Below are 53,937 nucleotides of genomic sequence, written 5' to 3' on the forward strand. Positions count from 1 at the left end.
TCTATTTAATATAGCGGCCTTTTTTGTTAGTTTTACAATAGTAATATTTAGCTGAGGTAAAGATAAGCAAGGATGCCGTCCTTTGCCAATTCTTTACCTCTTTTCTTAACTTGACAAAGTAGGGTTAGCTAAAATGTTTGATTGAGAATACCTTTCAATCTGCATTGATGGTCAAGCTCTACTAACTTTAATATCTATGCAACCTTGTTAAGCAGGATTATCACTTTTTAGCCTATTAAGTCTTAATTCCCAATAATCTGCTGTATTTTTGGGAAAATTTTAATCACGTGGAAAATACTGCAGTAGCCAAATTACTTAAATCAAAAGGGGAAATCACCATCAAAGAAGGCAATGGAAGATTGATGCAGCTTGTGCTTCCCTCTCATTGGGTATCAAATGATCAAGACAAAAAAGCTGTATTCCTTTTGTACGAACTATTTCAAATAAGGTCTTTAACAGAACAGTTTTCTGAAGTTTCATTGGATATAGTAGATTATGCCACAAAAGCAACCATCTATCAATGTCCTGTAAATAGAGTTCTTAATCAGGGGCCTATTATAAATGGAAGGGTACGTTTTTCATTGATCAGAAATGATTTTTGGAATAACTTACTTTTTGCTATTTCTCAACCAGTAGTGTTTGTAGAGGTAGAAAAAGCTTCGATTGATTTTGAGATAAAAGAAAGATTTCCACTTTATGGACCTGATGTTAAGGAGATTTTCTTAAGTCCAGATGGTGATGTGAAGATTATAAAAGGATGAATTTCAAGGAAAAATTAGAAGATCAAGATATATTTAGGCGAGTTGGAAGGATTGCTGATGAAATGGGGCTTGAGACCTATGTAGTAGGCGGCTATGTGCGAGATTTAATACTGAATAGGCCAAGTAAAGATATCGATTTTGTTTGCGTAGGTCCTGGAATAGATTTAGCCACCAAAGTTGCAAGTAGTTTTGATGACCATGTTCCTCTTTCAGTATTTAAAAATTTTGGCACCGCCATGATTAAATTGGAAGACTGGGAAGTAGAGTTTGTGGGGGCAAGAAAGGAATCTTACAAATTTGATTCAAGAAAGCCAATCGTAGAAGATGGTACACTTCAAGAAGACCAAGAGCGAAGGGATTTTACGATAAATGCAATGGCTATCTGTGTCAATGAAGCTAGATATGGAGAGCTTGTTGATCCATTTGGTGGTGTAGAAGATATCAAGCGTAAGTTGATCAAAACTCCCACTGATCCAAATATTACTTTCTCTGATGACCCACTTCGGATGATGAGAGCTATTCGTTTTGCTGCACAGCTCAATTTTGATATAGATCCAGATACTTTTGATGGAATCGTGAATAATGCAAATAGGTTGAGTATCATCTCTGGAGAGCGAATCATCGATGAGCTAAATAAAATGATCTTGGTAGATAAGCCATCGTATGGATTTAAGCTTTTGTTTGCTAGTAAGTTACTGCATGAGTTTTTCCCTGAAATGGTGGAGTTGCAAGGGGTAGATTCTGTGGGGGATAAATCCCACAAGGATAATTTTTATCATACTTTACAAGTGTTGGATAATATTTGTACGATGACAGATGACCTTTGGCTAAGGTGGGCTGCTATCATGCACGATATAGCTAAGCCACCTACCAAGCGCTTTAACAAAAAGGTAGGTTGGACTTTTTATGGACATGAAGATAAGGGAGCTCGAATGACTCCTGGTATTTTCCGAAGGCTTAAGTTACCTATGGATGAGCGGATGAAGTTTGTGCAGAAATTGGTAAAGTTACATTTGAGACCTATCGCTTTGGTAAGTGATAAGGTCACAGACTCAGCAGTTCGTAGGTTGCTTTTCGATGCTGGAGATGCTATAGATGATCTTATGAAGTTATGTAGAGCAGATGTGACTTCCAAAAATAACAACAAAGTCCAGCGTTATCTTGCGAATTTTGACAAAGTTGAACAGAAGATTTTGGAAGTAGAGGAGAAAGATCAAGTAAGAAATTTTCAGCCACCTGTTTCTGGAGAAGAAATTATGTCTATTTTTGGAATCGAACCTTCGAGAATTATTGGTGAATTGAAAGAGGATATCAAAGAAGCCATTTTAGAAGGGACCATCCAAAACAATAAAGAGGATGCTTTGCAGTTATTATACCGCTTAGCCGAACTTAGGGGATTAAAACGTAAAATAGATTAAAGTAACATGATGAACAAAATGAGATTGCTATTGGTGTTGTTGGTGATGGCTGCTTTTCCAGTGTTGGCTCAAGAAGAGCCTGCACAAGAGGTTTCTGAAACCATTAGAAAAAGAAATGAGACAGACCAGAGAATTTACCAACTTGCTATCAGGTACAATGATATGGCAGTGGCAAGGGTGAAATTGATGGAGCTGTTGGAAAGAAATCCAACCAACTCTAGGTATGGTGAGCTTTTGGCTACACTTTATTTTGATACAAATCAATTTAGTTCTGCTGCGATTTCTGCTTTGGATGTATTGCAGGTGAATGACCGTAGTATTGAAGCTTTAGAGATAGCAGCTTATTCTTTAGAGCAAATTGGGGCATTGGAAAGATCTTTGACTCAGTTTGAAAGACTCTATCTTTTGACAGATGATATCTTTGCTTTGTACAAGTCTGCTTATTTGCAGTTTAGCTTGAAGAAGTATGATGAGACGATGAATTCTATCAATATGCTTGTGAAAAATGCGAAATCTGCAGAAGAGAAGCTTGGATTCCCTGTATCAGACTCTGAAACTCAAGAAATAAGCATGAAAGCGGCGGCTTTGAACTTGAAGGCCTTGGTCTATGTAGAGCAAGGGAGTAAAGAAGATGCAAGAAATGCATATCAGGAAGCCATAGCATTGGAGCCTGACTTCAAACTAGCAAAGGATGGACTTGCTGAATTGAAATAATTGCAAAAAAATAAACAAAAAAAGGTTAGCTAAATCGCTAGCCTTTTTTTGTTTATTAAGCTTTGATTTGGTTCAAAACATTTAATGCTTGAAAGATGTGTCGTTTTTCATGCGCTATGATAATTTCAATAGCTTGCTTTAATGAATAGACGATCAATTTGTTTGCTGGGGAATGGATGATCGTTCCATTTTCAACAAAACTTTCCATTTCTTTGATATAGTTTGCTAATTCTGCTTGGTGTTTTTCAAATTTCCTGATGATATCAACACTTGTATCGGCTTGTATTTTGGGTTGCCATTGAGGGAAAGTTTTCACTTTCTTTTTGTTGTCTACAGAAACTGACTTCATGATCATGTTTCCAAGAATTTTTGGAAAAAAGCCTATTTTACTTACAAACGCTGCTTGAAAAGTTCCTGATTTTAACTTTTTGAAAATCAAGAAATAGCTGCTGTTCAAAGTGATCAAGTGATCCAGATTTTCAGCAATGCTCCAGCTTGATGAGTTTGGTTTGGTGTAAAGCAATTCTTGACCAATCGACCCAAAATGCTGCTTTACAGACTTAGTGATTTGCTTGATTTCTTCAATTTGTATATCCGTTTGTGACATTCTTTCAGCTTCCATTTAAGTATTTTGTAAAGATAGGGTATTTTTTGCATCATGTTTTGTAAGAGTTATCCATGGATATATTGAAATCCAGTGTCTAGGATGATCTTTATAAAACTTCTACCTTATCTTTGTCAAATGATAAATATTCCACCTTGCCCAGCCTGTAGTTCTCCATATGGATACGAACTTGAAGGTAAATTAGTATGTCCTGAATGTGCCTTTGAGTGGATCATTGAGGTAGATGATATTGAAGAATTTCGAGTAAAAGATGCAAATGGTACACTTTTACGAAATGGAGATACCGTTTTGATTGTAAAGGATTTACCAGTTAAGGGTGCACCTAAGCCGATAAAAGCTGGTACCAAAGTTAAGAACATTAGACTAGTAGAAGGGGATCATAACATCGATTGTAAGATAGATGGCTTTGGATCAATGGCTTTGAAATCAGAGTTCGTGAAAAAATCTTAAAATAATTACAAATTTTTTAAACAAATTTTAAACTTATTGTCACTTGAAAAGTTTATAGATTGTTAGAATTATAAAATCTGGTTTCTGACTGAATAGATTGAGTTTACATCATAGGTGAGAGATATGAAAGAGTTATTAGAAAATCATCGTTCCAATGGGAATGGTACAAAAGAAAGGGAAAAAGAAAGCATTAAAGGTAACCTTGATCAAAATCTTTTGATCAAAGATTCAATTTTTGTAAGAAATAAAGGCAGTTTGGTAAAAGTCAAATTCAAAGATATACTTTGGATGAAAGGTGATGGAAATTATACTACACTTGTGACTAGAGATAGTGTCTATTCATTGCGAAATATCTTAAAGGATTTCGAAGCAGTACTTCCGGAGGGAGACTTCTTAAGGATTCATAAAAGCTATATCGTAAGATTAGATGAAATTGTCTCTATCAATCCTCGAGAGATAATGGTGGGTAAAGATACTGTACCAGTGGGTAGAACATATTACCAAAACCTTATCAATGGTATCAATAAACTGTCTTCAAGCGGTAACGAGTAACCATAGCCAAACTGAGTAAAAGATTAAACTTTAACTAATTCCTTTCCAAAGTAAGCTGCTGTCTCCATAGCTAAGAAATCGATATGATCTTTCGAGAGCTTGATCATATATTTTTTTCCATGCCCCTTCAGTAAATGCTGCAACAAGTAAAATTAAAGTCGATCCTGGTTGATGAAAATTGGTAACTAGTCCGTCACATACGCGAAAGTCGTATCCTGGCATAATGAATATTTCTGTGCTACCAGTGATTTCTTCTAGATTTTGATTATTCATCATTTCTAAAATTGCTTCAAAACTTTCTCTTCTAGAAGGTAGGTTACCATGTTCTTCATAAGGGTAAAGTTTGGGTATCATGAAAAAATCATCTTTTCCTTTTATAAGCATCACGCCATACCAGTATAAGCTTTCTAAGGATCTCATAGAGGTAGTGCCCACAGCTATGATTTTATCGTTTTGCTGGGCAATCTGCATGATGGTATGCTTAGTTGCTACGATTTGCTCGCTATGCATTTCATGTTCAGTAATCTTTTCAGCTTTGATAGGCTGAAATGTTCCAGCTCCAACATGGAGTGTAAGAAAATCTTGTTTTATTTGATTTTTTTTCAGTGCAGCTAGAACCTCTTCTGTAAAGTGAAGGCCAGCCGTAGGAGCAGCCACTGCACCTTCCTTTTTGGAATATACAGTTTGATATCTAGGCTTGTCCTCTTCTGTAGCTTTACGATTCAAGTAGGGTGGGAGAGGTACTTCACCTGATGCCTCTACAATGTTCACAAAAGGGATATTGCCATTCCAGGTAAACTTAACTAGTCTATCACCTCTGTTTTCTAATATAGCGGATAGCTTTATTGAAATTCCATGATGAATGATTTCTCCTGTGAGTATTTCTCCATCTTTCCATTTTTTTTGGTTTCCGATCATTACTTCCCAGTTCACCGTTTGTGTTTGGAGCATTACTTCATTGATTACAGTGGTTGGGGCAATAGGTTTAAGTAGAAAAATCTCAATTTTAGCACCAGTTTCTCTTTGAAAAATTAGCCGTGCTGGTATTACTTTGGTATTATTGAATATCATTAGACTTCCCGATGGTATCAATGTCGTAATGTCCTCAAACTGTAAATGGCTAATTTCACCATCCTTAAATTGAAGAAGCTTGGAGGCATCTCTTTTTTCTAAAGGGAATTTGGCTATTTTATCTTCAGGTAAGGTATATTCGTAATCGGAAAGTTGTAAACTATCAATTATATCTTTGTGCATTCAGTATGGAGCTTTCAAGTTGTGCAAATCGACTTCAAATATAATTGATAGATGAACGCTTTCGATGAGAATCGACATAAATTCATGTTTCGGATCATTAATAATTGATTTGTATTAGTTAAAGACCATTTGAATGAGATATCTCCATTCAAAAAGTTCAATTATTTAAGTAATAAAACTTCTAACATAAAATGAAGAATATACGAAGTCTACAATTCAATTATCAAAAGTTGATACTCGATTTCAAGTTTGAAGCAGGTACTTCAAGGGGAGTTTTGAATCAGAAAGTAACATACATTATATCAGTCAATGAGAAATCAGTAAAAGAAAAAGTTGGACTTGGAGAAGCTGGACCTTTACCTAAGTTGAGTATAGATGATTTAGATGGCTTTGAAAGTATGTTGTCTCATATCCTTCAGCAATTGACAGATGCTAATCTTTCTGTTTCTATAGATGAAATAAATGATGTTGTCGATCAATTTGTACCAGCAAGCCTTCCAAGTATTAGGTTTGCGGTTGAGACGGCACTTATGGATCTTTTTCATGAGGGTGTTCGCACTATTTTCCCAAGTGGTTTTGTGAAAGGGGAGCATGCAATTCCCATCAATGGGCTTATTTGGATGGGGGATAAATCTTTCATGCTTGAGCAAATTGATCAAAAACTTAGAGAAGGTTATGATTGCATCAAAATGAAAATAGGAGCTATAGATTTTGAGCAAGAATGTGAATTGCTAGGGTATATAAGGAAGCATTTCGATGAAGAGAAAATAACGCTTCGTGTGGATGCTAATGGAGCTTTTGGAGTGGGTGAAGCATTGACAAAACTAGAGGTTCTCTCTGAATATAAGTTGCATAGCATAGAGCAGCCGATCAGACAAGGACAAGTGGAGGCAATGAGGGAACTTTGTAAGCGTACGCCCTTACCAATTGCTTTGGATGAGGAATTGATTGGTGTGCATGGTATTGAAGATAAGCGTAGTCTTTTGGAATCCATCATGCCTCAATACATAATTTTGAAGCCTACACTACTAGGAGGATTTGCCTCATGTGATGAATGGATTCGAATAGCTGAAGAGTTGAACATTGATTGGTGGATGACCTCCGCTTTGGAAAGTAATATTGGACTCAATGCCATTGCTCAATATACGGCTATCCTAAAAAATAGTCTCCCGCAAGGGTTAGGTACAGGGCAGCTTTATCATAACAATATAGCTTCACCACTAAAAATTGTTTCTGGAACATTGATCTACGATCAAAATGAAACTTGGTAAAAATAAAAATGGCTCAAATCTTTCGATTCGAGCCATTTTTTAGGTTGTCAATGAATATGTATTATGCTAATTTTACATTCACTGCGTTAAGACCTTTTCTTCCTTCTTTAAGGTCGAAAGTTACTGCATCGTCTTCTCTGATTTCGTCAACCAATCCTGAGATGTGTACAAAATACTCTTTAGAAGACTCATCTTCGATGATAAAACCGAATCCTTTGGACTCATTAAAAAATTTAACTTTTCCTGTGTTCATGATATTGTATTGAATTAATTATGAACCAAAGGTACGCATAGTTTCTTCAATAAAAATTAAATTGAAGAATATTTTTTTGCGAATCTTTAGATATGCCAAAATTTAGATTAAATCTATTCCGATTTCTTTGCAAGTTGTGATGATTTCTTCTGACCAAATGCCTGCCTGAACCTCTCCAATGTGGGTTTTTTGCAATAAAAACATACAAAGTCTTGATTGACCGATTCCACCACCAATGCTTTCTGTAAGTTTTCCTTCTAATAAAGATTTATGAAAAAGAAGTGACTTTCTTGAAGATGCACCAGCAATTTCTAGTTGATTTTCAAGACTTTCTGAATTTACACGAATTCCCATTGAGCTTAACTCAAAGGAATTTTGCAATACGGGATTCCAAACAAGGATATCTCCATTCAATCCAACGTACCCATCTGTATTTATACTACTCCAATCATCGTAATCTGGAGCTCTACCATCATGTGATTCCCCATTGGAAAGCTTGCCACCTATTCCAATCAGGAATACTGCTCCATATTTTTTTGCAGCTTCGAATTCTCTCTCTTTTGGCGTTGCATTAGGAAAGTCTCTTAGCAATTCTTCACTATGCATCATGTGAATTTTTTCTGGCAATGAAGGAGTAAGTCCTTGGTATTGCTCGAACAAACTCACTTCAATTTCTTTGATCGTTTCATAGATACTTTCAACCGTGCTTTTGAGATAGTTCAAGTTACGATCATTGGCATCTATAGATTTCTCCCAGTCCCATTGATCTACATATAGTGAATGGATCGGAGAATAATCTTCATCAGGTCTCAATGCCCGCATGTCAGTGATAATCCCTTCACCTTTCGGGAAGTTCAGCTGTGACAAGGTCCACCTTTTCCATTTTGCAAGAGAATGCACTACTACAGCAGATTTATCTCCTTGATTTTTGATAGGGAACCTAACAGGTCTTTCAATTCCATTCAAATCGTCGTTGATACCAGTACCATCAATGATTGCAACTGGACAACTTACTTTGAAAAGGTTTAATTTTTCAGAAAGTCTTTTAGGAAAATTGGTTTTGATGTAATCTAAAGCAGCTTCTGTAGCTCTTCTGTCTAAAATAGATTGGTAACCTTGGGTTTGAGTTGATGTCATGTTTGTTTTATTTTCAATGAATTGCTGACAAAACTATAAAAATGACAATGAAATCAAATATCTTTTGGGGATTTTGTGGCAGGTTAATGAAAAAATGAGGGAGGAAGCAAGAGACAAGGGATTAGAAATAAGACAAAGTGTCAAAAGTTTTTCTAGCTAATATCCTTGTGTCTTTAAATTAGAGGTGAGAATCGTGATATTAAAAAATGGAGATAGAGGGGTGAAGTGTGAAGTTCGGGTGTTGGAAAAGTATTTTTCACTAATCTCAAACCTTATGTCTCATGACTCTTTATACCAGGCTGCATACATGGGGTAGTTATTGGCGGTTCTTTCGATTACTTCAAGCATTCCCGGACCTGTGGTTTTCACTTTTTTGGCAGGCATACCTGCATATATAGAGTTAGCTTCCACGATCGTGCCAGCCAAAACTACTGCGCCAGCGGCGATAACTGCTCCTGAGTGAATCACAGCATGATCCATTACTATAGCTCCCATGCCTATCAAAACATTGTCGTGAATGGTACAACCATGTACTATGGCATTGTGTGCTATAGAAACTTTATTGCCAATATAAGTACCTGCTTTCTGATAAGTACAGTGTATGACAGCACCGTCTTGGATATTGGTATGGTTACCAATTATAATTTCATGTACATCGCCTCTCACTACTGCATTGAACCATATTGTACAATTGGTACCCATGGTGACATCACCCACTATGGTTGCATTATCGGCAAACCAGGAGTTTTCTCCCCATTTTGGTTGCTTTCCGTTGATCGATTTGATTAGTGCCATTGGCTGGTTGATTTTTGTGATTTCTCAAATCATCAACCTTTACATTGACTTTCTCTAATTTTGAATTAGATCAAAGTTTGTAAAGGTTGATGTTCTCTAACTTTATAAGCCTAGTTTAGCGAATGCTTCTTCCAAGGTCTTGATTTTAGCCTCTGCATCAGCTTGTTTTTTTCTTTCATTTTCGATTACAGCTGCAGGTGCGCCAGCTACAAATCTCTCATTACTGAGTTTTTTCATTACCGAACTCAGGAATCCTCTTGTATAGGTAAGCTCCTTTTCGATATTGGCTTTTTCTTCTTCAGGGTTCACTTGGCCTTCCATTGGGATAAAACATTCATCCGCCTTTACTACAAAGCTTACTGCATTGTCTATCCCTTCACCAAAGTTTACTTCATTTAAGTTCGCCAGTTTTTTCAAGACTATATCGAACCTCTTGTATAGTTCTGGTTGGGAAGTTTTGATCGTCAAGGAGAAAGTTTCTTTAGGGGATATTCCTTTTGATGCCCTCGTGTTTCTTACTTGAGATACCACATCGAATACTTGAGTAGCTTCATTGATGATTTGTATATCAAAAGGACCAACCTCAGGCCATGAGGCAATGATCAAAGCTTCATCTGTTTTCCTTTCTTTGATCTGATGCCAAAGTTCTTCTGACAAGAATGGCATAAAAGGATGTAAGATTTTTAGAATTTCTTCGAAAAACTGTATTGTCTTGGCATGAGTCAGTGGGTCAATAGGTGCCTGATAGGCAGGCTTGATCATCTCAAGATACCAAGAGCAGAAATCATCCCAAACCAACTTGTAAGTAGACATCAAAGCATCGGAAATTCTAAACTTTTCAAAATGGTCTTCAATCTCCGTGAGTGCTTGATTGAATCTATTTTCAAACCATTTGATCGAAGCTTCGTTTTCTTTTCCCGTTAGACTATTGTCAATTTCCCATCCACTTACCAATCGGTATGCATTCCATATTTTATTTGCAAAATTTCTTCCTTGCTCTACCAGTTTTTCATCAAATGGAAGATCATTTCCAGCAGGAGAAGAGAAGAGCATACCTGTACGAACGCCGTCAGCTCCATATTGCTTGATCAACTCAAGTGGGTCAGGAGAGTTTCCTAAAGACTTTGACATCTTTCTTCCTTGCTTATCCCTTACAATTCCAGTGAGGTATACATTTCTGAAAGGCTTTTCACCAGTATATTCATATCCAGCGATGATCATTCTAGCTACCCAGAAAAACAAAATTTCTGGTGCTGTCACCAAATCATTGGTTGGATAGTAGTATTTGAGGTCTTCGTTTTGTTGGCCAGTAGAGAATACTTCTGAGTCAAATACCGAAATCGGCCAAAGCCAAGAAGAGAACCATGTGTCTAGTACATCATCGTCTTGAATGAGATCAGAAATAGAATAAGAAGCATCATGATGTTTTTGAGCAATTTCTAAAGCTTCTTGTTTTGTTTTGGCTACAACATATTCGCCATTTGGGAGGTAATAGGCTGGGATCTGATGCCCCCACCAAAGTTGACGAGAAATACACCAGTCTCTCACATTTTCCATCCAAGAGCGATACATGTTCTTGAATTTTGGAGGGTGAAGTTGGATCACATCTTCCATCACTGAGCTCAATGCTGGTTTGGTAATGTCTTCCATTTTCAAGAACCACTGCAAAGATAGCTTAGGCTCTACCACAGCGTCAGTTCTTTCGGAGTGACCTACGTTTGATTTGTATTCTTCTATTTTTTCAAGCTGCCCGATTTCGTCAAGCATTTTACCCACCTTTTTCCTAGCTACGAACCTGTCTTCTCCGATTAGAATTTGCGCTTTTTCGTTGAGTGTACCATTATCATTGAGAATGTCGATGACCTCCAACTTGTGCTTGATGCCGAGTTCGTAATCATTGATATCATGTGCAGGTGTCACTTTTAAGCATCCAGTACCAAACTCCATATCAACATATTCATCTTCAATGATAGGAATAGCACGATTTATCAATGGAATGATTGCTTTCTTTCCTTTCAGATGAGTAAATCTCGGGTCATTAGGATTGATACATATTGCTACATCCGCCATGATGGTTTCTGGCCTGGTAGTAGCGATGGTAAGGAAATCATTTGTGTCTTGAATTTGATACTTTATGTAGTATAGTTTAGACTGAATTTCTTTCATGATCACCTCATCGTCAGAAAGCGCTGTCTTTCCTTGAGGATCCCAGTTGACCATTCGAATTCCACGGTAAATTTTACCTTTTTTGTGAAGGTCTACAAAAACAGATACCACTGCATTGCTAAGGTCTGCATCCATGGTGAATTTGGTCCTATCCCAATCACATGATGCTCCTAGCTTTTTCAATTGCTCTAGAATGATCCCGCCGTACTTTTCTTTCCATTCCCATGCATACTTTAGAAATTCTTCACGAGAAAGGGATTTTTTATCTATCCCTCTTTCTTTTAGCATTGCCACTACTTTGGCTTCGGTAGCAATAGAAGCATGGTCAGTTCCTGGTATCCAGCAGGCATTTTTTCCTTGCATCCTAGCTTTTCTGATTAATACATCCTGGATCGTATTGTTGAGCATATGCCCCATATGCAATACTCCTGTGACATTTGGTGGAGGTATGACTATGGTATAAGGCTCTTTTTTGTGATCTACTTTAGAGGAGAAAAAACCATTTTCCATCCAGTAAGCATACCATTTTGATGCAGCTTCTTCAGGATTGTATTTCGTAGCTAATGACATATTTATAATTAATGCGCTTGTTTTAAAACTTCAAGCCGCAAAAATACAAGAATTTCCTTAGTCTACCGATCATTCGTAGATTTTCCTAAGCGTATACTCTATGCATCGAGCAGCCAGCTTGGCTGTGGTAAGGTCTATATCGTAGCTTGGATTGTATTCTACTACATCCATACTGATCAGTTTCCCACTTTTTGCAAGTATTTCCAATACTTGTAAGGCAAAGCTTGGCTCAAAACCCATTGGTGAACTAGCGCTTACTCCTGGTGCATATGCCGAGGCAAAGCCATCTAAATCTATGGTGAGGTACACTTTATCTACTTCATCCAAAAACTCTTTTAAAAATAAGGCAGACTTGTCCCAGTGAAATAAATTGCAATGCTCAGAAGCCATCCATGATACATTATTGTTTTTGGCAGTTTCGAACAGTGAAATAGGATTGGCAGCATTTTGTATTCCCATACATGCGTATTTGAGTGTGGTATTCTTCTCAATGGCATACTCAAGAAGTTGGAGGAATGGTGATCCTGAATGAGCCTTTCCATTTACCAATGGTCTCAAATCAAAATGTGCATCTAGGTTTAAAACGCCTAACTTTTGACCAGTAGAAGCTAGGTGATCAATCAAGGCAGATCCATGTGGAAAAGATAAATCATGTCCGCCTCCTAGGATAATGGGGAAGTAATTCTTGCCTAGAAGCTGTGTAATTGTACTCTTGGTGAGCATATGCATTTCTTCTAAATCACCTTCTTCCATAATTATGTTTCCAAAATCCTGTAAGTTGATGTCTTGAGGTAAGTGATAAGCCATGCTTCCTAATACGTTTTTGATTCCATCTGGCCCTGATGATGCTCCCATACGACCTTGATTTCTTCTTACCCCTTCATCTACAGCATACCCAAGGAGTGCTAAGTTTTCGCTATATTTCTCTAAATTTATTTTCAAATCTTCTACACAGCGCACTTTCTGATGCCAATATTGTATTGTGTCAGCTTGTCTTCCTTTCCAAAATAAAGGAGGTGTAGATTTATGGTTTTTCATTTGATTTTATTTGTTGAAATACAATCTGATTTTTTCAGTAGACACTAATATATGTACATGTTTTTATAATTCTTTCAAATAAATCAAATAGGTCACGAACTAAAAAGTTTTGCAATTCGATTTTAGAACTGTAAATGAATGGATTGATAACTTTCTTGAATTTGGTTTGTTAAAGTAATAATTAGATGATTTTATGGAAAATAGGTTTTACGATTTCAAAGCTGAAGATATTAAAGGTCAACAGCAATCAATGGAACAATATAAGGGTAGGGCGGTACTCATAGTGAATACTGCAAGTAAATGTGGTTTTACGCCCCAGTTTGAAGGATTGGAAAAGTTGCATCAGAAATATAAAGATCAAGGTTTAGTGATTTTAGGTTTTCCATGCAATCAGTTTGGAAGTCAAGATCCTGGAAGTGAAGGGGAGATTGCAGAGTTTTGCCAAATCAATTATGGTGTCAGTTTTCCGATGTTTTCGAAAGTGGATGTAAATGGAGATGAGGCACATCCATTATTCAAATACCTCAAAAGCAAATTGAAGGGAGGGATATTTGGGTCTAAAATCAAGTGGAATTTCACCAAGTTTCTCTTGGACACCAATGGTCGACCAGTGAAGCGTTATTCTTCAATCACAAAGCCAGAAGCAATCGAGAAGGATATAGTAAAGCTTTTAAAGAAAAAATAGTTAGGGCTTGCTGAAAAACGCTATCTGGAGAAAAAATCTTTTAAATTTTGACCAATACCTCATTTACCAGGTATTGCCTTTTTAAGCAGGTGCAAGCTTATTCTATGATCTTGCTGAATTTGTGTACACTTGAAAATTTCTAAACTCGAAATTTTCAGGCTAGTCTCAGGGATACAATCCCTGAGACTTTTTCAGCAAGCCCTAGTTAACAGCTTCTACAATTAATTTGCAGAAGCTGTATTTTCTAAATGCAGAATGAAATTTTAAATATTTATATAGGAATACTCATAAGTTAAGGTTGATAAATCCTTAATTTGAGTAATTCGTTGAATTTAAACTTTTGGTAGCTTCCAGCCATTGTGATACTGTGCTTTAATGAGTTTATTAGCTTCTTTGTTAGTGAATAAACCTTTCTGTTCATCCCAGTAGATTTTTTCTCCTGTTTTATAAGCAATATTTCCCATATGAGCATTGATCGCAGCGACGCTACCAGTTTCTACACCACAATTGAGAGTTGCAGGAGTGTTGTTTTTTATGGACTCAATGAAATTTGTCATATGATTGTCCATAGCATTGCCTTGAGGTTTGACCCTAGAAACGGCTTCTAGTTTTGGTTTGTCTCCGTCTTTTTCAGAGATCACTTCCCATCCACCTCTATTCACGACAAGTGTGGCATTGTTGCCTATGAAAGCGATTCCCTCGGTATAGCCGTAGTTTCCGCCATCTATACCTGTGGCGTGTTCCCAAAGCATATTGAACCCATCATATTCATATACTGTCTGTAAAGTATCAGGTGTTTCGGATGCATCATCAGGATAAGCAAGCTTTCCACCTGAAGCCATTACTGATTTTGGTGCTTTGACGCCCATGGCATAAAGTGCAATGTCGATTTCATGTACTCCCCAATCAGTCATCAATCCACCAGCATAATCCCAAAACCACCTGAAGTTGAAATGAAAACGATTTTCATTGAATGGTTTCTTGGGGGCTGGTCCTAGCCACATGTCATAGTCAACCCCATTTGGTACTGGCCCATTGTTTTTGACAGGGACAGGATTCATCCAGCCCTGGTAAGCCCAGCATTTAACCAAGCGTATATTTCCAAGTTGTCCTGATTTGACAAAGTCAATAGCCTCACTGTATTGAGAGCCACTTCTTTGCCATTGTCCCACTTGTACTATTTTACCATATTTATTGGTTGCATCTACCATGATACGACATTCTTCTATGGAGTTGGCTAGAGGTTTTTCTACATAGGCATGCTTTCCAGCGTCTAAGCTATCTACAAGGTTCAAGCAGTGCCAGTGATCTGGTGTGCCGATCACTACTACATCAATGTCTTTATTTTCGAGCATTTTACGGTAGTCTTTATAGGTTGCTGGCTTTTTGCCTCTCGCTTTTACTACATCTGCAGACCGCTGATCTAGCACACTTGAGTCTATATCTGCTAGCGCAATACAGTTTACCTCTGGAATTTTAAGTAGAGCATTCATGTTTGACCAGCCCATGCCTTTGCAGCCTATCAGACCCACATTGATTTGGTCATTTGGACTTATTCTTGAGGTATTTCTGAAAAATTCTTCTGCCGAAAGTATCGTAGGCATACTAAGTCCGGCTGTGGCTAAAAGACTTTTTTGTAAAAACTTTCTTCGTGCATTCATAGGTTTATTGTTAAGGTTAATTGAGTTTAATAGTAAATTAATCGAGCAACTGAAATAATTGTTAATCAAGTGTTGAATATACACTTTTAGATTATCGATTGAAACGATTTGTAAAAAAATTAAATATCAACCCACCAAATTCAAGTACTACTCAATTACCATTATCATGTCAAAGATTTTATGTTCCTTATTTTCACCTTTTATTTTATAAACAATCAACAAGGAATAATTTCCAGCCAAAACTCGTTTTCCACTTACTGTACCATCCCAAAAGCAGCTTGAAGATTTTCCGTTTTGGGGAGCCAAGTCTTGACAGGTGTATATCAATTCGCCCCATCTGTTGAACACTTGAACTGACAGACTTTCGATAAGGTTGTCTGTGACAATCTTAAGCCCATGGCCATCTACCCCTGACAGGATGGCATTAGAGAATATCAATGTAGGTTCACATTTGATTTCTACTTCAAATTCTTTAGCAAAAGTACAGCCCGACAAATCAGTAGTCACTAAAGTGTATTTTCCATTCTCTTTAGGGTATAGTGTAGCTTCCTGGCTGATTATAAAATCACCAATGAACCAAGAGTAATTTTCAAATTGCCCTAGGACTGTTATGGATTGATTCCCTTGTTTTGTTGGGCAAATGGTGTAGAATGCGGCGATAGCTGGTTCAGGATTTTGCGTACGACTTATTTCAAAGGTTTTTCTTCCTACAATACATCCTTCTTGATTAGTGGTTGTCACTAGATACGTTCCAGGTTCAGTTAATTGAATTTGGGATAATTCATCAAATTCATTTAAAGAAATGTAGCCATTATTTGATAGTACTGACCAATTGATTTGATGAGAAGTGGTAGCACTCAGCAATTGTACGTTGGTCAAGTAATCATTTTGGCAAAAAGAGCCTATTTCTACGTTTAACTCAAAAAGAATCGGGATTTCTATTCTTATTGTTTTTTCGAGCGAACATTTGGTTCCATTAGGGTCTTTACCTAGTATTTTGTAGTTGCCAGATTGAGTAAGTAGAAAATTCCCCGATGTATTTCTTTGAATGCTATTACCACTAGGCCCAAATACTTCAAAGGTGATAGCTTGATCATTTAGTGAAAGCTCATAGGTAGTACAAGCATAGATATTTTCATCCTGAAGATCAAATTCTACAGAAGCTGGTTCTTTGATGATATAATAATTTTGATCTGGAATCTTTGTATCATTAGGAGTTGTCAAAATCACTTGATATCTACCAGGCTTTAATTGAACCTTAAGTTGGTTTGTTGGATCAAAGTAAGACCGATATACCGAACTTTCTTCTTCAAGTATTTCAATATACCCATGAGCATTTTGATCCTTAAATTTTACAATTAAATCACCCAAATTATTTCCGTTTTGGCCGCAATTAGCATCTTCAGTTGTTATTTCATAGTCTTTGAAGTAATCTGGGATAGAAAAGACAGTAGTATAATTGTAAGAGTAGCTAACTCCTAAAAAACTTGTCCCAGTTACAGAAGTTTCCGCCATGAAAGAACCGCTTTCAAGGTCAGCCGCAGTTATGTAATAGGTAAAAGTAAATGCATTGCTTTCACTTGGTTTTAATTCAGGGAGCGTCCAATTGTTGTTCATGAGGGTTTCAGGAACTATAATGTTTGACAAGGTAATGTCTCCTATATTTGTAACTGTAATAGTAAATGTAATGGCTTGATCTATATGAGTGTAAGGGTTGATGTCTGGTACTATGTCAATAGTAATATTGGCGGTTTGTGTACAGTCATAGACTCTAGTTTCAACTTTGATCCTATCACTTTCACATTCTCCAACCTTAGAATGACTTACCCAAACTGTATACAGACCAGGTTTGTCAGGATCTAAAATAGGTACAGCTTCCAATGGCTTTGACAATGGTGAATTATCCTGATAGTAATTAAGCGTATATCCTTCAATTTGATTTACTTGAAAATATGCTTCGTTGTACCCTATACAAAATATGCCATCAAATACTTTTGGGTTTGGAGCTGTGGCTGTAATGTCAATAGTTATGGGTGTTCTTGGACCCGTACAGCCTCCTTCTAGTCCTTGGGCAGCCCATATGATTTCTTTTCCTACTGCATAGGTGTTTATGAAATAATTGGGAAATGGATTGCCTCCCACTTCTTCCGAGAAGAAGAATACATTGTACTTAGGGTCAGTTGGTTTGATTAGATCTATGAGGTCTACTGGGGTGTCCCGTTGACAAAAAGCTAGTGTCGAGATAGGAATAAGCCCCGCTAGTCCATCAAAATTTGAACAATTTGCAGCAGCATATTCAGCCCTTTTTACTATCGGAATTTCGGTAGGTGTATTGAGTTCTTCACCTTCACATGCACCTTCTTTTAATTCGTATGCAAAAGGCAAGTTTGAAAAGCTGTTTTCTGAAAGTTTTCCATAACCTGAGACAAAACCTTCTATAATTACATTGGTTTCGCAGCTTGCATTGGCCAAGATTGTACAATCTTCAGTTACTTTAATGGTATAGTTTAATGTAGCGATGATCTCTTCTTTATTTTGTTTCAAAGGTAGATCTCCGATGTCCCAAATTATAGTGCCGTTTATTCCAATGTTTGGGTCAAAAGTCACTTTTCCATAGTTGCTGGGAATAGTAGAAGCGGAAATGAAGTTAGCAGTATAAGGTAGTGGTATGGTGATTTTTGTGTCTTTGACTTCTTCGCTACCTAAGTTTCTAATATCGGCTGAATAGGTGATTTCTTGACCAGGTTCTACTGTGGGTGTGGTACCATCTATAGGCAGTCCATTGATGCTTACAGGCTGATTGAGGACTTGAACATCTGGAATGTAACTTAAGACTGAAAAGGCCATCAAATAAATAGCATATAAATCTTGACGTGTTCCAAACCTGAATTTTGTACTTGTTTGATTGTTTGTAATGATACTATTGCTAGGATTTTCAATATCCCATTGCACTATATCTACACCTATGTTGTTTTTAAGGTTAGGGAATCTGGGTGTAGGGACAGGTTGATTTGCAGCATTTTTTACAGGTGTATAGATAGTTGAATTGAAGAAATTGTCAACTGTGTTCATTGGGTGTTTCAATCGTACCCATTCACCCTTTTGATCAATGATCTCTAAGAAGTCTCCGCCTGTTGGCTGATCACCCTCGCCAGCCATCAGCCCAAGCTTCATTTCTACAGGTCCTGAATTCACAGTACCAAATCCACTTATCTCGATTTCTCCCATGTGCTCATTTCCATCCATTGATTGGACGAAAGAATAACCGTCAAAGATGGTGATATCCCTCCAATTCATTTTGGAGTTTTGATATACCACGATGATTCCCCAGTTTCCAAAGAATCCTGTATTGTCTGAGTATCCTTCTTGTAAAGCAATATCTGCAATAGTGTATTCACCTAGACCATGAGTCCTGACATAGTCGGTGATATCTGAATAGCCTGCGTAGATATCAGCTAGATCAATTTTTGGAAATAGGATAGCATTGCCATCAGCTGTGATTTCTGTATAGGAATTGGCATTTGGTCCTTTTAACTTTACTTTTCTCTTATCATAGGTGTTTGTATATGGTAGAATAGGAGTGTGGCTACCATTGAAGACTACATGAACAAATGTATCTGTAAAAGCCTCAAGTGGATCCTCATATTTTTCTTTGATAGTCAGCTTACCAAACGAAAATGTCAAATCATTTTGTTTAATTTCAATAGGTGTGAAAGTTGCTGTAGTTATGCCATTTTCTGTTTTAATCTTAAGATTTTGTACGTTTATATACTCATAACCATTTGTAGTATATTCTACAGCAACGCCATCATGGAAATTGAAGCTTAGTAGCATGTTATACTGATTGTCAAGAATTGAGATGATAATTGTTGCTTTTTCATTTTCATCTGAGTTCTTGAAAAATGATACCATAAAGTGATCATTTTCATCCAGGTCGGTGTCTGAAAATTTAAACTCCTCATTTATAAAATGAATAGTTTCTCCAGGAATAACATTCTTGGTGATTTCGAAACTGACATCAGTATCCGGAACAGTCCTGCCAGACCAATAGAGGCCAGCATAACGTATTTCTGAACAGTTAGGATCGGCATTGTTTTCTTCTGAAAATACCAGTGTAGCAGAGGAAGAATTGAAGGTTTTTTGATCATCATCTATATCTGTATACAAAGTCTCTGAGTAAGAGTTGAATGATGAATCCGTGTGGTATAGGAGTTTTAGGTTGGAGTTACCAATGATGGTAAAGTCACCTTTGATTCTAAATATATTCCCCTCAGGTGCAGATTCTCCAACTCTATGCTTGAAAGGGATAGGATTCCGATGCTGCGCAAATGATGCAAAATTAAATGTATAAAAAAGAATAAAAAGGAAAATCAGTTTCCAATAAGCATAAACCTTAAGAGGTGTGTTGGGTTTTAATTGCATTTCTAACATCAAACTAAGTAATATATGACTTAAATGAATTCACAATCGCAATTTGATTGTATCTGGTGAAGTATGCAGACTCTTTTATCTTCCATATTTTTAAGTTTTAATTCTGAAAATGATCTGATTGGAGCATTTCAAAATTTATGAAAATGAAAAAGATAATTTGGTGTCAATTTCGCATAAGCCTTTACAAGAAACTTAGATTGATAACTAAGGAGAATTTTGTTTGAAAAATAGGAAATAGTTTCAAATAAAATACTCATGAATATCAAATTTATTTTTTGACTTTATCAGATGTTCAAATCTTTGTTTTTCATAGGCTTATAGTTGAAGTGTAACGGTAAAGATTAAGTCAATTTTCAAAGTCAAAGACTGAAATGAGAATTGATAAATCACTTAATAAACCCTTTATTTGTAATCCACTTTCTTTCTGATCATGCTTGGAGCACTCATATTGATAATTTTCCTGTTTTTGTTGACTCAACCCATCCTAAAGGATGTCAAGGCGAAGCATAAATGGGTCAATCTTCAACTCTTGAACCAACTGTATTGGTATCATATGTTTTTTGGATTGGTATATTATTTATATGCAGTTTTCAATCGATCAGATTCAAAGCTTTATTACCTAAGAGCACTTCAATTTTGGAATGAGTGGTCAGATGCTTTTTCTACAGGCACTGGTTTTATAGAGTGGTTAGCATTTCCTTTTGTGAGGTTTTTGAATTTCAATTATGAAATGACCATGATGCTTTTCACTTGGTTCGGCTTTTTGGGATTTTTATACTTTTACCTTTTCATCAAGGAGAACTTGAATTTTAACCCTAAACTAAAAGGGTGGGATGCAATTACGATATTTATGTTTTTGCCCAACATGCACTTCTGGACAGCGTCTCTAGGCAAAGGTGCTATTATATTCAGCGGTTTGGGTTTTTTGGTTTATGGATTGTCTCGGCCAGCTCAGCGAATTCCACATATTTTGATTGGTAGCTTTGTTTCCTATTTGGTTAGACCACATATTCTGTTTGCGGTTCTGATTGGGATGTCAGTAGGATTTGTATTAGGAAAAGGGAAGGTGCCTTTGTATCAAAAGTACCTTGTCGCGCTTGCAGGTCTTGTCGTCTCAGTAATTATGTATGAGAAAATCATTCTTTATTTAGGCTATGATCCTAATAATATTTTTGAGTCTTTTGAAGAAGAATCAGCCCTTAATGCACACAGGCTAAGCTACTCGGCTGGATCAGCAGTAAACATGAGTAGCTATAGTTTACCGATGAAGTTGTTTACCTTTTGGTTTAGACCTTTATTTATAGATTCTCCAAATTTCCTCGGAATTGTGGTGAGTTTTGAAAATGCACTATATATCTACATGTTTAGCAAAATATTCAGTAGAGATTTTATCACTTACATCAAAGATGCGCCAGCCATGGTGAAAATGTCCGGCGTAGTTTTTATTTCCATTTCGATATCGATGACATACATTATGTCAAATTTGGGGATTATCATACGGCAGAAAAGTCAAATTATGTACTTTATGCTATTTGTAATTGTAGCATTCTTAGATTGGCAGAAGACCAATAGGCTCAAAAAGAGGGCATTGATTTATAATAGGATTGTTCAAGAGGAAGAGCGTAAGGTTAAGGCTTCTTCCTGATGTCAGTTGATTTAGATTTTTGTATTTTTTAGTTTTCTGTTTCGAAGTATTAAGATATATATTGATTGGTTTAGAGAGTTGAAAAGTTTATATGGTTGATCTAGTAGAGTGTATTTTATGCTAAGAATTGGATGCATTTTGCCTCTAAGGTACTAAGAGACGAGAGATTAGAGATGTCTGTCACAAACCAAGAAACAATTCCTCCTTCCTCTTTTTCTCTTTTTTGTACGGATATTCGTAGCAAGCCCATATCGCCGCAGGCAAATATCAACTGTATATCGCTTTAGCATATATCAAATTCATCCTTCTTCAAATTAAGAGAATGTTACCAAAACCATTGGTAATGTTAATTGTACTTCACCTACCTGTTATGATTCTATTACAATCGACTTGTCAATTGGGCATTTTTAGATCAAGCCTATAGGTTTGAGGCATCGTTTAAAAAAAACCAACCTTTATGAAGTATTTTGAAAGAATGAAGAGATCTATCAGTTTTCTAATGGCTTTGGCAGTCTTAGGATTCACATTTACAAGCTGTAGTGATGATGAAAATGATCCAGCTGTAGACCCAGTAGATGAAGTAGTAGTGATTGAGGATTCGGAGCTATTAGAGATCATTCTGGATGAATTGAACATCCAAAGCGCTGGAGCTTTGACAAAAGCTAGAATGATGGAATTGACTGAATTGAATGTTAGCAATGCAGTGCTGTCAACATTCAGTGGTATTGAAGAAGCTGAAAATTTGGAGGTACTTTATGCTAGAAGTGTTGAGGTAGAAGATTTGACTCCTATATCCAGTTTGACAAACTTGATCGTATTGGATATGAGAGATGCTGTGACTCCTACATCATTGTCTTTTCTAGCTCCTTTGGAAAATATCGAAAACATAGATTTTCAAAACACTGCTGTTGCTGACATTTCAGCACTTGCTGGAAAGACTTCACTTACACACATCAACTTAAGAGAAACTGATGTGTCTGATATTTCTGCTTTAGAGGGCATGACTCAGTTACAGTTTTTGAACCTTAATAGAGCTGGTGGAGGAAATGGTATCACCAACCCAGGGCTAATTACTCCAATGGAAAATCTTTATTACCTAAGTTTAAGAAACACAGTGCTTGGAGATGAGCTTTTTGCTGAGATTTTTGCAAATAAGACCAAATTGGTCGAGTCAAATATCAGAAATACAGGCATCACTTCTGTTATGGCCTTAGTTCCATTATTCGAAGCAGGTGCTTTCACCGAGGCACTTTCTGAAGAGTTTGACAATAAGATTTCTTTGGATATTCAAAATAATGCAATCACAGATCTTTGCGCAATCTATCCATGGGTAGGTAATTTTCCAGAAGGCGAGTTGGAATGGTCTTCAGCTGCTGGAGATTTCAGTGATTGTGACTAATCGAGTTCACGATGACTAGGCTGATTGGTTTTATGCAAGAGACCAATCAGCCTATTATTTCAATTTAAAATAATGCTGTAAAATTGGCAATTCACAGAATCGCCCAAAATAAGAGATTGTGAAAAAGTTTATAACACTCTTTTTGATTTCGATTACCCTTGTGCATATGGCACATGCTCAAGTAGAAGTGTCTGGTACTGTGTATGATGAATACAATCAGCCATTGATAGGAGCTGTAGTTACCTTAAAGAATGGAAGCTCAGACCATAGTGCTGTCACAGATGTAGATGGTAGGTATGCTTGGTCCACGGTTCGCCAAGGTAGTTATGAAATGGAAGTGAGTTTCATTGGATTCAAAAATTACAAAAAGGCACTAGAAGTCTCCAATTCCTCTATCGATGAATTAGTGAAAATGAATCCAGATAGTCAGGTTTTGAGTGAGGTGGTTATCATGGGTTCAGTCAATCGCGGAACCGAAGCACAGGCCAGAAAGCTTGAACAAATGGCAAACAATACCATTAATGTGGTATCGGCCAAGTCTATTGAATTATCACCAGATATTACAGTAGCTAATGTTGTACAGCGTGTATCAGGACTTTCTATAGAGCGAAATGCTAGTGGTGATCCACAGTATGCTATAGTCAGAGGAATGGATAAAAGGTACAATTACACTTTAGTAAATGGTGTGAAAATACCTTCTCCAGACAATAAAAACCGATATGTTCCTCTGGATATTTTTCCTGCACAAATGCTTGAGCGGCTAGAAGTTGCCAAAAGTTTGTCACCTGATATGGAGGGGGATGCGATAGGAGGTAGTGTGAATCTCGTAATGAAAAGTGCTCCAGAAGAGTTTGAAGTCAATGCAGATTTTCAACTTGGATACAACACTATTCATTTGAATAGACCTTTTTATAGCTATGACCGTGCTACAGAGAACAGGTTCTCACCTGCTGAGCGCTTTGGCTCTAGGTATGAGGCTAATATGTCGGATTTTTCTACCCGAAACCTAATCATCAATCCGATCAATCCACTTCCTGATTTGTTTGGAGGTATCACAATCGGGGATAGATTTATGCAAGGTAAACTGGGTGTAATGGTTGGTGCATCCGTGCAGAATTCTTTTCGAGGTGCAGATAGGGATTGGTACAAAGTGGATGTAGACCCTCTGGGCACAGGACGTCCAGCGCTTTCAAGTTTTCAAATGAGAAAAACCTCTATCCAGCAGTTTAGGTTGGGCCTTCACTCCAAAATAGATTACCAGTTCAATAAGCGTAACAACATTAGTTTATACTATGGGGATTTTACCCTCAATGATTTTGAGTCTAGAGAAATGATCACTAGTGACAGAGATATATCTCCAGACAATGTAAATGCAACTTATCTTTTCCAAACAAGAATCAGGTCGACTTACAGTGGTATTAGGAATGCCACATTGCAAGGTAAACATAACCTTGCTGATGAAAGGCTTCTTGTAGACTGGTCTGCTGTATATTCTAGGGCAGAGTTTGATAGACCTGACAATGCTATTTTTTCAAGAAATGGAGGGGTAGAAAATGGGGTTGAAATGCCTCAAAACATCGAAAGAAGAAATCCTAGAAGATGGGAAAAGCATTATGATCAGGATTTCACTTTGCACCTCAATATGCTATATAAACCTGCTCTCTTGGATGATTACAAAGGGTACATTAAAGTAGGTGGAATGGCAAGGGACAAGGAGCGAGGAGCGCTCTTCAACAGGTATAGGTTTGATCCTAATCCGCCATTTCAAGAACAAGGCACGGATTGGAACGATTTCAGAGATGTGCAATGGGATATATTGAATCCTACAGGAACACTTGGGCATGCTTTGAATTACAACGCCTACGAGCAAATTGGAGCATATTATGGGATTTTACATCTCGAATTCGGAAAGCTTGATGTCAATGCAGGAGCTAGGGTTGAGCATACCAATCAAGGCTATGTATCGAGAACTACCAATCAGTTTGAGTTACCTAAATTGAATCAAATTTATACAGATGTACTTCCTAATCTTAGCCTTAAATACAAGCCCAAGAGTGATGTGAATTTGCGAAGTTCATATTACAAAGCGATCAATAGACCTGGTTATTTTGAAATTGTAGATGGCATCTCTGATGAGGATGATGAGTTTCCATTCAAAGGAAACCCTGATGTACAAAGGGCTATTGCTGATAACTTTGATGTAAGGTATGAATATTTCCCAAATGCAAATGAACAGTTTCTATTCGGCGCTTTTTATAAAAGAATAGAAGACCCGATTGAATTATTACTTGTCAGACAGACCAGTTTGACCACAGGTCCAAGAAATCTCACACCAACCAATTCTGGTACGGCTACCAATTGGGGTTTGGAAATGGACTACAGTAAATTCTTCAACAATATTGGGATTAGGGCAAACTATACCTTTACAAGATCTTCACTTACTACGACAAAAAGTGAGCGAGTGAGAGAAAATCCAGATGATACTAGCTCAGAACTAATTCTAAGAGAGGTAAATCAAACACGACCTCTTCAAGGACAAGCTGATCATATAGGTAACTTAAGTTTATTGTATAAAAATCAAAAGACTGGTACTGATTTACAGTTGTCAGCTGTATATACAGGTGAGCGGATAGAGATTGTCTCTCCGTGGCTTGACCTTGATATTTGGTCAAGACCTTTTACACAGCTTGATTTTTCTATAGAGCAAAAATTAGGTAACTGGGTAGTTTTTGGAAAGGCAAACAACTTGCTCAATACGCCCTACGAACTCTTTGTAAAAAGTCCACGAAAAACTGAGCAACTAGATTTCCCTTTACAAGATAGAGCTGGTCAAACAATCGTCCAAAGGGATTTTTTCTGGCAATCTTTCCGACTAGGAGTGAGATACAAAATCAATGGGATATAAATAAAGAAAACCAATAAAATGATTAATTATATGAGAAAATTGAGATTTAGTTTACCATGCTTGATAATGCTATTTTTGGCATTTACCGCATGTGATAATTCATTTGTCAATGATGATGATGGAGACATCATTGGAGGAGATGATGATGTACCAGCTGGGTTTACCAAATTGGAAGGAGAAGTAAGTGGTACTTTAGGACCAGATGAAAATTATTGGGTTACTGGTGATTTGTTCATAAGAGCAGGGGAGTCCTTGACAATTATGGAAGGTACAAACATCATTATCGATGGAACTGGAAGAGCAGGAAGTAGTCCTGAGATCAATGTTGCTGGAAGTTTCTACAGTTATGGAACAGCCGAAAAACCAGTATACATAGGTGTAGAAGAAGAAAAGCGAACTGTTTCCAATATCTTTAGAGGGTTTTGGGGAGGTATAATAGGGACAGATACTGCAGAAGATATAGTGTTTGAGTACACCACTATAGAGTTTGCAGGTGCACCTGCTGAAGCAGGATCATCAATCGTTGCAGAAGGAGAGATTGATGAAGGTGAACCAAGATATGCAGTATATATGGTCAATCCGGAAGGGAACTTTATCATGTGGCATTCTAGAATAGCTTACACCAAAGATGATGCTATCCGTCTCAACGGTGCAAAAACGCTAATTGCCTATAGTGAATTTGCTTTCAACGGTGAAACAGGTGGTGAATCTGTCAACACTAAAAGTGGTGTGGTAGGAGACTTTTGCTACAATGTGTTTTATGGAATTGCGACCAATGGTTTGAAAGCGGCTAACTCAAAAGGTCGTCAACCGCAGTGTAATAACAATTATTACAATAATACCATCGTAGGGTCTGGCTGGAGAAGATCTCAAGCTGGAAGAGGTGGATCACTAAATTATGAAAATGGTGCGCGTGGGGAGTCTTTCAATAATTTGGTGGCTGACTGTAGATACGGATTACGTCTGTTCCCACCAGATGATGAGCCAGATATGGCCAATATGAAGTGGGGAAATCATTTTTATTATGGAAGTGATGAAGAAATGGTTGAAGGATTTCATCCAATCAATGGTATCATTGGTCAGAATGTCCCAGGATATGAAGGAATTACCATCCCAACTTCTGACATATTTGGCGCAGTAGGAGATAATGATCCTATGTTTGTGGGATATAGTGTGGGAAGTTATACTCCAGCAAACTACAGAGCAATGAGCGATGCAAAGTTTGTTAATGACTTGTTTGAAATGTTCAAACTGTCCCCTGAAAGTCCAGCCATAACAGGCGGAACGACTGATTTCAGTCCAATCTATTCCGAGTATGTAGCCAATGGAAAAACATATACAACACCACTACCATCTACTTTTTTTGGTGCGGTAAATGCCGATTAAATACAAAACCTTAAAGGAGTCGATCATAATGGTTCGACTCCTTTCATTTTTTTAAACAACTTAAAACTTAGCATAACATCTTAAGCATGAAGACCTGTTCATTTATAACCTTACTGAGCCTTTTATCTTTATTTTCTTGTGATCAAGCATCAGATTCACCAGATACTATTCAAGACTTCTGGGAGTCACACATTCCTTTTGAACTTGAGTACAGTACTTCATTAGGTCTAGTAAGGTCAAATAGGTTCCCTGAAACTGCTGAGGCTAGAGGAGAGTCAGACTTGATAGAAGCTTCTGGAATTGTGATTAGTATTGAAAATGAAGGTTTTCTATGGACTCATGAGGATAAGGGAAATCAGAATGAGATATACTTACTAAATATCCAAACTGGAGAAACTGCTGCTATATTTAAGTTAGATGGAGTTTTTAATAGAGATTGGGAAGATATAGAAATAGGGCCTGGGCCAGAGGAAGGTGCCAATTATATTTACTTGGGTGAAGTAGGTGACAACGACAGAGTTTATAGAGATTATAAAATCTATCGTTTTAAAGAGCCAACTTTTGTTAGTGGAACAAGTGAGTATACCATTTCGAGTGATGAAATTGAAACTATTACATTCCAATACCCCGGAAACACAAAACATGATGTAGAGACATTACTTCTTGACCCATGGACAAAGGATTTGTTTTTGGTTACCAAGAGAGATTTTCATTCTATCATCTATGTTCTGCCTTATCCACAAAATACAAATGAGCAGATCGAAGCAGTGAAAGTTGGTGAATTTCCTTTTACTAGAGCTGTAGGAGGTAATATCTCTTTAGATGGAAATGAGATGTTGATCAAAACTTATGATTTTATTCTCCATTGGACGAGGACTGGTAATGAAAACATGGTTGATATGTTTACAAAAACCCCTCAACTAGCACCCTATAATCCTACTGAACCTCAAGGAGAAGCAATATGCTTTGATGCCGAAAAATCATATTATACCTTGAGTGAGTTTAGCAATGCCATTGTTCCTATCCTGTATTTTTATCAGAGGTTGGAAGAATAGAAAGTGTTTTAGTTTTCTGTTCGGTGATTTAATATTTAGATACTGGCTGGATGATTTAGATAGTTGAAATATTGAAGGGGCCTACTTAATGCATTTTTGTAAAAAAAAATGCATGTTTTTTACCACTAAGGCACAGACAAACCAAAGAGATGAGAAGCGAGAATAATGCTCACTTCTTTGCAAGAACATTCGTAGCAAGCCTATATCGCCGCAGGCAAATATCAACTGTAGATCGCCTTAGCATATATCAAATTCCTCCTTAACCCTTCCTCCTTTTCTCAAAACGTACAATCCTCAACCAATCGTCTTCAACTTCAAAGGTGATTTCATAGTCCAGGGATTCACAGAGTTTAAAGAAAAGTTCGACATCTGGAATTTCTTTGGGGTAGGCATGGATGTAGTAGTTGTATATAATTAAAGTAAAAGTGTCTGGGCTCAGTGATTCAAATCCCTTTAGGTCTTCTATAGGGGAAAGTTTGGCTTGATTTTGAGTTTGATTGGGTAGCAAAACCTCCTTACTGAAATCTACGAAATTATTCACCATGACCAATTCATTGGTTTCTACTTGATCATGGAGTTTGGATACGAAATGCGTATAGTTTTTTAATTTTTTTTGATAACCAATACTTAAAACTACAGGCGCCACAAGCATTAGAATCGATGTGACTTTCAATAGTTCTCGTCTGATGAATGGTTTGAACAATAATAGACTTGAAAAAAATCCAAGAAAAGCCATCTGCTTCCAATCACCTACAGTCAAAGCTATCACTGCTCCAAGTAATATGGCTATTGATACCCAAATTCGGGTTTTGCTATCATGCAGCCATTTACCAGAGCCATTTCCAATCAATGGAGCAAGAACAGGGATTAGAATGATCAGGTGCCTAGGGTTGAGATGTATTGGATTGTAAAATTGGAGACTGGTGCTCATCCACCAAAATCCAGCAAACAAGCAAATGGCTGCTATTCCAAATTCAAAACTGATCTTAGTTTTGTGCCTGACACCAGAGATGATCGCAGGAATAGCCAAGACAATCCACAGCCAATACCCTCTTTCAACAAAGGAAACGAAAGGCCAAAAAGTAACTCTCCAAAGCATGACTTTCCAATCTTTATCGGCAAAGGAATATTCAGAAATATAGTGTCCATCTTGAATGGTCTGAATTCTATAGAGCGCATTTCCAAATTTGAACCAGTAAAACCCTAAATAGATGACTATTGTAATCGTAGCGAAAATCAAAAGCCATAAATAAAACTTGTGTCTGTCTTTGGTCTTTTTCTCTAAGAAATACAAAGCCAAAGGAAATGGAAACAAGTAAACGATGGTCTCTTTGGTCAACATAGCTCCAAAAAAAGCAAAACTCATCAAAAAGGCTGCGATCACAGGCTTTTGATGACGTATGTATGAAGAGAAAAGGATCATAGAAATCCATGCAACCAAAATGCTGTCAGGATAATTTTTATGAATGAAATGCATGAAAAATACCTGTGTGGAAAAGAAAGCAACTGTCCATAATTGATCCTCAGGAGTTTTGATCAAACGTGTAATCAATAATAGGCCAAAGATGTAGGATAGAAGTGAGGCAATACTCCCAATATGATCATCGAAATAAAAAAGGTAGGTGAAAAAGCCAGAGAAAATGTATGAACCCAATCGGCTAGAAAAGTGATGATCGCTTAGGACATTTTCACCATTCCAAAATTCTTTCCCTTTGAGCAAGTAATACACATCATCACTGAATGTAATGCCATCATAGCCCAAGTACCACACAGACACCAAGAATATCACTCCTGTCCAAATAGGTAAAGCATTGTAAATGGGATTTTGTAATGAATGTGAAGATGCTTTCATTTTGATTTTATGAAGAAATGTTTTTGTTATTCTTCAGCAGTCTTTTTTGTGGTTTGGACTGTACCCTGGTATATTGTCTCCAATTGAGAAGCAAACTTGTCAAGTGAGAAGTTCTCCTTTACTTTTTTTCGTGCATTTTCTCCCATCAACACCAGCGTACTTGGATCTTGGAGCGCTTGAAGACAAAGCGTAGCTAGCTTATCATGATTTTCGACGGTACACAGGAACCCCTCTTTACCAGGCTCTATAACTTCGCCAATCCCTCCAGCTTGGCAAGATACTATTGGGATTTTGCAGGACATCGCTTCCAGCATAGCTATAGGAAGCCCTTCAAAGGCTGAACTGATCATAAACAAGTCCATAGCACATAGATATGGGAGTACATCATGCTGAATTCCAACTAGGTGAAAATTCTTGGCAGCTGGTGACTCATTGACCATTGATTGGATCAGTGGAAGCAATGGGCCATCTCCGACTAAAATAAAATGGGTGCTGGGAAGTTTTTCCCAGATCTTTGTAGCTTCTTTGATCCAGATATCAAGTCGCTTTTGTTTTCTGAATACAGCAACATTTCCAACCACAAAAGCCTTATTGGGAATAGATAGCGAAGTTTTGATTTGATTACCGAGTTCGATGTTTTTGGTAAAAAACGCAGTGTCTACGGCATTTTGAAGGGTGATTATTTTTGGATTTTTATTTTTGAAAGACAGTGACTCAAATGGCTTAATAGCATGTGCTACTTCATCAGATACAGCGATGACGAGATCTTGCATGCTATAGGTCAGTCGGTTCAGAAAATAGGTGAGCTTATTGTACCTGTGCCAGACATTGTGCTCTGTATAGATGATAGGAACCTCATGATGATATCCAGCCAATCTTGCAAGTATACCAGCCCAAGGGAGATGAGCATGAATCAGGTCAATGTCCTGAGATTTGATGTATGTGCTGACTCTGCTGATTTGATTCAATAAACCAAAATTACCAGCTTGAAAGTAGGTGACATGTACACCACATGATTTCAATTCTTCTATGACATGATGGGGTCTTTGATGAAAGTAAATGCAATAAATCTCAAACTTGTCTCTATTATGGATCCTGGAAGTTTCAGCGATTAATTTTTCTGCTCCACCTCGTCCAAGAGATTTTATGATATGTAAAATCTTGAGCTTTTTTTGCATGCTGCAAGATACTCCATTTGTCCAAATGTCCCAGCAAAGCAAAACCCTTTTGAGTATAGAAGATGGTTTTCGTTCATAATACCATTTTCCAAAACTCAAAAGGATAGCTTTATCTCCTCATTTTCCAAATTAATCCATGTTCTTTTTAGCCACGGTCCATTCTTTGGATTGGGATAAGCCACTTGGGTTTCCAGTGAACATTTTACCAGCTTTTTGATCATTCAACAGCTGCCATTTGTACCAGGCTGTGGCTACACGAGCATATTCACCACCATTTGGCTGAGCATAAGTACCCCCATGACCTACATCCATATTCCCAACAAAAACTGGGACATGATTGATTCTATTGAAATCATCCATGCCATTGTTATAGGCTATATCAGACTCACCACCTAGTAGGTATAGGGTAGGTGTGTGCAGCTTTTCGAGTTGATCTTTGTTTAGACTTGGCATGCCAGGCATACCACTTTCTGGGTTTGGTAGTATGCCACTGTTGCACACAACTGCTGTTGTCACTCTAGGGTCAGGAGCGGATTCCAAAGTCTGCAAGCCACCACATGACATACCACTTACAGCGATTTTGGAAGTATCAATTTTTCCGTAAAAGGGACTATTTTGATCTTCATTGACAGCTATAGCCCAGTCGATAGCATCAATCATTTGAGATGAAGTAGATCTTCCTGAGCCTTTTTCACCCTCTTCAGGCATTGGCCCAATGGCTATTACCAAAAAGCCATGAGAGGCTACTTCATTCAAAAAGTTCACATGTTCCCAAGGAGAGTTTGCACAGGCACCATTTCCCCAAGCGATAATTGGAAGCTTCTTAGCAACGCCAAACTTCTGAAGGTCTTGAGGTCTGAAAATCGTATGTGTGAGTAGGGAAGGATCTTGCTCCATGATGGCGCTGTGCGGACCATTCCCTCCATTTTCGATAATTCTTGAGTTTCTTTCTTGAGCAAATACTGTAAGTGAGCTCACTAAGAGAATAATGGCAAAGAGAAAATGCTTGTGCTGATAAGCTTGATGAGAAATTTGTTCTTTTGTGTGCTTTGGATTCATTGTTATTTTGGTTTATAGGTTAATTGAAATTGATCATGTTTATCTAAGGAGGTGCGCCAATTTTTCAAACTGGTTATAGCGCATGACAAAGAGGTAATTCTAAGGGTGATGATTATATCTTTTTCTTGATATGAAAAAGATTCTCCGCTGTTTTAGGGTTTATGTATTCGGGTAAAGAATTAATAGCGGATAAAGACAATTTCTAAAGTTAAGAAAAAAAAGAGTATCAACTATACTTGATATATTTGTGATATGACTGATTTTAGAAATTGTGGGAAATTTATTATCTCTTTAGACTTCGAACTCCTATGGGGGACTTTTGATAGAGTAGGAGGTCAGGTCTATCCTACCTATTTTTCAAATACAAGAAAGGTAATTCCGCAAATTCTAAGAACTTTTGAGTCACATAAAGTTGCAGCTACTTGGGCCACTGTGGGGATGCTGTTTGCTGAAAGTGAGGAGGAGTGGAGAATGTATATGCCTAAAAGTTTACCCACTTACCAAAACCCCAACCTTTCTCCTTATCATTGGGTGGACCGATTTGGATTAAATCCTACTTGGCATTTTGCACCTGAGTTGATACAAATGATTTTGAAAACACCACATCAAGAGGTTGGTAGTCATACTTTTGGGCATTACTATGTTGGTGAGGCTGGACAACATGCTGATCAGTGGAGAAGTGATCTTCAGGCTGCGCGAGGTATAGCTTTTGACAAATTTCATTTAAAGTTAAAATCAATGGTTTTTCCTCGAAATCAAATAAACCTTGATTACTTGAAGATTTGTCAAGAAGAGGGTTTTGAGCAGTATAGATCGAATCCCATAGATTGGTATTGGCAAGAGACTTATCGAGAGACGTTTGCGAAGAAAGTGTTCAGGACGGCAGACTGTTTTGTGCAAATGGGTTCTAGGAAGACTTTTGAAGCTTGCAACCTAGCAAGTAGCCCTTCTGCAGTGCTTCAAATCCCAGCCTCTAGACTACTAAGGCCATATCATGATCAGTGGAAATGGCTAAATAAGCTTAAGCTGAATCGCATCAAAAATGAAATGACTTATGCTGCAAAACACCAAGAAGCCTATCACCTTTGGTGGCATCCACATAACTTTGGAAATGATCCATTGCAATCTATGAAAGAGCTCGAAGAGATTTTGGATCACTTTACTATGCTTAAAGAAAACTTCGGTATGGAAAGTTTTTCGATGCAAAGCTTAGCTGATATTCATAGGGAATAGCTATTTTGCAGACTAATTGAAATAGGAAAAAATCCTTACTAATCAAAGCACTCACCCAGTACAGATAAGGTATAAGAAAAGCATAAAATTGGAAGCGGAAAAAGTAAAAATCATAGCACCAAGTTCAGGCTGGCAGTTGGTCGACTTGAAAGAGTTGTGGAGGTATAAAGATTTGCTTTACTTTCTGACTTTGAGAGGAATCAAAGCACGATATGCTCAATCTATTCTGGGGGTGTCTTGGGCGATAATTCAACCATTGTTCACTACGATAGTGTTCACCGTAGTATTTGGAAATCTTGCAAAAGTAGATTCTGATGGTATTCCATACTTGCTTTTCTCCTACTTGGCGCTGTGGCCATGGAATTACTTTTCAGGGACGTTGACAGAGTCAGCCAATAGTTTGATTCAAAATGCCAACATGATTACCAAAGTTTATTTTCCGAGGATGGTCTTGCCTTTATCTTCCATTTTATCAAAGCTTTTAGATTTTATCATTGCATTTGTGGTCGTGATAGGCTTGCTTATTTATTTTAAAGTAAGTCCAGGATGGGGCTTACTCTTTCTCCCGCTTTTGATCCTGCAGCTGTTGATGACTTCTTTGGGAATTGGGATGTTTTTATCAGCCTTGGCTGTCAAATACCGAGATGTCAAGCATGCATTAACTTTCTTGGTTCAGCTTCTTCTTTATGCAGCACCTGTAGTGTATAGCACCACAGCTGTACCAGATCAGTATCGAATATTTTATGTATTGAATCCTATGGTAGGAGTGATTGAAGGGTTCAGGGCTGCATTTTTGGACAGGCCAATGCCATGGGAATGGATATGGCCAGGGAGTATAGTGGCGGTTTTGTTTTTCTTTTATGGAACACTTTACTTCCGAAGAATGGAGAGAATCTTTGCAGATGTTGCTTAGAGACACTTAGTAGTTTAATGGTTTTTCATTCTTCTAAGTGAACTGAAATTTCAATTTAATTTTCCTTATTGTTTTTCCCGAAACGCTCTCTGGCATTTATCAAGTCCTCTGCCGTGTCTATGGCGATGGCTTGGTGAGTAGTAGCAACCATTTTTATTTTCACACCATGTTCTAATACCCGTAATTGCTCCAACATTTCAGCTTGTTCCAAAGCTGACTTCGGCCATTTGGTGAATTGCATCAGAAGGTCTTTTTGATAGGCATAGATACCTACGTGCTTCCAGTAGCTCAGCTCAACTTCTTTTTCTCGATTGAAAGGAATCGCATGCCTGCTGAAATACAAGGCATTCAAATTTTCGTCCACGACCACTTTTACAGCATTGGGGTTTTCAGCTTCCCACGCGGGAATTTTGAACATTACAGAGGCCATTTGAACCCCCTCTTCTTCAAAAGCTTGGATCAATCTTGACAAGGTGTCCTTGTCCAAAAGTGGTTCATCACCTTGAATATTGACAATGATATCGGTATCTATATGTCGAGCAGCTTCAGCAATGCGGTCAGATCCACTTTCATGGCTTTCTTGACTCATGAATACTTCCCCACCGATAGCTTTGATTTGTTCTGCGATTTCTTCATGATCAGTAGCTACGATAATTTGATCAAAAAGCGCTGTTTTTTTTGCACTTAAATAAGTTTGCTGAATTACTGATTTACCAGCTAAGTCTTGAACCAATTTTGCCGGTAGCCTAGTAGAGGCGTATCGAGCAGGAATTAGTGCTGTGGTTTTTAAATTTTTCATAGGGAAATGTAGCTAACTATCTACGGAAAGACTGTATGAATTTATTCCAAATTTGTGAAAATGCCGACTTGCCTTGATTTATTTTGGAAGATTTAGGAGAGTCTTCTTCTCCGAAGTAATTATAAATATACTTATTGTTCTGGGTGTACAGGTAGGTGTTGCCATAGCCATAATTATATCCTTCATAATAGTAGCCAGCGTCTATGATTCCATTAAAGATGCCATACACGTTATTGACCTGTTTGTTATTAAATAGGTCATTGATCATTACCAAGTGATTTTTCAGCGTATAATCTTGTCTGACTACATACAAATTGATGTCAAATAACCTCATCAAATCCACAGTCTCTGAAACCAATCCCAGTGGAGGAGTGTCAAAGACTACGATGTCAAACTGCCCTTCCAAATGTCGGATGAAGTCTTTAAGCTTTTGAGTTTGTAATAATTCTGCTGGATTGGGTGGGATTATTCCTGAAGGAACAAAAAAGAGATTCTCATGACTCGAAGGCATGATTATTTCATCTGAAGAAATTTCTCCAATAAGATAGTTTGATAAGCCTGTTTTGCTAACATGATTGAAGTATGATGCAAGTTTTGGTCTTCTCAAATCTGCTCCAACCACTACTGTTTTTTTCCCACCCAGCGCCATGATAGAAGCGAGGTTCAATGAGGTGAAAGTTTTACCTTCTCCAGACACACTTGATGTTACAAGGATTTTTTTCGATACTTTATCTGATGCGATGTAATTGATTGCCGATCTTAGTGATCTAAATGACTCGGATACCGAAGATTTGGGATGTTCCAACACTACCATGTTGGTTTCTTTCTCACTATGACCTATTATCGCCAATTGTGGTATCATAAAGCTCTTTTTAAGGTCTCTTTGATCACGAATCCTATTGTCTAGCATGTCTCTAATCAGGAAAAAACCAAAAGGGATAAGAAACCCAAGGCCAATGGCCATGAGGTAGTTACTTTCTTTCTTTGGGAATACTAATTTGCCTTGCTTAGCATAATCCAAAATGGCATTGTCTGATACATTTGAAGCTTTGGCAATACCTGCTTCAGCACGCTTTTCTAGTAGGTAAGTGTACAGGTTTTCTCGTAACCTATATTCTCTATAAATACTAGTATACCTAGATTCGGACTCAGGAAGTGTTTCAAATCTTCGGTCGTAATTCCTGATATTTTCAGAAAGTAGTACTCTCTTTTTTTCGGTATTTTCGATGAGATTGATCACATTTTCAAAAAGTGTTTCTCTTACTTTTTCCATTTGAACATCTACCTTAGAAACTTCAGGGTGATTTTCATTGACAGAAGCAAGTAGTTTTCGTCTTTCTTGAGACAAAGTGACTAGCGTTTGGATCAACCCATTCAATAAAGGATCTGGAATTCCGATCACAGAGGGGGCAATAACCTGACTATAGTCTTTGGTTTTTTCCTCCATGTATTGTTTGATGGAATTGAAATAGGCTAACTCTAGATCCAAAGCCTTCGCATCATCATCTAGCTGATTGATCCTGGTCAGAATCTCCGAAAACTCGGCAGTTACATTGACCATTCTGTTGCTAACTTTGAAATCTTGTAGCTCCCTTTCTTTTCTCTTCAATGAATCTTCAAGTAGCTCAAGCTGATCTTCGATGAAAACAAGTGTGTTTTCCGATATCCTGTTTTTCTCTCGTAATTCATATTCCAAATAGGATTCCATCAGGGCATTGATATAATCCCTACCTTTATCTATGATGGTGGTTGTCATCCTGATTTCAAGTACAGATGCGGCACTGTTGACCAGGTGAATACTGATAGCTTTAGCCATTTTTTCTTCCAAAAATGTCGGGCTTCTAAGTTCAAAAATTATCGTCTCGCCCACTCTTGACGGATTTACAAGGTGAATGGTGAATTTGGATTTGCTGGTTTCTATTTCTTCTCCAAATTTGAAAATCTTATCAAACAATAGCTCATCGTTTTGAGATTGACCAGATTTGATATCAAGAATGTTATTAGATTCTGGAAGTATTTTAAAAGTGCTTTCACTTAAGATTTCCACTTGCATGGGTGTTTGCTGGATTTGCATGTGGCTCCAGTCTACCGCAATTCTGATAGGGCTACTGTTATATAACTCTATGGTTTTGATGTTTGTTTTGGCAAAATAAGTGACGTCAAAATGCAACTTAGCCAATGCCTCTCTTGCAAGGTTTTTTGAAGAAAGCATTAAAATATCATTGTCAAGGCTGTTCTGACTTGAAAAAATTGCAGATCTATCAAGAATCCGAGTCTCTGGCTTGCTATTATGCCTAATTACAATAGTGCCGGATACCATGTACTCGTTGACAGTGTATCTGTGAAAAAAATAAGTACCAATAACCAAAAGAATAATGAAAAGTATATACCAAGGCCAGTGTCTTAGATACCTAGCAATTAAGTACTTTATCTCAAGTGACTTTTCTTCTCCTTCAAGTTGGCTGATGTCTATTTTTTCCATTATTATCAGAAATTACCTCTTAACAATCCAAAAATTAATAAACCAGAAGCGAGAAAAGTCCCAAACAACTGTAAGCTAGATGATAGGTTGTCAGCGTTTCCAAATTGTCTGATTTTCATAGGCTCCAAATAGAGAATGTCGTTGTTTTGAATAAAATAAAAAGGTGATGCTAATAATGCTCTATCGTGCAAGTTGATTTGGTGGATTTTTGTTCCTCCATCATATTGCCTTATGATAAACAGCCTATTGCGTTTAGCTAGGATGTTGGATTCACCAGAGGCAGCAAGTGCATCAAATATTGTCGCTCTATTGCGAAGGATTACTTTTGTACCAGATGAACCAAATTCTCCCAAGGTAGTATACCTGATTCCTGCCATTCTTAGCTTCACATAGACATCCTCTTTGAAGTAAGTATTAATGGCTTCTTGAATCGTATCTTTTGCTTCTTCTTCGGTGAGTCCACTTATTTTAATTTTCCCAAGTTTAGGTAGTTCTACTTTGCCAGATTCATCAATAGAATAACCTGTAAAGTAAAATAAATCACCGTTACCAGCGCCTCCCATCATTCCTCCTCTCATATTTCTCGCACCTTGAAATTCAAATACCTCTGTCAATTCTGGGCTAGCACTTGCAAAGTCAATATCTACAATGTCAAATGGCTGAAGAATATATTTGTATTGAACTTCAGCATAGGGTATGAACTCATCCAAATTGATCTCTGGGTTACCTGGTAAGTTTTGGAGGTAAGTAATACGTTTGTTGCTGATGCAAGAACTTGCCATTAGGATGGTTAGGCAAATCAGTAGTATATGCTTCATGTATCGATTCCAAGTTTTCGAAGAATCAAATATAGAAAAATATGATTAGGTTCAAGATTGCTAGGTAAGAATACTCTTGAGTTTGTTATCCATCCCCATGTTCTGTGCTCCTACAAAACATTTCGTTTCGGTTCGTGAGGACACAAACTGAGGGAAGGATTTTTGCAAAATGGGACAGATCAGTTCAGGTTTGTGATGACACAAACCAAGGGGATGATTATATAGATTTTTCTTTAGCGATTTTTAAGATTTCGTTTGTTGTTTTCCAATTTCTAGTGGTGGCTGTGATTTTTAGTTTGTTTTCTATAAAGTTGTTATTCAACTTTGTTTTACCATAACCATTGGGCAAATAGAGAAAAATGGTTCTTCTATATTGAATAAGGGCTTCATCTGCTTCAAGTTTTTCAGTTAATAAAGCTATCTCGAAGTTCTCTGGTTCATAGGCTAAAAAGGTGACATGTAGGAATGAGTTATCCATTATCTTTGCAAAGGGGTTCTTGGATATGATGTCTGATAATTCATCAATTGATATAACAATAACAGGAACTTCGTATCCAAATTCGGTTTTTATCTCATTAGAAATGCTAGTTTCCAAAACCTTAATATCTTCTTGGTTTGTGTTGAAAATAACGTTTCCGCTTTGAAGGTATGTCTGAATGTTTTCAAAGTTAATTCTAAGAAACAATTTTTTCAGGGAATCCATTTTGATAAGGTTCTTTCCGCTGACATTGATTCCTCTCAATATAGATATATAGGTTGGCATGTTTTTAATTGTCAATTGAGCTTATTGTATGTTATTTGTAGATATAGCTAATTACTAAAACCCGCAGACCATTTAGTTTTTTTTGATTATCACTCGGTTATTAACAATATCCGAGTGAAACCTGAAATGTCTATTGTTACTATAAATCAATCGATTACAACATTCTCTTGCGGGTTTTGGATAATTACTAAAGGTATGATTAATTTGGGATTTTGTGAAGTTTAGGCTTGAGTTAAGTGAGTTTTGGTTTTTGGAGACAGTATAGGTTTGTGAAGACACAAACCTAGGGAAGGGGAGGTAGTATCGATTTGTGGTGACACAAACCGAGGAGAGAGGAGTACAGTTTTGATTGCGAAGACAGAAATTAAGGTGTCGTTTTAGTACTGCAGAAATATTTCACATAGACAACTTTCTGAAAAACAGGCTGTCAATGTGTCGAAACAGCTTTTAACCCAACTATTGAGCCTATCAGCGTTAGGATGAAGAAAAGCCGAAGAAAGGTTACTGGTTCTTTAAATACAAAGATTCCTACTAAGACTGTTCCAACTGCTCCAATTCCTGTCCAAACAGCATAGGCAGTCCCCAATGGCAATGTTTGAGTAACTTTGATAAGTAAAATCATGCTTATTGTCAGAGCGACTACAAAACCTGCATACCACAGATACATTTCACTCCCTATGGACTGTCTTCCTTTTCCCAAACAAAATGCAAATAGCACTTCAAATAAACCTGCGATGATTAATATGATCCAATTCATGTGATTTTGTTAATTTTCTAATCCTAGAGAAATAAAACAGTTTAAAGCTGCTAATTTTTCATTTTGGAATTGATGATTGATTGCACCACAAAGATCGATATCTAAGGACAAAGAAAATTTTACAAATGTTAAATAATGAGATTAGTTTTTCGCAGCTCTTATTCTACTTAAACTTACTTGAGTAATTCCTAAATATGAAGCAATATGACTTAATTGAACTCTCTGGACAAGATGCGGATGATTCTTTAACAATTCATCATATCTTTCAGAGGCTGTCCGGAATTGCCTTGATATAAGTCGTTCTTCTGTTTTTAAAAGCTCATTTTCAGCAAATTTTCTTCCCCAATTGGCTATTTCAATATGTTCGTTGTAGAGTTTTTGAAGTTCGGTATTATTCATTTCATAAAAACATGAATTCTCTAATAGCTCTATGTTTTCATAGCCAGGCTGATTTGCAATGTAACTTTTCATAGAAATCACCGCATCACCTTCTTTCCCAAACCAAAAAGTTACCTCATTTTCTGCTGTGTTCGAATATGCTCGAACGATTCCTTTTTTGATAAAGTAAATACTCTTCTCACATTTCTGAGCATGTAAGAGTAAATGACCTTTAGGGAAATTCACTTCCTTTGTGTAAGACTTCAAAATTGCTTTTGGATCTTCATGTATAAGGGAAACTGAATCGAGAATTTCGTCAATGTCCATCGGTTATTAGGATGTAGGGTTTAATGTTTTTTTAGTCAACGGTAGTATTATTAAATTATACACCAATTTGAAATGGTTGTGGCGTAAAACACAGGATAAAAATCAAGATAGTGATCCATGCGATTATTTTCCTCCCCTTATTTAGAGGCTTCAAACCTAATACCTCAGGATGCTGAATTCCCATTACTCTTCCAAGTAGAAAAGCAAAAAACAACCACCCTGAATATCCTTCGATCATTGGGAAAATTGAAATTAGTGAATATTGAAAGGCGGCTATACTCATGACAATAGCCCATTTGTTTTGAGTTGAAAGAGGTGCTTTTTTGAAGCAAAAATATAGAAACCCGATATACAGTGGAATGGTCCACATCAAGGTGTCTATATTATCGAATGGATTGATGACTCCCAAACCTGCATATGAGATGAATACGGTGTAGGCTGCCAAGGAAACTTTAAAATGATGCTTGGGAAACAGACCAAAAATTACATGCCCGCCATCAAGCTGACCAATAGGTAGTAAGTTGAGTGCTGTGAAAAATAGTGCTAAATACCCCGCAAAAAGGTAAGGGAAATGAATGATTTCGGACATGACTGGCATTTTTTCGGGGTCTGCCAAGGCTTTTTCTAAGGCATAAAATAATAAATTATAACCTATTTCTATACTCATATAGCCATCTTCAACATTATGTCCTTCAAAGTTTGGATCTAAATATTCTGGATGAATTTCATAAATGTAATCAGCATCAGGTAAATGTGTAAACCCATAAATTAAGACACCCAAAGTAAGTACAAAACCCGCTAAAGGTCCTGCTACACCTATATCGAAAAACTTTTTTCGACTATTTATAAAACTCTTAATTCGAATCACCGCACCAAATGTACCTAAAGAAGGAGTGCCTAGGAACCCAAACCAAGCTGGAATGAAATAGGGTAGTGAGGACTTGATTCCATATCTCATAGATGTGTACCAATGCCCAAGCTCATGAATCAGAAGTATACCAATAAATGGGATTGAAAAATGTAGGGATTTTAGAAAATATTCCCAATTCAAAAATTGTTCTCCATCTCCTAGAATACTTCTACCATATAGCCATTCCCCCCCTGCAAAGGTGGTACATATCAAGGTTAAAATAAATAATACTAAATGGCGAATGTATTCTTTAGTGCTGTACATTTTCAAAATAGCTGATTAATGCTTGAGGATGAGTTACGTGGTGTGTTTGATAACCTATATTTTTTGCACTTTCTATATTTTCTATCAAATCATCAAAGAAAAGAATATTGTCAGGTGGGGTGACTAATAATTCCGAAACCTTCAGGTAAATATTAGGGTCAGGTTTTGCCAATTGTAGTTCATGACTGAAATACACTTCATCAAAAATATCATGGAGAGAAGAAGCTCCAAATTGCTTTTTCAAGAGTTCATTGACAGCGTCGATGTGCAACTCATTGGTATTGCTCAATACAGCTAAGCCATAATGTTCCCCCAATTGCTTTATTAATTCAATTCTTTCATTTGGGATATCTTTGAGCAAACTGTTCCACAGGTAATCAATTTCAGTATCTTCCCAAGACTCTTGAAAATGATTTTTGACAGCATCTCTAAACTCCAATGTTGAGATCAAGCCTTTTTCATAGTCTTTGTGAAATTTTGCCGGAAAAAAATCTGATGTCAAGTTATGTTTTTCTTTTGGGAGTCTTTTTGTTAATTCATTGATAGTAAAGCTGTAATCTATATTGATGATTACATTTCCCAAATCAAAGAGTAAAAAATCTACATTTTCAAGTTTTTTCATGGTCGATCAAGTTGTAAATTTAAATTCAAATATGTAACATTGCACTCCGATTTGCAAGGTTAATGTGATTTGAAATTTTCATCAATCCATTTTTAATTTTCTTATCGAAAAGCAGCAGGTTCCCGATAGTAATCGAGACTCAGTTGTTTATAGCTTCTGACTCTCCCGAAAGCTTCCGGAATATCGTGGCAGGAGGTTATAAAAAGAATAAACAAATAGGGCCTATAGCTCAGTTGGTTAGAGCTTCTGACTCATAATCAGGAGGTCCCTGGTTCGAGCCCAGGTGGGCCCACCACACTGTCCAAAGTCGAAAATTTCGACTTTGGACTTATTTTTTTAGACTCTAACATGCTGTTAATCAGGTAGAAACTTCGAAGTGCTTCATTGACTAAAGTGGTTCGATGTTGTGTTCCGTCAAAACACCAATTTTTGGGATAGATCGAACCAACTATACGCCTTTTTAACTCCACATTAGCTGTAACATACAGATTATCAATATTTGAAGCCATTTTCAGAACACTATCCAAAAACTTAATAGGTTGCAGGTCAAGTGGTGGTGCAACCTTAGCCAACTCTATTTCTAGACTGGTTATTTCAGCTTCACAATCTCGTTTCATTTCCTTATAATCTTCAGGGGTTATGGATTCGTTTAAAAGCAATTTTCTAGCCTTAGCCATTTTATCGTTTTCCTGATCTATAAGATCAACAATTTTAGATTTGATAGATTCTTTAATAGGTTTCATAGAGGGATTCAAAATAAGGAAATCTTTTTTCCTTTTAAGAGTTGTCCTGTTTCCACAGATTGGTCGATGGATACACACCCCCAGAAGGGGAGAGAATTAAATTTTGTCCGAAAAACATACTCTTTTCAGTGTTTCTAATTCACAACTTTCAATTGGGTAAAAAAAATCATATTTGTTCCTGTTAAAATAATACTAACTTTACTGATTAAATTTTGATAATTTTTCTAAAACACTTTCAATATAATTTTCAGTAAATTTAAAATTATATTGATCTGGTATGAAAGAATCCCGTAAAACCATAGAAGAATCAACAAAAAACAATACTGGTAGTAAATCTTCATTAATAAAATTTTCCTTTGAACTTATAGAGTAAACTTCAGATACCATTTTATACTGATTTAGAAAAACCGACGTCTCACGAAATCTTTCATGAGGACATATGGTTATAATTTTAATACATGGATAGCTTTCAATTATTTTTCCTAGCTGTACGAATAAGTTATCAAAACAGTAGTTACAAATTGATTTTGGCATATAAAGTATTAAAGTAGGTACAGAATCTAATAGATCTCTAAAACTAACAGCATTATTATTCTTGTCCTTTATTGTAGTATTCTTGTTTACAGAAAAATTGTTAATCTTAAAAGTTTTAGAAAACACATAAACTATATTGTTTTTTTCATCACTTAGATCCTTAATTACTTTCAATTGACTTTCAATCTGGCCTTTATATCTAGTAGATTCTTTGTGATTAATTACCAGGATAGTAATTAGAATAACAACAATTACTAATAACAAATGTTCCTTTTTCATAAAAAAATGTTTATATTTTTGGTTTACAAATCAGTAATATTGGATTTTCATAGTATTCTATTGATTTTACAAGGTTTAGAATATTAGGACTTTCATTTGTAACATTGTTGCTTTTGTTAAACATATCTAAGAAAGTTGAAGGCTCAATTGCAATTATAAACTTCTCTTCACTTTGTGCCAATGGTAAAAACTCTCTTATTTCAGAGATTTCATTCTTTTCATAAAAGAATAGATCGTCAGATAAACCTTTAACGTTTAAAATTGAACCCTTAATCTTATTATAAAAGACAAACTGGACTTTTTCTCCAAATTCATAAGCAAAAAACAAATAATCGTCACTTTCAAAAAAGGAATGAATTAAAAAAGCAAATTCATTTAATCTTGCTTCTTTTGCAAAGAACATAGCATTATCAAAATCCTGATTCAAAAATTCCTTTGAAATATTATTTTTGCCAAAATCAACGGAGTATTTTTTACTTAATTCATTGTTCTGGTATTTATAAACGACATTTTCAAAAACCTCAACTATTGAGATACTTTTACTGGTATGTGCAAATCTTCTATTGTTTTTAAAATGCAAAAACTTTGCGTGCTTCTTGTCTATTTCTATAAATGAATTCAATATTTTATTGTTTGATTTTGATTTTATTACCAATTTCTGAGAAACTTTATCGTTGAAATTGTTTCCACAGTAAAAAAGGTACTTATCACTATCTGCCTTTGTGAATGATTCTGCAATGAGCCCATGTCGCCAAATATCTTTAAGATTACCTTCAAAGTCATAAGTTAGGATTTTAGCACTAGGGGTATCAAGTAACTCAATTGTATTGTTATCCCTATCGATATACATATCCCAAATTGTTTGATATTCCTCTGGACCTTTGCCTTTATTATCAATTTTTGAAACGATTTCTCCCACTTGGTCAAAAATAAAAATTACTCCTCCTGATAGTACAAAGTACATATTGTTAAAATATTCGATTTTTTCTATTTGTGAAATAAGAAAGTCTTCCTTGGTTTCTAACTTTATAAATTCCACATCTTCAAATAATTCAGATAGCATGATGTGTTTAGCAGTTGATGGATTTATCTCCAATAACTTTGTATTAGCATCAACTTCAAATTCTTTATTTGTTGTACAGTAAGAAAAAAACAAAATAAACAGCGAATAAAAATATTTTTTCATGACTTTCTTTAACTTATGTTTGATAATCAATTATATATAGTAATTCAAAAATTGACAGGAACTTTAGTTCCTGTCAATTTTTGAATTATTAACAATGGTCTGCATAACAATGATCAGAATTCGTGTTACCACAGCAATATAGAGTTCCGCTTTGGTTTCCATATAATGGTCCGCAATGAGGACTTCCTGAGCTACCTGTTTCACCCTGAGCCATAGCATTATTTCCCAATTCTGTCAGAGTAATTGATGGAAGTAATTTGCCTTTTTCAAATTCCAAACTGACCATAATGTTCAATACCAGCATTAAACTGAATGCTCCAGCAGCCACCCAACGCAGCCACTTACTTGTTTTTAGATAATTTTTCATTTCTTTTTTGTTTTAGTTAAAGGTTTGTTTCTGTAAAAATACGATGTTTAATATAATTTAAATGGGGCATAATGGGTATTAATGGGGAATTTTGAGTATCCTCTTCTTCATTTTTTCAGGGATTCCCAGTTTTTCAAAAATCAGTGATTGCTCTGTAGGTGTTACTAGTCCGGAAGTTAAATTTACCCCAACTCTTTCTAGCATTCTTCGAAATGTTTTTCTATCAACGCCATATTCATTAGCTAATTCCATTCTGGTTTTACATCTAGTTTCCATATTTTTTAACTTTTTATTAAACTTCTAATTGACTTCTGCCAACCATTTCTCGACTTTTTCTTTTATTTCCACACTTGCTGGTGATTCTATTTTAACGGGCATTTGCATGATTTTTATGGCTAAGTTTTTAGCTAAAGAATCTTGCCCTAATTCCTCGTACAACAAAAATCTTTGGTATTTGGGATATAACTTATGAGGAATCATATTTTCAGCTATCATGTATGATTCTTCAGCTAATTCATACATTCCTAAATTTTGATAGCTTTTCCCTAGGGAGTTCATCACTAGACTATTGTTTCCATTTATCATTGCCATTTGTAAATACAAATTAGACTTCTGGTTTTCATTAGTTCTTTCTAACGCTTTAGCATATGGCAATAAAAGCTTTGAATCAGTTAAGAGAATTTTTGGAATAGATTCAAAAGTAGTTATGCTATGGTGTAAATCTCCTCCTTGATATGCTGAAAAGGCTATTTTCCATTTTTTGTAATTGTTTGCTATAAATCGACTATGATCTATATGAAAAAATATTGAAAATTGAATTGCAATTAATAACAATGAGGTGGTTAAGTGACTAATCGGCTTAGACTGCTTTGTTCTTTCAAATTGAAGAAAGACTTCTTTAGAGTCAAATGCTAAAACAGCAATAAAGGTCACAACATTTAATTTGACAGGAAGGATTTGTAATGGGTAGGAAAAAAGAGAGAATATAAGTATTCCCAAAAGGGATAGCTTTACAGCTTGATTGAATTGGAGATTTGGCGTATTTATAACTTGATAAAATAATGTGGAGACGATTACTGCCCCAATCATTCCTTGTTCAACTACATACGTTAAAGGCTCATTGAAGCCATACTCAACATCATCAGCGACCCAGGAAAACTTACTTGTTGGGTTTGCTTCAAAGAATAATGCCTGTGCATTCATGTAGTAGGCCCTAAAGTTGTCAAATCCTACCCCGAAAAGTATGTTATCCGAAATCATACTTTTGGAAACTTTCCAAATTAAAAATCGTCCGTCTGCTGAATTAAGATTGAAAAAGTAAAGTGAAACTAGGGCTACTATACTTAAAAATGAGAAGAGAACTATTCCAGTAAATGTTTTCTTGTTTTTTAATCTCTTAAATAAATGGTCACATGATTGCTTTTGGTAAAACATAATTAATCCTATGGTAAAAATAGAAAAGATGCCTGCCCTAGAGTGGGTCGAAATTAGTATTGCTATCATAAAAAGGATAATCAAAAATAAACCAAACGTATAGTCTGGAATTGATTTGCTTGCTATTCCCAAATTGCGCTTAAAGTTCTCTTTATTAATTATCAGCCAAAGGATCAAAATAATTGAACTTAATAAGTACCCTGCAAGTGGTCCTGGATTAAAAAAACCTCCTGTGACCTTAAAAAGCGAATGATTGGAGCTTACCAAACCCAAAATTTGAGCTTGTCCATATAAAGCCTGAATAAACCCTCCAATTATTATGAAAAGTAGTGCTTTGTGCCTCAATTCATCACCCAGTAGTCTGATAAACAAATAATAAAACCCTAAACTAATTAACTCTACATATTGAATGGAAAATATTGGAGTATCTCCCATCAATTTTTTATTGATCAAAAGGTAGAAAATGAACAAACCAAAGGTCAAATCAATTTTTGTCAATTTTGTATTACTATTCCTCTGGATATGTTTCAAGAATGCAACTATTGATAATGGGATTAATAAAATCAAAAAATGTATTGTTTTAATTGATTCTGTTTCATAAAACAATTCTTTATTATAAGATAGAGGAAGTAAAGCTAATACAACAAATAGCAATACCATTGCGACAGTATTGGTTAAGTTGACTTGCTTGATCAAAGCAATTGACCATTTAACACTTAATATATTCATTTTGTAATCTATACTTATGAACGTAATGATATATCAATACTAAACGCTCAAACTGAAAAAAATCTGCAGTGTGAAAATTTCTCTGATTTTTTTAGAAAATCTTTAATTTAATTTCTACCACCATACCTGTTGCTTATGATCATCCAAAGTGAAAATTCTCTCTTCCCATCCTTTGGTATGGTTCTTTAATACGTAGAGACCATTTTCAGGTACCTTACTGTAGACTAAGGAATCTGTAGCCGCGATCTGAACGCCCAGACTTGTCCAGTCTCTACCAGACCAATAAAGTAACTCGTACTCATCCTTCGGCTCAACCATATTGCCATCATTACGTGCAGCAAAGCGGACACTTCCTATCTCTTTTGGAGATTCCGATGCGATCCCAACCCATCCTCCTGTTGGATCTGGTGCATCAAAATAGGTTAACACATCCCCATCAAAGGCTTTCTCTCTCGTTCTTTCACTTCCTTCAAAGCTACCTTCTGTTCCTATAATTGTCCCTTTGATTGGCATACCTTCCTTATCAAAAAAATCAAGCTCACTGATGTTACAATGTCCACCTTCAGGACCTTTATACCGGAAATACTTGAATTCCCCCTTTATATCTACTTCAAAAGTATGAAAAACAGGATCGAGCATATCATCCTCAATCGTCCCAAGTACAACTGCGTCTTTGAAGTCCCTTGAATTTGCGGCCTGAAACTCTCCTCCAAGAATGAGCTTGTGATGTGTCTCATTGACTTGTCTGTTTGGGAACTTCCTTTTGAGGACAAGGTTCATTTCTTTGTTTTCAGAGACTTTGACAGGATGGGTATTGCCTAGAGAATCAAAATAGAACGGAGTATTGAATGCCTCAAACCTTCCATTATTATAAAATGCAGGAAGGTACATACCCCTTGTTTCCAGGTTTTTGAACTTTACTTTACCTCCACGTGTCTTTTCACCCCATGCTGTCACTACCCATTGCTTATTGTTAAATACCATTAAATAGCCATACCTGTTATCTAAAGTCGTTAGTTCGGAAGAAATAGCTACTTCGATATCCTTTACTTCACAATACTCTGGTGTCACATCAATAAAGTAAGGATTTATAAATTCTTGAGGAATAGATTCCTTTCCATTGTTATTTATAAACAAGCTTTCCTTGTTGATTGTATTTGTATTTCTATAAACCTTCCCCTTTGCAAACACATCTACCCATGTACCTGCTCCAACTGGATTATGGCAATTGTTCTGAATGGTATTTCCTTCAGCATCAAAAATTACGCTCCAGCTATGTCCTGCATTCCTCTCGGGATAGTTGAAGACAAAATCCACTGCGCAAGCAATACCCATAGACCGCAAAAGCATAGTTTGAAAATTTGTCTCCTCTACACAAGTACCATAAGCATATGATAACAAGTGGTCATTCGATATGGAACCAATACTCACAACAGTTCCTGACCAATGAAACTCATCCGTGACTTTGCTGATTTGTCGTGCTTTTCGGAGTATCATGTTGGAGGGATCTCTTTGAGATGAAGAGGTATCTTCTTCAACCTTTTCTAAGTTCCAAATGAATTTTTCCTGCATCTCACTTAAAGGCAATTGTATCAATTCATTGTTTTTTTCATTATAAGCTAGGATATTATTTGTACTTTTATTTCGAATCTGATACCCGCCATTTTCCATTGGGTAAAATATCCAAGTTTGGTTATTTCCTCTATGATTTGTATAAGTCTGTACAAAGTCACTGGACGGGGTAGCTGCGGCGTCAATTATAAATTGACCATTTTCTCCTCCTAAAACAATTTGATGAAAATTCTGACCAGACTCAATAATTTCAATTGGGGATCTTTTCGTTGGATTTGAATCAATTCGCAATAGGTAGCCATTTTTTAATACACTTTGGTCGATATTCAGTTCACCTGTTTTATTGCTCAGGTAATACCTTCCTTCTTGAAGTCTTGAATTTGAAATCTCTAGACTTAAGTTTCTTGGTGTAGTTACATAATCTAAATAAATGAATTTCTCTATTGCCATTAGCTTTAGGGTATGACTTCCTTTTTTCAGTTCCTTATGAATTCGAACGGGAGGTACATCCTTATCAACCTTATCCCAAGCTCCTGTGGAAGGAAAAATTAATTCTTCATATTCTATATCGTCAATTGCCACCTTTATGCTTATGCCATCTTTATGACCATTGAAGTAGTATATTTCCAAAAGCTGGGTGCCTGTTTGTTTTATATCAAAAGTGATTTCAAGATCCTTTGAAACGCCCTGGGCTAAGTTATGTACATATCCTCCAGAGGCCGCCTCAATTTTAATTTTATTGGCGTCATTGACCGTAAACCATTCGGCTTCGTGAAGATTTTCTTCTTCCATAAGTGGTGAATAATTTGCCATAGCCTCGAACTTTGACCTGACAGTCTTTCTCCAGTCAATATTTTGTGAATGACCTATTTTATAAGGCAGTATATATTCACAAAACATTTCAAAGGAATAAAATTGAGCCCATTCGTATTGATAATAAGTTTCAAAAGCAGATTCAATTAGAGCAATCATTTGATCTGATGTCATGTTCAATAGGTCAAATTCTTCATAAATCTTTGCACTTCTTTGATTTTTTAAAGAGTCAGACCTAAACACACTATTCCTATTCTCCCTATACACTCCATATACATATTCATAATTTCTATTTAGGCTATCTATACCTGGACCTAATTTAGAATACTGATACTGCATATTTGCAATCAGGTACTCCGCTGCCTTCAGTTTTAAAGGGTTAGGATTGATATCTCGATAATGAATTAGAACCTTTTCTAATTCCTCTCTATTTTCACCAGCTAGGTCTAATGCATTATTCGTCTCAGAGGACCAGGGCTTGCAAGAGGCAAGGATCAAAAATAAAAGTAGATGGATTAGTTTATGTTTAGAGTCCATATTTCATTTATTTGATAAAGTGAATTCTAACAAACATAAAAAACCAGACTGCAGAATATTTTCAGTCTAGATAATTTTCGGGTTTTTTGAAAAATAATTTAATCTTCAAAATATATGGAAACATGAGATTCCGGTGATGTAAAGCATAAGAAGTAAGACTCCAAAAATTCAAAAAGTTAAGAACATGTCAAGTTACATATGTTATCAAAAGAGCGGTTTTTGGTTTTTCAATTTTATAACCTACTTAAATCATATTCTGATTACATTATCAGACGATGAAGTGTAGCACTGTTTTAAGAATTGCAAATTCCTTTTAATGATTATTACGTATCCATCCGACCAACCCCATCTTGTATGGGATAATTTTATTTAGGTCGGTACTGTTCCCAGTTTGAAGGGAGTAGTTGATAAAGATCTTTTTGCTTGTGAGCTTGGATTCTTTCGAACACATCTTTGAGCCAATCAAACTCGTTAATTTTATTCTTTTTGCAGCTTGCCATGAAAGAGTACATTGCCGCTGCCATTTCGGCTGCTTGATGTGATCCGGCAAAAAGAAATGCTTTTCTGCCGACCGCTAACGGTCTTACTGCATTTTCAACTAAGTTATTATCTATTTCCATCTGCCCGTGCAAGGCGTATGCACTTAATCCAGCCCATCTTTTGTGGGCGTAAGCTATGGCTTGTCCCATTGGACTTTTAGGTCTGTAGCTATACTGTTTTTCCTCAAGCCATTTGCCAAGGTTTTCCAATACAGGCTCCGCATGTTCCTTTCTTAATACTGTTCGTTGCTGCCAGTCCATTGCCTCATCTCGCATATTTGCTTCCAGAAGGTAGAGTTTCTGGATTTCGTCCAGTACGTAATTGGCCTGGACTTCATCGTCTTTTACAGCATCCACAAACTTCCTTCGAGCATGAGCCATACAGAAGGTCAGATGGATATCTGGGTGGTTCCCAAAAAGTGAATCATAGACTGCAAAACCATCAGTTTGGATGATACCCCTAAAGTCCGCAAGCATTTTCTTGGGACCAGACTGATCCCTGCCTTTTTGGTAATCGAATAATACAAGTCTGTCCACAGGGGAATGATAAAGCCACATGTACCCTTGATGAATATTGTTTTTATGGTCCCTGTCCTGAACCTTTATCGGTGTTTCATCTACCTGGAGATATTTTTGGTTGACCACAATCAGCCGAAGCAGTTCCCAAAGTGGTTTGAGATGATCCCAGCCTTTCATGATCCAATCCGATGCACTCGAAGCTGGGATACGTACACCCATTTTGGAGTATTTATCTATCTGTCTGTGTAGTGGCATCCCATAGACGTATTTGTCAACAGTCATCTGGGCGATTACCGACTCGGATGGAATCCCTTTTTCTATCACCCTGTCAGGAAGCTCCCCGATAATGATGCCTTCACCGTTGGATCGGACATACTTAGGGCGGATATATCGCTTTACATAGAATGATGCAGGAACTACCTCAAGTACTTCAGTCACTTCTTCTCCTATTCTCACGCAGCCCGCTGTCGATTCGGATGGCTCGATCACCACATCTTCTCTTCTAAGCTCTTCGGGAAGAGACATACGCCCTGTACCTTTCGCCCTTTTCTTTGGAGCTGGCTTTTCAGTCACATTTATTGATCCAGAAAGCTCTTCCTGTACTGATCTGGTGGTGCCAAGTTCAAAAAGTCCCAACTGGTCATCTCCTACATTGTTTGTGCGTTTCTCACTCTTAAATCCAAAAAGATGTCTGCGGAGTTTATCGAGTTCGAACTGCTGATCTGAGATAATCTCTTCTTTTCTTAGCAGGGTTTCTTCTTTTTCAGATATAGTCAACAGGGCTTCTTCGTACAGTTTTTTGTAGTCTTTTTCCCCGTTTTCCATGATATAAAGATACTAAAAAAAATGGCTTTAGATACATTTAGAGGCTGTTTTTGTACTTAAAAAGTCACTTTATTTTAAGCTCTTTTTAACGCATCATAGCGCTTTCTGTAGCTCACAGATTCAAGCCTTACCCCCTGTAAGAGAAGACTTAATTGACTACTTGTAATTGAGCTTCCAGAGAGTATAGGACGTTCAAAAGTACCCTTTTCGAGCTTTTTGATATACATGGCAAAACCATCCTTGTCCCACTGAAGGATCCGGACCTGGTTTGATCGCTTACCAATAAAAACAAAAACATCCCCATTCATTGGATCAAAGCCCAGTTTGTTGCGGACCAAGCCAGCAAGTGAGTTGATACCAAAGCGCATATCAGTCGGCTCTTTATACATAAAATACCTGGTTGAATTCGAAAGGGCAAGCATTAAACAAGCTTTTTGATCGACTCAACATCAACCTTACCGAAGAACTCAATACTAACTCCTGAAGGGTAATTGATTCTTACGGCTGCATCTCTTTGAAAATCAAGATGTGGTGTAATCGCAGAAAATGATGACTGATCTATTGGAGTGGATTCTTTCAAACTGAATTTCTTACACCAATAATAAAATGTGGTCCTTGAAATACCTTCTGCCTCTGCAAAACTGGCTTTACTTTTCCCAGATTCCTGCCACCTATTAACCAGGTCGCGATACTCATTGTTGCTTATCTTTTTCATGATGCAACTTTACGAAAAATTTATTCTCAGTTGGGCTTGCACTTCCTCGGACGGATACATTATTACTGTATTCAAGTCATTAATTATTAATGAGAAAAAACCTTTTCATCAAACAAAATTGCCTAAGACACAAAATGCTGGGACGGTCTACACTCCATATTTAGTTTGACGCATTATAGACTCAATTAAATCTAGTTGCGTTAGTTTTTCAAAATCATTTTTTCTTCAACCCCTTTCCCTTTTTTTTGCTCGCTTTTCCTTTTTTCTGATATTTCATTTCATGCATTTCAATAAATTTTTTAATTGCTTTTTGGTCATCAGAAAAAGCATTGTCACTCATTAAACTATTGCTTAATCCTAAATTTTGAAAATTACCCAATTTTGACTCAATTTCTTGGAAAAGAGTGCCCAATTTAATCACATCTTCTGTAAATCGGTTCGAAACAGGTAAAGATTTGCCCACAAAGGCTGGATAAATTCCAGCCTTTTTGCATTGTGTGCCGTGCATGGTAACTAACTAGGTGGTGAAAGTCCACTGTGGGGGTTTGTAATCGCCAACCACTAGCCAAGAGCAAGGGTGTCCAATGCGAAGTGGAATCTGAAGGAAGCTGGCGGCAAA

General features: G+C 36.7%; 45 protein-coding genes and 1 tRNA gene. 15 read left to right on the forward strand and 31 right to left on the reverse strand.

Annotated elements, in window-relative coordinates:
- The first annotated feature begins 287 nt into the window (after nucleotides 1-287).
- The 3 genes from MM239_RS12445 to MM239_RS12455 are packed head-to-tail and all read left to right on the forward strand — an operon-like array spanning nucleotide 288 to nucleotide 2,893.
- Nucleotides 288-761: a hypothetical protein gene (locus tag MM239_RS12445; RefSeq protein ID WP_241348574.1), complete on the forward strand. Its 474-nt coding sequence runs from the start codon at nucleotides 288-290 to the stop codon at nucleotides 759-761.
- The gene (locus MM239_RS12450; protein ID WP_241348575.1) at nucleotides 758-2,179 is read left to right on the forward strand and encodes a CCA tRNA nucleotidyltransferase; all 1,422 of its coding nucleotides are present in this window, start codon (nucleotides 758-760) and stop codon (nucleotides 2,177-2,179) included. The genes MM239_RS12445 and MM239_RS12450 overlap by 4 nt, the downstream gene beginning before the upstream one ends.
- A 6-nt stretch (nucleotides 2,180-2,185) precedes the next feature.
- Nucleotides 2,186-2,893: a tetratricopeptide repeat protein gene (locus MM239_RS12455; RefSeq protein WP_317235636.1), complete on the forward strand. Its 708-nt coding sequence runs from the start codon at nucleotides 2,186-2,188 to the stop codon at nucleotides 2,891-2,893.
- Nucleotides 2,894-2,948: 55 nt separating this feature from the next.
- Here the strand turns inward: MM239_RS12455 and MM239_RS12460 are convergent, their stop codons facing one another.
- A complete protein-coding gene (locus MM239_RS12460; protein ID WP_241348576.1) occupies nucleotides 2,949-3,515 on the reverse strand; it encodes a DinB family protein in 567 nt (188 codons plus the stop codon).
- 120 nt (nucleotides 3,516-3,635) lie between these two features.
- Between MM239_RS12460 and MM239_RS12465 the strand changes: the two genes are divergently transcribed.
- Both MM239_RS12465 and MM239_RS12470 read left to right on the forward strand, forming a co-directional pair.
- Nucleotides 3,636-3,968, forward strand: coding sequence for a zinc ribbon domain-containing protein YjdM (locus MM239_RS12465; protein ID WP_241348577.1), 333 nt, complete (start codon nucleotides 3,636-3,638; stop codon nucleotides 3,966-3,968).
- A gap of 123 nt (nucleotides 3,969-4,091) precedes the next feature.
- The gene (locus tag MM239_RS12470) at nucleotides 4,092-4,520 is read left to right on the forward strand and encodes a LytR/AlgR family response regulator transcription factor (RefSeq protein ID WP_241348578.1); all 429 of its coding nucleotides are present in this window, start codon (nucleotides 4,092-4,094) and stop codon (nucleotides 4,518-4,520) included.
- Between the two features lie 30 nt (nucleotides 4,521-4,550).
- Here MM239_RS12470 and MM239_RS12475 read toward each other — a convergent pair whose 3' ends face one another.
- The gene (locus MM239_RS12475; protein ID WP_241348579.1) at nucleotides 4,551-5,774 is read right to left on the reverse strand and encodes an S-adenosylmethionine:tRNA ribosyltransferase-isomerase; all 1,224 of its coding nucleotides are present in this window, start codon (nucleotides 5,772-5,774) and stop codon (nucleotides 4,551-4,553) included.
- Nucleotides 5,775-5,965: 191 nt separating this feature from the next.
- Here MM239_RS12475 and MM239_RS12480 point away from each other — a divergent pair, with 191 nt between their 5' ends.
- The gene (locus tag MM239_RS12480; RefSeq protein ID WP_241348580.1) at nucleotides 5,966-7,045 is read left to right on the forward strand and encodes an o-succinylbenzoate synthase; all 1,080 of its coding nucleotides are present in this window, start codon (nucleotides 5,966-5,968) and stop codon (nucleotides 7,043-7,045) included.
- A 61-nt stretch (nucleotides 7,046-7,106) separates the two neighbouring features.
- Here the strand turns inward: MM239_RS12480 and MM239_RS12485 are convergent, their stop codons facing one another.
- From MM239_RS12485 to hutG, 5 genes are all read right to left on the reverse strand, one after another.
- On the reverse strand, nucleotides 7,107-7,298 hold the full coding sequence (locus MM239_RS12485; protein ID WP_241294145.1) for a cold-shock protein: 192 nt from the start codon (nucleotides 7,296-7,298) through the stop codon (nucleotides 7,107-7,109).
- A 102-nt stretch (nucleotides 7,299-7,400) separates the two neighbouring features.
- The gene (gene asnA / locus MM239_RS12490) at nucleotides 7,401-8,435 is read right to left on the reverse strand and encodes an aspartate--ammonia ligase (protein ID WP_241348581.1); all 1,035 of its coding nucleotides are present in this window, start codon (nucleotides 8,433-8,435) and stop codon (nucleotides 7,401-7,403) included.
- A gap of 279 nt (nucleotides 8,436-8,714) precedes the next feature.
- A complete protein-coding gene (locus MM239_RS12495) occupies nucleotides 8,715-9,230 on the reverse strand; it encodes a gamma carbonic anhydrase family protein (RefSeq protein ID WP_241348582.1) in 516 nt (171 codons plus the stop codon).
- A gap of 102 nt (nucleotides 9,231-9,332) precedes the next feature.
- Nucleotides 9,333-11,966: a valine--tRNA ligase gene (locus MM239_RS12500; protein WP_241348583.1), complete on the reverse strand. Its 2,634-nt coding sequence runs from the start codon at nucleotides 11,964-11,966 to the stop codon at nucleotides 9,333-9,335.
- Nucleotides 11,967-12,035: 69 nt separating this feature from the next.
- Nucleotides 12,036-13,004: a formimidoylglutamase gene (gene hutG, locus MM239_RS12505; RefSeq protein ID WP_241348584.1), complete on the reverse strand. Its 969-nt coding sequence runs from the start codon at nucleotides 13,002-13,004 to the stop codon at nucleotides 12,036-12,038.
- Between the two features lie 193 nt (nucleotides 13,005-13,197).
- Here hutG and MM239_RS12510 point away from each other — a divergent pair, with 193 nt between their 5' ends.
- Entirely contained in the window at nucleotides 13,198-13,689 is a 492-nt protein-coding gene (locus MM239_RS12510) for a glutathione peroxidase (RefSeq protein WP_241348585.1), read from the forward strand.
- A 332-nt stretch (nucleotides 13,690-14,021) separates the two neighbouring features.
- Here the strand turns inward: MM239_RS12510 and MM239_RS12515 are convergent, their stop codons facing one another.
- Together MM239_RS12515 and MM239_RS12520 are read right to left on the reverse strand one after the other, a co-directional pair.
- Nucleotides 14,022-15,350, reverse strand: coding sequence for a Gfo/Idh/MocA family protein (locus tag MM239_RS12515; protein ID WP_241348586.1), 1,329 nt, complete (start codon nucleotides 15,348-15,350; stop codon nucleotides 14,022-14,024).
- Nucleotides 15,351-15,497: 147 nt separating this feature from the next.
- Nucleotides 15,498-19,772, reverse strand: coding sequence for a DUF7507 domain-containing protein (locus MM239_RS12520; RefSeq protein WP_241348587.1), 4,275 nt, complete (start codon nucleotides 19,770-19,772; stop codon nucleotides 15,498-15,500).
- A gap of 439 nt (nucleotides 19,773-20,211) precedes the next feature.
- Here MM239_RS12520 and MM239_RS12525 point away from each other — a divergent pair, with 439 nt between their 5' ends.
- From MM239_RS12525 to MM239_RS12545, 5 genes are all read left to right on the forward strand, one after another.
- Entirely contained in the window at nucleotides 20,212-21,426 is a 1,215-nt protein-coding gene (locus tag MM239_RS12525) for a hypothetical protein (RefSeq protein WP_241348588.1), read from the forward strand.
- A 457-nt stretch (nucleotides 21,427-21,883) separates the two neighbouring features.
- Nucleotides 21,884-22,825, forward strand: coding sequence for a leucine-rich repeat domain-containing protein (locus tag MM239_RS12530; protein ID WP_241348589.1), 942 nt, complete (start codon nucleotides 21,884-21,886; stop codon nucleotides 22,823-22,825).
- Between the two features lie 118 nt (nucleotides 22,826-22,943).
- On the forward strand, nucleotides 22,944-25,730 hold the full coding sequence (locus MM239_RS12535) for a TonB-dependent receptor (RefSeq protein WP_241348590.1): 2,787 nt from the start codon (nucleotides 22,944-22,946) through the stop codon (nucleotides 25,728-25,730).
- Between the two features lie 30 nt (nucleotides 25,731-25,760).
- The gene (locus tag MM239_RS12540) at nucleotides 25,761-27,116 is read left to right on the forward strand and encodes a hypothetical protein (RefSeq protein WP_241348591.1); all 1,356 of its coding nucleotides are present in this window, start codon (nucleotides 25,761-25,763) and stop codon (nucleotides 27,114-27,116) included.
- An 86-nt stretch (nucleotides 27,117-27,202) separates the two neighbouring features.
- Nucleotides 27,203-28,171, forward strand: coding sequence for a hypothetical protein (locus tag MM239_RS12545; protein WP_241348592.1), 969 nt, complete (start codon nucleotides 27,203-27,205; stop codon nucleotides 28,169-28,171).
- 259 nt (nucleotides 28,172-28,430) lie between these two features.
- Here MM239_RS12545 and MM239_RS12550 read toward each other — a convergent pair whose 3' ends face one another.
- The 3 genes from MM239_RS12550 to MM239_RS12560 form a co-directional block, all read right to left on the reverse strand.
- Nucleotides 28,431-30,023 (reverse strand): ArnT family glycosyltransferase, encoded by a 1,593-nt coding sequence (locus MM239_RS12550; RefSeq protein ID WP_241348593.1) that lies wholly within the window; start codon nucleotides 30,021-30,023, stop codon nucleotides 28,431-28,433.
- A gap of 26 nt (nucleotides 30,024-30,049) precedes the next feature.
- Entirely contained in the window at nucleotides 30,050-31,201 is a 1,152-nt protein-coding gene (locus MM239_RS12555; RefSeq protein WP_241348594.1) for a glycosyltransferase, read from the reverse strand.
- A gap of 129 nt (nucleotides 31,202-31,330) precedes the next feature.
- The gene (locus tag MM239_RS12560) at nucleotides 31,331-32,260 is read right to left on the reverse strand and encodes a poly(ethylene terephthalate) hydrolase family protein (protein WP_241348595.1); all 930 of its coding nucleotides are present in this window, start codon (nucleotides 32,258-32,260) and stop codon (nucleotides 31,331-31,333) included.
- Nucleotides 32,261-32,512: 252 nt separating this feature from the next.
- Here MM239_RS12560 and MM239_RS12565 point away from each other — a divergent pair, with 252 nt between their 5' ends.
- Both MM239_RS12565 and MM239_RS12570 read left to right on the forward strand, forming a co-directional pair.
- Nucleotides 32,513-33,493, forward strand: coding sequence for a polysaccharide deacetylase family protein (locus MM239_RS12565; RefSeq protein ID WP_241348596.1), 981 nt, complete (start codon nucleotides 32,513-32,515; stop codon nucleotides 33,491-33,493).
- A gap of 88 nt (nucleotides 33,494-33,581) precedes the next feature.
- A complete protein-coding gene (locus tag MM239_RS12570) occupies nucleotides 33,582-34,406 on the forward strand; it encodes an ABC transporter permease (protein WP_241348597.1) in 825 nt (274 codons plus the stop codon).
- Between the two features lie 55 nt (nucleotides 34,407-34,461).
- On the opposite strand, the gene kdsB is transcribed toward MM239_RS12570, so the two are convergent.
- From kdsB to MM239_RS12610, 8 genes are all read right to left on the reverse strand, one after another.
- Nucleotides 34,462-35,205: a 3-deoxy-manno-octulosonate cytidylyltransferase gene (gene kdsB / locus MM239_RS12575; RefSeq protein ID WP_241348598.1), complete on the reverse strand. Its 744-nt coding sequence runs from the start codon at nucleotides 35,203-35,205 to the stop codon at nucleotides 34,462-34,464.
- Nucleotides 35,206-35,221: 16 nt separating this feature from the next.
- On the reverse strand, nucleotides 35,222-37,687 hold the full coding sequence (locus MM239_RS12580; protein WP_241348599.1) for a GumC family protein: 2,466 nt from the start codon (nucleotides 37,685-37,687) through the stop codon (nucleotides 35,222-35,224).
- 5 nt (nucleotides 37,688-37,692) lie between these two features.
- Nucleotides 37,693-38,505: a polysaccharide biosynthesis/export family protein gene (locus MM239_RS12585; RefSeq protein WP_241348600.1), complete on the reverse strand. Its 813-nt coding sequence runs from the start codon at nucleotides 38,503-38,505 to the stop codon at nucleotides 37,693-37,695.
- 217 nt (nucleotides 38,506-38,722) lie between these two features.
- Complete coding sequence (locus tag MM239_RS12590; RefSeq protein ID WP_241348601.1) at nucleotides 38,723-39,268, reverse strand: DUF1697 domain-containing protein; 546 nt, start codon at nucleotides 39,266-39,268, stop codon at nucleotides 38,723-38,725.
- Between the two features lie 427 nt (nucleotides 39,269-39,695).
- On the reverse strand, nucleotides 39,696-40,025 hold the full coding sequence (locus tag MM239_RS12595; RefSeq protein WP_241348602.1) for a DMT family transporter: 330 nt from the start codon (nucleotides 40,023-40,025) through the stop codon (nucleotides 39,696-39,698).
- A 141-nt stretch (nucleotides 40,026-40,166) separates the two neighbouring features.
- Nucleotides 40,167-40,730: a Crp/Fnr family transcriptional regulator gene (locus MM239_RS12600; RefSeq protein WP_241348603.1), complete on the reverse strand. Its 564-nt coding sequence runs from the start codon at nucleotides 40,728-40,730 to the stop codon at nucleotides 40,167-40,169.
- Nucleotides 40,731-40,785: 55 nt separating this feature from the next.
- Nucleotides 40,786-41,904 (reverse strand): site-2 protease family protein, encoded by a 1,119-nt coding sequence (locus tag MM239_RS12605; RefSeq protein WP_241348604.1) that lies wholly within the window; start codon nucleotides 41,902-41,904, stop codon nucleotides 40,786-40,788.
- A complete protein-coding gene (locus MM239_RS12610; protein WP_241348605.1) occupies nucleotides 41,891-42,526 on the reverse strand; it encodes an HAD family hydrolase in 636 nt (211 codons plus the stop codon). Before MM239_RS12610 ends, MM239_RS12605 begins: the two co-directional genes overlap by 14 nt.
- 218 nt (nucleotides 42,527-42,744) lie before the next feature.
- Here MM239_RS12610 and MM239_RS12615 point away from each other — a divergent pair.
- A tRNA-Ile gene (locus tag MM239_RS12615) sits at nucleotides 42,745-42,821 on the forward strand.
- Here MM239_RS12615 and MM239_RS12620 read toward each other — a convergent pair.
- The 11 genes from MM239_RS12620 to MM239_RS12670 all read right to left on the reverse strand — a co-directional run bounded on the left by MM239_RS12620 (nucleotide 42,784) and on the right by MM239_RS12670 (nucleotide 53,826).
- The gene (locus tag MM239_RS12620) at nucleotides 42,784-43,269 is read right to left on the reverse strand and encodes a hypothetical protein (RefSeq protein WP_241348606.1); all 486 of its coding nucleotides are present in this window, start codon (nucleotides 43,267-43,269) and stop codon (nucleotides 42,784-42,786) included. The two genes, MM239_RS12615 and MM239_RS12620, sit on opposite strands and share 38 nt — an antisense overlap.
- A gap of 198 nt (nucleotides 43,270-43,467) precedes the next feature.
- Nucleotides 43,468-44,082: a hypothetical protein gene (locus MM239_RS12625; protein WP_241348607.1), complete on the reverse strand. Its 615-nt coding sequence runs from the start codon at nucleotides 44,080-44,082 to the stop codon at nucleotides 43,468-43,470.
- A gap of 10 nt (nucleotides 44,083-44,092) precedes the next feature.
- Nucleotides 44,093-45,268 carry a 6-bladed beta-propeller gene (locus MM239_RS12630; protein WP_241348608.1) on the reverse strand — a complete coding sequence of 392 codons (1,176 nt, stop codon included), beginning with the start codon at nucleotides 45,266-45,268 and terminating at the stop codon, nucleotides 44,093-44,095.
- Nucleotides 45,269-45,356: 88 nt separating this feature from the next.
- Nucleotides 45,357-45,635 carry a hypothetical protein gene (locus MM239_RS12635; RefSeq protein ID WP_241348609.1) on the reverse strand — a complete coding sequence of 93 codons (279 nt, stop codon included), beginning with the start codon at nucleotides 45,633-45,635 and terminating at the stop codon, nucleotides 45,357-45,359.
- A gap of 78 nt (nucleotides 45,636-45,713) precedes the next feature.
- A complete protein-coding gene (locus tag MM239_RS12640) occupies nucleotides 45,714-45,911 on the reverse strand; it encodes a hypothetical protein (RefSeq protein ID WP_241348610.1) in 198 nt (65 codons plus the stop codon).
- A 24-nt stretch (nucleotides 45,912-45,935) separates the two neighbouring features.
- Nucleotides 45,936-47,798: an O-antigen ligase family protein gene (locus tag MM239_RS12645; RefSeq protein ID WP_241348611.1), complete on the reverse strand. Its 1,863-nt coding sequence runs from the start codon at nucleotides 47,796-47,798 to the stop codon at nucleotides 45,936-45,938.
- 114 nt (nucleotides 47,799-47,912) lie between these two features.
- Nucleotides 47,913-50,720 carry a hypothetical protein gene (locus MM239_RS12650; RefSeq protein ID WP_241348612.1) on the reverse strand — a complete coding sequence of 936 codons (2,808 nt, stop codon included), beginning with the start codon at nucleotides 50,718-50,720 and terminating at the stop codon, nucleotides 47,913-47,915.
- 365 nt (nucleotides 50,721-51,085) lie between these two features.
- On the reverse strand, nucleotides 51,086-52,603 hold the full coding sequence (tnpC, locus tag MM239_RS12655) for an IS66 family transposase (RefSeq protein ID WP_241348613.1): 1,518 nt from the start codon (nucleotides 52,601-52,603) through the stop codon (nucleotides 51,086-51,088).
- Between the two features lie 74 nt (nucleotides 52,604-52,677).
- On the reverse strand, nucleotides 52,678-52,992 hold the full coding sequence (gene tnpB, locus MM239_RS12660; protein WP_241348614.1) for an IS66 family insertion sequence element accessory protein TnpB: 315 nt from the start codon (nucleotides 52,990-52,992) through the stop codon (nucleotides 52,678-52,680).
- Nucleotides 52,993-53,024: 32 nt separating this feature from the next.
- Complete coding sequence (gene tnpA / locus MM239_RS12665) at nucleotides 53,025-53,318, reverse strand: IS66 family insertion sequence element accessory protein TnpA (protein WP_241348615.1); 294 nt, start codon at nucleotides 53,316-53,318, stop codon at nucleotides 53,025-53,027.
- 214 nt (nucleotides 53,319-53,532) lie between these two features.
- Nucleotides 53,533-53,826 carry a hypothetical protein gene (locus tag MM239_RS12670; protein WP_241348616.1) on the reverse strand — a complete coding sequence of 98 codons (294 nt, stop codon included), beginning with the start codon at nucleotides 53,824-53,826 and terminating at the stop codon, nucleotides 53,533-53,535.
- Nucleotides 53,827-53,937: the final 111 nt, after the last annotated feature.

This window comes from Belliella filtrata (genome assembly GCF_022549775.1).
GTDB classification, from domain to species: domain Bacteria; phylum Bacteroidota; class Bacteroidia; order Cytophagales; family Cyclobacteriaceae; genus Belliella; species Belliella filtrata.

Excerpts from the sequence above, each read along its gene's own strand:
- MM239_RS12670 (WP_241348616.1), bottom strand. The coding sequence starts at position 53,826 with ATGCACGGCACACAATGCAAAAAGGCTGGAATTTATCCAGCCTTTGTG.
- MM239_RS12580 (WP_241348599.1), bottom strand. The coding sequence starts at position 37,687 with ATGGAAAAAATAGACATCAGCCAACTTGAAGGAGAAGAAAAGTCACTT.
- MM239_RS12515 (WP_241348586.1), bottom strand. The coding sequence starts at position 15,350 with ATGAATGCACGAAGAAAGTTTTTACAAAAAAGTCTTTTAGCCACAGCC.
- MM239_RS12560 (WP_241348595.1), bottom strand. The coding sequence starts at position 32,260 with ATGAATCCAAAGCACACAAAAGAACAAATTTCTCATCAAGCTTATCAG.
- tnpA (WP_241348615.1), bottom strand. The coding sequence starts at position 53,318 with ATGAAAAAGATAAGCAACAATGAGTATCGCGACCTGGTTAATAGGTGG.
- MM239_RS12455 (WP_317235636.1), top strand. The coding sequence starts at position 2,186 with ATGATGAACAAAATGAGATTGCTATTGGTGTTGTTGGTGATGGCTGCT.
- MM239_RS12565 (WP_241348596.1), top strand. The coding sequence starts at position 32,513 with ATGACTGATTTTAGAAATTGTGGGAAATTTATTATCTCTTTAGACTTC.
- MM239_RS12585 (WP_241348600.1), bottom strand. The coding sequence starts at position 38,505 with ATGAAGCATATACTACTGATTTGCCTAACCATCCTAATGGCAAGTTCT.
- MM239_RS12460 (WP_241348576.1), bottom strand. The coding sequence starts at position 3,515 with ATGGAAGCTGAAAGAATGTCACAAACGGATATACAAATTGAAGAAATC.
- tnpC (WP_241348613.1), bottom strand. The coding sequence starts at position 52,603 with ATGGAAAACGGGGAAAAAGACTACAAAAAACTGTACGAAGAAGCCCTG.
- MM239_RS12635 (WP_241348609.1), bottom strand. The coding sequence starts at position 45,635 with ATGAAAAATTATCTAAAAACAAGTAAGTGGCTGCGTTGGGTGGCTGCT.
- MM239_RS12625 (WP_241348607.1), bottom strand. The coding sequence starts at position 44,082 with ATGAAAAAGGAACATTTGTTATTAGTAATTGTTGTTATTCTAATTACT.
- MM239_RS12525 (WP_241348588.1), top strand. The coding sequence starts at position 20,212 with ATGCTTGGAGCACTCATATTGATAATTTTCCTGTTTTTGTTGACTCAA.
- MM239_RS12475 (WP_241348579.1), bottom strand. The coding sequence starts at position 5,774 with ATGCACAAAGATATAATTGATAGTTTACAACTTTCCGATTACGAATAT.
- MM239_RS12540 (WP_241348591.1), top strand. The coding sequence starts at position 25,761 with ATGAGAAAATTGAGATTTAGTTTACCATGCTTGATAATGCTATTTTTG.
- asnA (WP_241348581.1), bottom strand. The coding sequence starts at position 8,435 with ATGACATCAACTCAAACCCAAGGTTACCAATCTATTTTAGACAGAAGA.
- MM239_RS12645 (WP_241348611.1), bottom strand. The coding sequence starts at position 47,798 with ATGAATATATTAAGTGTTAAATGGTCAATTGCTTTGATCAAGCAAGTC.
- MM239_RS12465 (WP_241348577.1), top strand. The coding sequence starts at position 3,636 with ATGATAAATATTCCACCTTGCCCAGCCTGTAGTTCTCCATATGGATAC.
- hutG (WP_241348584.1), bottom strand. The coding sequence starts at position 13,004 with ATGAAAAACCATAAATCTACACCTCCTTTATTTTGGAAAGGAAGACAA.
- MM239_RS12605 (WP_241348604.1), bottom strand. The coding sequence starts at position 41,904 with ATGTACAGCACTAAAGAATACATTCGCCATTTAGTATTATTTATTTTA.
- MM239_RS12555 (WP_241348594.1), bottom strand. The coding sequence starts at position 31,201 with ATGCAAAAAAAGCTCAAGATTTTACATATCATAAAATCTCTTGGACGA.
- MM239_RS12485 (WP_241294145.1), bottom strand. The coding sequence starts at position 7,298 with ATGAACACAGGAAAAGTTAAATTTTTTAATGAGTCCAAAGGATTCGGT.
- MM239_RS12545 (WP_241348592.1), top strand. The coding sequence starts at position 27,203 with ATGAAGACCTGTTCATTTATAACCTTACTGAGCCTTTTATCTTTATTT.
- MM239_RS12470 (WP_241348578.1), top strand. The coding sequence starts at position 4,092 with ATGAAAGAGTTATTAGAAAATCATCGTTCCAATGGGAATGGTACAAAA.
- kdsB (WP_241348598.1), bottom strand. The coding sequence starts at position 35,205 with ATGAAAAATTTAAAAACCACAGCACTAATTCCTGCTCGATACGCCTCT.
- MM239_RS12530 (WP_241348589.1), top strand. The coding sequence starts at position 21,884 with ATGAAGTATTTTGAAAGAATGAAGAGATCTATCAGTTTTCTAATGGCT.
- MM239_RS12480 (WP_241348580.1), top strand. The coding sequence starts at position 5,966 with ATGAAGAATATACGAAGTCTACAATTCAATTATCAAAAGTTGATACTC.
- MM239_RS12500 (WP_241348583.1), bottom strand. The coding sequence starts at position 11,966 with ATGTCATTAGCTACGAAATACAATCCTGAAGAAGCTGCATCAAAATGG.
- MM239_RS12610 (WP_241348605.1), bottom strand. The coding sequence starts at position 42,526 with ATGAAAAAACTTGAAAATGTAGATTTTTTACTCTTTGATTTGGGAAAT.
- MM239_RS12590 (WP_241348601.1), bottom strand. The coding sequence starts at position 39,268 with ATGCCAACCTATATATCTATATTGAGAGGAATCAATGTCAGCGGAAAG.
- MM239_RS12650 (WP_241348612.1), bottom strand. The coding sequence starts at position 50,720 with ATGGACTCTAAACATAAACTAATCCATCTACTTTTATTTTTGATCCTT.
- MM239_RS12600 (WP_241348603.1), bottom strand. The coding sequence starts at position 40,730 with ATGGACATTGACGAAATTCTCGATTCAGTTTCCCTTATACATGAAGAT.
- MM239_RS12550 (WP_241348593.1), bottom strand. The coding sequence starts at position 30,023 with ATGAAAGCATCTTCACATTCATTACAAAATCCCATTTACAATGCTTTA.
- MM239_RS12640 (WP_241348610.1), bottom strand. The coding sequence starts at position 45,911 with ATGGAAACTAGATGTAAAACCAGAATGGAATTAGCTAATGAATATGGC.
- MM239_RS12630 (WP_241348608.1), bottom strand. The coding sequence starts at position 45,268 with ATGAAAAAATATTTTTATTCGCTGTTTATTTTGTTTTTTTCTTACTGT.
- tnpB (WP_241348614.1), bottom strand. The coding sequence starts at position 52,992 with ATGTATAAAGAGCCGACTGATATGCGCTTTGGTATCAACTCACTTGCT.
- MM239_RS12450 (WP_241348575.1), top strand. The coding sequence starts at position 758 with ATGAATTTCAAGGAAAAATTAGAAGATCAAGATATATTTAGGCGAGTT.
- MM239_RS12495 (WP_241348582.1), bottom strand. The coding sequence starts at position 9,230 with ATGGCACTAATCAAATCGATCAACGGAAAGCAACCAAAATGGGGAGAA.
- MM239_RS12595 (WP_241348602.1), bottom strand. The coding sequence starts at position 40,025 with ATGAATTGGATCATATTAATCATCGCAGGTTTATTTGAAGTGCTATTT.
- MM239_RS12510 (WP_241348585.1), top strand. The coding sequence starts at position 13,198 with ATGGAAAATAGGTTTTACGATTTCAAAGCTGAAGATATTAAAGGTCAA.
- MM239_RS12520 (WP_241348587.1), bottom strand. The coding sequence starts at position 19,772 with ATGCAATTAAAACCCAACACACCTCTTAAGGTTTATGCTTATTGGAAA.
- MM239_RS12620 (WP_241348606.1), bottom strand. The coding sequence starts at position 43,269 with ATGAAACCTATTAAAGAATCTATCAAATCTAAAATTGTTGATCTTATA.